Origin of the sequence: Streptomyces yangpuensis, assembly GCF_001005295.1 — a bacterium.
GTDB lineage: Bacteria > Actinomycetota > Actinomycetes > Streptomycetales > Streptomycetaceae > Streptomyces > Streptomyces yangpuensis.
On record NZ_LBMK01000005.1, the window covers coordinates 218,742 to 276,283 of the forward strand.

A 57,542-nucleotide genomic window follows, 5' to 3' on the forward strand; every position below is an offset into this window, starting at 1 on the left:
CGTTGGCGACGACCGCGTGCGCGTACCGGACGAAGGACGGCTGCGCCGCCTCGTGCAGCGCCACCGCGATGCCGGCCGTGGTCTGGTTGTGCGGACCGCCCTGCAGGCCCGGGAAGACGGCCTTGTCGATCGCCTTCGCGTGCTCCTCGCGGCACATCAGCATCGCGCCGCGGGGGCCGCGCAGCGTCTTGTGGGTCGTGGTGGAGATGACGTCCACGTGCCCGGCCGGGGAGGGGTGCGCGCCGCCCGCGATCAGGCCGGCGATGTGGGCGACGTCCGCGACGAGGACCGAGCCCGCCTCGCGGGCGATCTCCGCGAAGGCGGCGAAGTCGATGGTCCGCGGCAGGGCGGTGCCCCCGCAGAAGATCACCTTGGGCCGCTCGGCGAGGGCCAGCTCGCGCACCGCGTCGTAGTCGATGAGCCCATTCGTTTCAGGATCCGCAGTGGCCCGGACGCCGTACTGCACGCCGCGGAACCACGAGCCCGTCGCCGAGACGCCCCAGCCGTGCGTCAGGTGGCCGCCCATCGGCAGGGCCATGCCCATGACCGTGTCGCCGGGCTGTGCGAAGGCCAGGTAGACGGCCAGGTTGGCCGGGGAGCCGGAGTACGGCTGCACGTTGGCGTGGTCCACGCCGAACAGGCCCTTGGCCCGCTCGATCGCCAGGGCCTCGACCCGGTCGATGTTCTGCTGGCCCTCGTAGTAGCGACGGCCGGGGTAGCCCTCGCTGTACTTGTTCTGCAGCACGGTGCCGGAGGCTTCGAGGACGGCCGCGGACACGTAGTTCTCACTGGGGATCAGGCGCAGGGTCTCCGCCTGGAGGACTTCCTCCGCGGCGATGTGGGTCGCCAGTTCGGGGTCGGTCGCGGACAGGGCGGGATGGCGGCTCGCGGACACGGCGGGCTCCTCCGGGGTCGATGTGATCGGTACCCCGCGAGGCCCAGGCGAGCGGCCCTGTATGCGGTCGAGCGCGCACGACTCCCCCGGAGTTGGTTCCCCGTACGCCAGTCGCCGTGCGTACCGAACACCTTAGCGGCCGCGCCACCGGAGAGGTTTCTGCGTCCGGGATACGAGCGACGATAAGAAGGTGACGCCACCCTCGTCACCGCTTCACCGGCCAGACGGACGATCGGAGATCCCGTGTCGACAACTGCTGATGCCATCCGCTCCGCCGACGCGCACAGCGCGCACAACTACCACCCGCTGCCCGTCGTCGTCGCGTCCGCGGACGGCGCGTGGATGACCGACGTGGAGGGCCGCAGATACCTCGACATGCTCGCCGGGTACTCCGCGCTCAACTTCGGGCACGGCAACCGCCGTCTGATCGACGCCGCGCGGGCCCAGCTGGAGCGGGTGACCCTCACCTCGCGCGCCTTCCACCACGACCGTTTCGCCGACTTCTGCACCGAACTCGCCGCGCTGTGCGGCAAGGAGATGGTGCTGCCCATGAACACCGGTGCGGAGGCCGTGGAGACGGCCGTGAAGACGGCCCGCAAGTGGGGCTACGAGGTCAAGGGCGTCCCCGACGGGCATGCCAAGATCGTGGTGGCCGCCGGCAACTTCCACGGCCGGACCACGACCGTCGTCTCCTTCTCGACGGACCACGACGCCCGCGACCACTTCGGCCCGTACACGCCCGGTTTCGAGATCGTCCCGTACGGGGACCTCACCGCGCTGTCGCACGCCGTGACGGAGAACACCGTGGCCGTGCTGCTGGAGCCGATCCAGGGCGAAGCCGGGGTGCTGGTGCCGCCCGCCGGGTACCTGGCCGGCGTACGGGAGCTGACCCGCGAGCGGAACGTGCTCTTCATGGCCGACGAGATCCAGTCGGGGCTCGGCCGGACCGGCCGGACCTTCGCCTGCGAGCACGAGGGGGTCGTCCCGGACGTCTACATCCTCGGCAAAGCGCTCGGCGGCGGTGTCGTGCCGGTGTCGGCGGTGGTCGCCGACCGGGACGTGCTGGGGGTGTTCGGGCCCGGCCAGCACGGGTCGACCTTCGGCGGGAACCCGCTCGCGTGCGCCGTCGCGCTGGAGGTGATCGCGATGCTGCGGACGGGCGAGTTCCAGCAGCGGGCCACCGAACTGGGCGACCACCTCCACCGCGAGCTGGGCATGCTCGTCGGCGGGGGCGCCGTGACCGCCGTACGCGGCCGCGGGCTGTGGGCGGGCGTCGACATCGCCCCCTCCCGCGGTACGGGCCGGGAGATCTCCGAGAAGATGATGGAGCGGCGCGTACTCGTGAAGGACACCCACGGGTCGACCATCCGCATCGCCCCGCCGCTGGTGATCACCAAGGAGGACCTGGACTGGGGGCTGGAACAGCTCCGGTCGGTGCTGTCGGTGTAGCAGCCCCCGGCGGATCCTCAGAGGATGACGTGGGGCAGGAAGCGGGCGTACTCGTCCGTGACCGGCCCCGCCGATTCGCGGATGCCGAGCCCCGCGGCCTCGTCCTCGACGACCCACGCGCCGAGCACCACCCGGTTGCCGTCGAAGTCGGGCAGCGGGGCCAGGCCCTGGAAGCAGTACCGCTCCCCCGGCTCCGCTACGAACGGCACGCCGTCCGGGCCGGGCTCGTGCAGGGTGACGCCCGCGCCCTCGCGGCCGAGGAGCGGCTTGGCCACGAAGCCGGCCGATCCGGGCTCCGCGAGCTCGCGCGGGCCGTCGAGGTAGGCCGGCAGCAGGTTCGGGTGCTCCGGGAACAGCTCCCACAGGATCGCGAGCAGGGCCTTGTTGGAGAGCAGCATCTTCCACAGCGGCTCGATCCAGCAGGTGGTGCCGGAGCCGCCGCCGTGGTCGTAGGTGCCGAGAACCTGCGGGCCGAACTCGTCCGTGGCCAGCCACTCCCACGGGTAGAGCTTGAAGCAGCTGCGGATGAAGCGCAGCTTCTCGTCCACGAACCGGCCGGACAGGCTGTCCCAGCCGATCTGCTCCACGGACAGGGCGTGGGTCTCCAGGCCGGCCTGGTCGGCGGTCTCCTGCAGGTAGGCGACCGTCATCAGGTCCTCGCCGAGCTCGTCGGTCTCGGAGTGCGCGAAGTGCAGCGGGCCGGGCGCCAGCAGTTCCGCCTGGCGGCGCCAGGCGTCGACGAGGCGCTCGTGGAGGGAGTTCCACTGGTCGGCGCCGGGGAACCGCTCCTCCATCCAGAACCACTGCGGGCTGGCCGCCTCCACCAGGGAGGTGGGCGTGTCGGCGTTGTACTCCAGCATCTTGGCAGGGCTGCCGCTGCCGTCGTAGCGCAGATCGAAACGGCCGTACAGGGAGGGCTGTTCGGCACGGCGGCGCCAGGACTCGGCGATCAGTGCCGCGAGCTTGGGATCGGTGATGCCGAGGTCTGCGAACCGGTCCTGCTCGACGATGTGCGCCGCCGCGGCCAGGCACATGGCATGCAGTTCCTCGACGACGTTCTCCAGCGCCTCGACCTCGGGCAGGGAGAAGGAGTAGTACGCGCTCTCGTCCCAGTAGGGGCGCAGCGAGTCGTCGGGGTAACGGGTGAGGGGGTAGATCAGCCCCTGCTCCTCGACCGTCTTCTGCCAGCCGGGCCGGGGCTCGATGGTGTGCCGCTGCATCGTGCGATCAGCCGCCGCTGGAGCTGGAGTGGCCGCCGATGCCGCCACGGGTGACGGCCGACTTGTCGAAGCTGCCGCCGGTGACCTTGCCGTTGCTGACGACGCCGCCGTAGTAGTACGCGCCGGTGCCGCCGGTCCTGCACTCCTTGCTGTTCAGGTGGTCCAGCGTGGAGCGCGACGCGCAGCGCCGGTCCGGTTCGTCGCTGCTGCCGCAGGCCACGAGGGTGGCCGCGAGCAGGCCCATGCCTCCGAGAGCGACCGCGCCGGAGCGCATACGGCGCTGATTGATGCTGCTGCTGTCCATGTCTGCTGCTCCCCCTGGGGCCTGGCGTGCTCCCGACAGACTAGAACGGTGCCCCCGGCCGATGGAATCCGGCCGTCGTGAGATCCGTGACCTAGAGTCATTTCGTGCTGATTGGGATGCTTTGCTCGCTGGGTGCGGCGGTCTGCTTCGGTACGGCGTCCGTCCTGCAGGCCGTCGCGACGCGGGCGGTGGAGCCCGGCAGCGGGTCCGGGGTGGACGCGGCCCTGTTCCTGCGGGCCGCCCGGCAGTGGCGCTATCTGCTCGGCCTCGGCCTGGACGGGGCCGGATTCGTCCTGCAGATCATCGCGCTGCGTCACGTGCCGATCTACGTGGTCGGGGCCGCGCTGGCCGCCAGTCTGGCCGTGACGGCGGTGGTGGCGTCGCGGCTGATGGCGGTGCGGTTGTCCCCGGCGGAGTGGTGCGCGGTGGGCGTGGTGTGCCTGGGGCTGCTGATGCTGGGGCTCTCCGCGGGGGAGGAGGGCAGCGGGACGGGCTCTCCGGCGCTGAAGCTGGGGCTGCTGGCGGTGGCGGCGCTGGTGCTGCTGGGCGGCGCGGTCGCGGGCGGGCTGCCGGACGGGCCGCGGGCCCTGGTCCTCGGCCTGGGCTCGGGCACGGGCTTCGGCGTGGTGGAGGTCTCGGTGCGGCTGATCGACTCGCCGTGGGACGTCGCGAACCCCGCCCTGTACGCGCTCCTGCTGGGCGGGGCGGCCGGGTTCCTGCTGCTCACCTCGGCGCTGGCGCGCGGCTCGGTGACGGTCGCGACGGCCGGGCTGGTGCTCGGCGAGACGATCGGTCCGGCGGTGGTGGGCGTGGTCTGGCTCGGCGACCGCACCCGGGAGGGCCTGACGTGGCTGGCGGTGACCGGCTTCGCCGTGGCGGTGGCCGGCTCGCTGGCCCTGTCCCGCTTCGGCGAACCGAAATCCCCACCGGCCCCGGCCGCACCGCTCGGCTGAGCGGGCCGGGTTTCCCGCCGGCGGCGCCGCCTCTGCCGTGATCCCGCGCATGGCCGGGTGCCGCGCCGGTGCGGGGGCGGAGCCCCCGAGCCCCCGCGGCGGCTCGGCGCCGCCTCCCCCGGCGGAGCCGTCCAAGCCGGGCAGGTACAAGGCCTGACCGGCTCCAGGGCCGGGGCCGGTCCGGCTCCAGGGCCGGGGCCGGTCCGGCTCCAGGGCCGGGGCCGGTCCGGCTCCAGGGCCGGGGCCGGTCCGGCTCCAGGGCCGGGGCCGGTCCGGCTCCAGGGCCGGGGCCGGGAGGCCCGGCCCCGGCCGGTCCGGCGTCAGCCGGCGGGCCGGAACGCCGCCAGCGCCGCCGCGTGGTGGTCCTGCGTGACCTGCCACTCGGCGGCCGGGCCGGCGGTGAGCACCGCCCATTTGCCGCCGTCCGCCGCGACGAAGACGCGTTCGACCCCGCGCCGCACCCCGCGTGACTCCTCGCTGTCGTACTGGTAGACCAGCTCCGCCGCGCCGGAGGAGCCGGAGACCGGGCCGACGCTGATCTCCTCGTACCCGCGGGTGCCGGCCCTGAGGTGGGTGGAGGCCTGCCTGACCGCGGCGAGCGGGCTCAGCTCCGGCTCCGACACCCGGAACACCTGGATCAGCGCGGTCCGGTCGGGCGAGCGGTAGAAGACCCCTTCCTTGAGCTCCTCCCGCACCCAGCCCGCCGGCACGGCGATGGTGAAGCCCGCCGTGTCCTGCCTGGTCTCGTGGGCTCCGCCGCCGGCTGCGGTGCCGGCCGGTCCGGGGGTGGGCGTGCGGGTCGGGCCGGTGCCCCCGGTCGGGGAGCCGGTGGGCGGGGACGGTGACGGGGACGGGGAGCCGCCGGCCCCCGTCGGCGCGCCCGAGGTCACGGTCCCGTTCTTCTCACCCGCGCGGTCGGCGTCGCCCGTGTCCCGGGCCACGAACCACACGGCGGCCGCGCCGATCGCGACGGAGGCGACGGCGATGCCCGCCGTCGCCGGAGTCAGCCACCGGCCGCGCACCGGGCCGGAGGGCCCGGCCGGCGGTCCGGGCGGCGCTGGTGGCCCGGGCGGCGCCTCGTACGGGGGTGGAGGCGGCGCCTGGGCACCCGGTCCGAGCGGGTCGTACGCCGGCGGCGCGGTCGGCGGCTGCGGCGGGAGCGGCGGCAGGCCCGCGGCGGCGCCCGGCGCGGGCCCGGCCGGGGCCGGGTCCACCACCCAGCGCTGTGCCTGCGCGTCCCAGCGGCGCGGGCCCGACGGCGGCTGCGGCGGAGCCACGGATCAGCCCCCCAGCGCGCCGAGCAGGCTGCCCAGGGCGGCGGCCGCGCTCACCGTCTCGATCAGCGGGGCCCAGCGTTCCAGCGCCGCGCGGAGCCGGCCGGCCAGGCCGGGCCTGATCGTCTCCGTGCCTTCCAGCTGCTCGGCGACCCCGTCCAGTTCGGCGTCGAGCGCCGTCCTGTCGGCGCCCCGGGGAGCCTCCCGTACGAGGGCCTCGCGCAGGGCGAGCACCGCGTCCAGCAGCTCCGCCGCGCTGGGTGCGGCCGCTCCCGTACCGCCCTGGTGGACGGTGTTGGTGTTGTGGGAGCCGCCGATGCTGACCGCGCTGCCGTGGATGTCGCCGAACCGCACGGTGGGCTCCTGTGCTCCCCGTGCTCCCCCGTCACCCGTTGCCATGACTCCCCCTGTGTGTGCTGTTGTGGTTCCCGCGGCCGCCGAGGCTGATCGCGCTGTTGGTCACGTCCCCGAAGTGCGCGTTGATGTGGACGTCGGCCCGGCGCGCGAAGGCCTCGGTGTACCAGCCGTTCTCGTCCAGGACGACGGTAATGCCGGCGACGATCCGGTCCTGAACGGTTTTCAGATACCGGTCGAGGTCCATGAGGTGGAACAGCGAGCCGTTGTCCTGTGCGGCGAGTTCGCGCACCGAGGCGCGCGGCCCCTCCGGGCGGGCGCCGCCGTGGCCGCCGGAGGCGATCCGCCACCAGCTCGCGATGCCGCGGCCCAGGGTGACCAGGGACGCCGTGAAGGAGCCGGGTGTGTGCCGCAGGGCCCAGACCGCCTTCCCGAAGCGGCTGTTGTTCAGGTAGCGGTGGGCGTCCGCGTCCGCGTTGTGGAAGGTGACGTGGACAGGCAGCAGCACGTGCGGCGCCACCTCCACCATCATCATCCCGCCCTGGGTGTGGACCCGTACGAAAACGGTGACGACCAGGTTCTCGTCCCAGCCGCCGACGCGGACGCGCAGGAAGTACCGGCGGCGTTCGCCGCCCTCCTCGACGGCGGCCGCCCGGTGCGCCTCGAAGTCGGCTCGCAGGAGCGGGCCTTCGTCGCGGTGGTCCAGGCCGCCGCCCGGCAGGAACACGCAACTGTCGACGACCAGTTCGCGCAGGCGGTCCATCACGGCGGCCTCTGCCTGCGGGGACCCGTGCGGCGAGGGCACCCGCAGCCGCTCCAGCAGCGGCAGGATCCCCGCGATGACGCGGTCGTTGGTGAGCGGCTGCGGTGCGCGGCCGGGTTCGAGGTCCTCGCGGGGGCGCAGCTCGAAGGACACCTGCCAGGGGCGGTAGGACTCGCCGGCCCCGACGAACGGGTCGTTGATGTCGTACAGGACCATCGGCGAGTGCTGCTCGTGGAGGATGCGCTGCCGTACGCGGGCGAACCGGACGCCCTGGTCCGCCTCCGCGGGGTCGGACGCGCGGTGGGCGTACCGGTCCCGGCTCAGGTCTCCGGCGATGGTCCGGGCGACGTGGCCGCGCTGGAGTCCGACCACGGTGACGACCCCGGCGAAGACGGCGGGCACCCAGCCGAGGACGAACCCGGCCGCCGGTCCGCCGATGCCCCCGGAGAAGAGCAGCCCGCCCAGGGCGAACGGGCCGTCGTCCCCGTCGCCGAAGGCGCCGAGCAGGGCCAGCCAGATCCCGAGGACGAGGAGCACGATGACGGCCAGGTTCCACCAGGCGTAGATCCGCACGGCGAGGGCCAGCAGGCGTGGCAGCAGCCCGGACCGGGCCCGGAGCCAGCCCGCGAGGCTCAGCAGCAGGAACGGGACGAGCACCACGGCGAGGGCGCCCCCGGTGAGGAGGGACCCCGCGAACCAGGCGCCGAGGATGCCCAGGGCCCAGCCGATTTCGCCGCGGCGGGCGCGGAGGGCGTGGGCGAGGACACGCGAGGCGTCGAAGCCGTAGGAGGGCGCGACGATCCGCTCCTCGTGGACGTACAGCTCCTCGATGACCCGGTCGCGGTACCCGGCGTCGAGGTAGGTGCCGGCGCACAGGAAGCGGCCGGCCTCGCTGACCGCCGGGTCGACGGGCGGACGGCCGCCCGGAGGGTCGTGCTGCGGATCGCCTGCGGGCTGACGGGGAATCGGGCTCTCGGTCACCGCCCGACTTTAGATTTCCCCTACACCGTCCGACAGGCGGAATCACGCCAAAGCGCCCCGGCCCGTCGGGGCAGGGGCGCTTCGGTTCGTCCGGCTTGCCGAGGTCGCGTCAGGTGTCCGCGGGTCCCGGCGAGCGGTGACGGATCAGATCAGGCCGAGCTCGCGGACCGCGTCGCGCTCCTCCGACAGCTCCTGGACGGAGGCGTCGATGCGGGTGCGGGAGAACTCGTTGATGTCCAGGCCCTGGACGATCTCGTACTTGCCGTCCTTGCAGGTGACGGGGAAGGAGGAGATCAGACCGGCCGGGACGCCGTAGGAGCCGTCCGACGGGATGCCCATGGAGGTCCAGTCGCCCTCGGCGGTGCCGTTGACCCAGGTGTGGACGTGGTCGATGGCGGCGTTGGCGGCCGAGGCGGCGGAGGAGGCGCCACGGGCGTCGATGATCGCGGCGCCGCGCTTGGCGACGGTCGGGATGAAGGTGTCGGCGAGCCACGCCTGGTCGCTGACGACCTCGGCGGCGTTCTTGCCGGCGATCTCCGCGTGGAAGATGTCCGGGTACTGGGTCGCCGAGTGGTTGCCCCAGATCGTCAGGCGCTTGATGTCGGAGACGGCGGCACCGGTCTTGGCTGCCAGCTGCGAGATCGCGCGGTTGTGGTCCAGGCGGGTCATCGCGGTGAAGCGCTCGGCCGGTACGTCCGGGGCGGAGGCCTGCGCGATGAGCGCGTTGGTGTTGGCCGGGTTGCCCACGACGAGGACCTTGATGTCGTCCGCGGCGTGCGCGTTGATGGCCTGGCCCTGCGGCTTGAAGATGCCGCCGTTGGCGGCGAGCAGGTCGCCGCGCTCCATGCCCGCGGTGCGCGGACGGGCGCCCACGAGGAGCGCGACGTTGGCGCCCTCGAAGCCCTTGTTCGGGTCGTCGAAGATGTCGATGCCGGCGAGCAGCGGGAAGGCGCAGTCGTCGAGCTCCATGGCGGTGCCCTCGGCCGCCTTCATGCCCTGGGGGATCTCCAGGAGCCGGAGCTTGACCGGCACGTCCGCGCCGAGCAGGTGACCGGACGCGATACGGAAGAGCAGCGCGTAGCCGATCTGGCCGGCGGCGCCGGTGACGGTGACATTCACAGGAGTGCGGGTCATGGCCTTCTCCGTTAGACAGCTGGCGGTGGGGCGTCCCTGCCCCATGTGCTGGAGGACGCCGCTCCCCTGTAAATCTTGACGTGAAGAGACATCCGCGGTCAGGCTATCCGACCCGGGCGCGGCCCAACCCCCGGGTCCCTGTGGTGCGTGGCACACGGCTCCGGCGTTTCGAAGGTCGAGTCGCTTCCCGGACCTGTATTCGACCAGGAAGATCTGCCCGTCCGCCGGCTCCCGGCCGACGTGACGGAGGCGTTGGGCGCGCGGGCGACCGGTACGGCGTCGAACCCGGCGAAGGCGTACCCGTACACGTCGGGGGACTCCGCCGGAGCCGCACCGACGGTCCGCGCCGCGCCCGGCGGGCACGGCGCACTCAGCGAACGGTGAAGCGGACCGCGCTCTCCAGGAACGGGACTTCCAGCCACGGCTGTGGTTCCATCACCAGCGCGAGCAGCGTGATCGCCACACCCAGCACCCCGTAGGTGATCATGTCGGTGAAGCGGGAGCGCACCGCGAGCATCCCCACCGAGGGCAGCACGCGCCGCAGCACCGACGCCGCGATCAGAGCCACGCCGATCACCAGACAGCCGACCCGGGCCTGCCCGAGCGCCGTGGTCAGCAGGCCCACCGCGGTCGCGGCGAGCACGCTGAGCATCGGCCACTGACGGGCGGAGGTGGACACGGCCCCGGGCACGGCGCGGCCGCTCCCCTCGGGGCGTGCCGTGTCCCGCGTGACCGACGGGAAGCGGCGGGACCTGGCCGTGCCGCTCCCGTTCACCCGCTCGGCGCCCGGCTCAGTTCGCACTGCCGGTCCGCTCCGCCGCCTCGACGACGTTGACGAGCAGCTGGGCGCGGGTCATCGGGCCGACACCGCCCGGGTTCGGCGAGATCCACGCGGCCACCTCGGCGACGCCGGGGTGCACATCGCCGACGATCTTGCCGGACTCGTCGCGGCTGACGCCCACGTCGAGCACGGCCGCGCCGGGCTTCACGTCCTCAGGCTTGACCAGGTGCGGGACGCCGGCCGCGGCGACGATGATGTCGGCCTGGCGCAGCAGCCCGGAGAGGTCGCGCGTACCGGTGTGGCACAGCGTCACGGTGGCGTTCTCGGACTTGCGGGTCAGCAGCAGGCCGATGGACCGGCCGACGGTGATCCCGCGGCCGAGGACCACGACGTGCGCGCCGTTGATCTCGACGTCGTGGTGGCGCAGCAGCTCCACGATCCCGTACGGGGTGCAGGGCAGCGGGCCCGGCTCGTTCAGCACGAGCCGGCCCAGGGAGGTGGGGTGCAGGCCGTCGGCGTCCTTCAGCGGGTCCATCAGCTCCAGGACCCGGTTGGTGTCGATGCCCTTGGGCAGCGGGAGTTGGACGATGTAGCCCGTGCACTCCGGGTTGGCGTTGAGCTCCCGCACGACCTCCTCGATGTCCTCCTGGGAGGCCGTCTGGGGCAGTTCGCGCTGGATGGAGGCGATACCGACCTCGGCGCAGTCCTTGTGCTTGCCGTTGACGTACCAGCGGCTGCCCGGATCGTCGCCGACCAGCAGGGTGCCGAGGCCGGGGGTGATGCCCCGGGCCTTCAGGGCCGCCACACGGGCGGTCAGTTCGGACTTGATCGCGGCCGCGGTGGCCTTGCCATCGAGAATCTGGGCGGTCATGACCCCATCCTCCCGGATGAGGTGGCCATGGTTCCAGTCAAGGCGCTCGCAGGACCGCAGGACCATTGCACTTGCACAACAAGTGACCGGCTGTACGCCAACCGGCTGGACAAGGCGTCACCGCTCGGACCACGATGAAACGACTGAAGTACCGCGGGCAGTGCCGGGGGGCGGACCGCACCGTGCAGGATTCCTCCGTGCTCATTGCCGTGCGTCCCCGCACTTCCACGGAGGAACACCCCAGATGAGTTTCGGCGACCCGCACAATCCGTACGGACAGCAGCCGCAGGGCCAGCCCGGCTACGGCTACCCGCAGCAGGCCCCCCAGAGCGTCCCGCCGCAGGGCGGCTACGCGTACCCGCAGCAGGCCCCGCAGGCCTACCCCGGCGGCCCCGCCGGCTACCCGGGCGGCCCGGGCGGCTACCCCGGCCCCCACATGGAGATGCCCGGCGGCGCGAAGGCGGCCCGGGTCATTCTCTGGATCCTGGGCATCCTCCAGCTGCTGGGCGGCCTGTTCGTCATCATCGCCTTCGCGCTGCTCGGCGTTGCGCTCTCCGACTCCGGCAGCTCCTCCGCGAACGAGGCGGGGGCCGCAGCCGGCACCGTGGGTGCGGTCATCGGCGTCCTGGTCATCGGCCTGTCGCTGTGGCCGATCCTGACCGCGGCCAAGATGGCCAAGGGCGGCAGCGGCGTCCGTGTCTCGGGCATCATCTACGGCTCCGTCCAGAGCCTGTTCGCCGTCTTCGGCGTGCTCGTCAACCTGATGGCGCTCGGCGCGAGCGAGAACTCCGAGGCCGGCCTCACCGCCATCAGTGTCATCCCGTCGCTGATCTCCCTGGCCCTGGGCATCACGATCATCGTCGGCCTGGCGAAGGCCGGCGCCTGGTTCAACCGCCCGCGCTACTGAGCGGGCCCGCCGGAGCCCCGCACACGGCGAAGGCCGCGACCCGCTGCTGCGGGTCGCGGCCTTCGCCGTGATGGGCCGGACTCAGTGGAAGAAGTGCCGGGTCCCGGTGAAGTACATCGTCACGCCCGCCTTCTGCGCGGCCTCGACGACCTGCTCGTCACGGACCGAACCACCCGGCTGGACCACGGCCTTGATGCCCGCGGCCGTCAGGATCTCCAGCCCGTCCGGGAAGGGGAAGAAGGCGTCGGACGCGGCGTACGCACCCTGCGCCCGCTCGCCGCCGGCCCGCTCGACGGCGAGCTTCGCCGAGTCGACACGGTTGACCTGGCCCATGCCGACGCCGACCGAGGCGCCGTCCTTGGCGAGGAGGATCGCGTTCGACTTGACAGCCCGGCAGGCCCGCCAGGCGAAGGCCAGCTCGGCCAGCTCCGCCGGGGATAGGGCCTCACCGGTGGCGAGGGTCCAGTTGGCCGGGTCGTCGCCTTCGGCCTGGAAGAGGTCGCTCTGCTGGAGCAGCGCGCCGCCGCTGACGGGCTTCAGGTCACCGGGCTGGTGCGGGGTGCCGTCGACCTTCAGGACGCGGATGTTCTTCTTCCTGGCCAGGATCTCGACCGCGCCGTCCTCGTAGCCGGGGGCGGCGATGACCTCGGTGAAGATCTCCGCGACCTGCTCGGCGAGCTCGACGGTCACCGGGCGGTTGACGGCGATGACACCGCCGAAGGCCGACAGCGGGTCGCAGGCGTGCGCCTTGCGGTGGGCGGCGGCGACGTCCGCGCCGACGGCGATGCCGCACGGGTTGGCGTGCTTGATGATCGCCACGCACGGCTCTTCGTGGTCGTAGGCGGCGCGGCGCGCGGCCTCGGTGTCCACGTAGTTGTTGAAGGACATCTCCTTGCCGTGCAGCTGCTCGGCGTTGGCGAGCCCGCCGGGCTGCCCGTCGGTGTAGAGCGCGGCGGCCTGGTGCGGGTTCTCGCCGTAGCGCAGGGTGGCCTTGCGCTCCCAGGCGCCGGCGAGGAACTCGGGCAGCGCGCCCTCCTCGCCCTCCGGGGCGTACGCGTTCGTGAACCAGGAGGCCACGGCCACGTCGTAGGCGGCGGTGTGCTGGAAGGCCTCGGCCGCCAGCCGCTTGCGCGCGGTGAGGTCGAAGCCGCCGCCCTGGGCTGCGGCGATGACGTCGGCGTACCGCTCGGGGCTGGTGACCACGGCGACCGACGGGTGGTTCTTGGCGGCGGCGCGGACCATCGACGGACCGCCGATGTCGATCTGCTCGACGCACTCGTCCTCGGTGGCACCCGACTGGACGGTGGCCAGGAACGGGTACAGGTTGACGACGACGAGGTCGAAGGGCTCCACACCCAGCTCGGCGAGCTGGTTGCGGTGGTCCTCCAGGCGCAGGTCGGCGAGGATGCCGGCGTGCACGCGCGGGTGCAGGGTCTTGACCCGGCCGTCCAGGCACTCGGGGAACCCGGTCAGCTCCTCCACCTTGGTGACGGGCACCCCGGCGGCGGCGATCTTCGAGGCGGTGGAGCCGGTGGAGACGAGCGCTACGCCCGCCCCGTGCAGGCCGCGGGCCAGCTCTTCCAGTCCCGTCTTGTCGTAGACGCTGATGAGCGCACGCCGGATCGGCCGCCGGGTCGTGGTCGGGTCGTTGCTCGCTGCGGTGTCTGCGGCGGTCACTGGATTGTTACCTTTCGTCCCTCAATGCGGTAGCCGTGCCGGGCCAGGCGCCCCACGACATCGACGAGCAGCTGTCGCTCGACTTCCTTGATGCGCTCGTGCAGAGCGGCTTCGTCGTCCTCGTCCCGGACCTCGACCACACCCTGGGCGATGATCGGACCGGTGTCCACGCCGCTGTCCACGAAGTGGACCGTGCAGCCGGTGACCTTCGCACCGTAGGCGAGCGCGTCCCGTACGCCGTGCGCGCCGGGGAAGGCGGGGAGGAGGGCGGGGTGGGTGTTGATGAACCGGCCGCCGAAGCGGTCGATGAACTCCTTGCCCACGATCTTCATGAAACCGGCCGACACGACGAGGTCGGGCGCGTACGCGTCGGTCGCCGCGGTGAGGGCGGCGTCCCACTCGACACGGCTCCCGTAGTCCTTCACCGGGCAGACGAAGGTGGGGATCCCGGCCTTCTCCGCCCGCTCCAGGCCGGCGATGTTCGCGCGGTCGGCCCCCACGGCGACGACTTCGGCGCCGAAGCCCTCGGATCCGCCGGGGTGGGCGTCGATGGCGTCGAGCAGGGCCTGGAGGTTGGTGCCGGAACCGGAGACCAGCACGACCAGGCGGGAGGCGGCCATGGGAGGCCCTTTCTCGCGGAATTGCGGTGTTCGTCTTTGTGTGGTCATACGAATCTTCGGGGTACCGATATACGGGGAACCATACGAAGCCGCCGACCGCCTGCAACGATACCGGCACACCGGACAGCCCCCGAGGGACGGGGGGACGGGCGGGCGGTAGCGTCTGGCGTACAAGCCGCAAACTGGCCTCACCTCGCCTCGACGTCCTCGTGACGTCCATGACACAGGGGAAGTAACACACCCGATGCCGGACCGCCGTCAGCCCGACTCCCCCACCGACGACAACCCCTTCGCGGCCCCGCCCGAGGGCCGGCCCGACCAGCCGTGGCAGCCGCGCAGCGGTGGCGACGGCGGGAACGGCGACGGGAACGGCCCGGGGGATTCCGGCGGGCAGCGGGGTCCGGCGCGCTGGGACCCGACGGATCCGGTCCAGCGCCGCGCCCGGTACGCGCTGCTGGCGGGCATGTGGGGCTTCTTCTTCGGGATCTTCGGCATCCCGTCGGTCGGCCTGCTGCTGGGCGCGCTCGCCCTGTACTGGGGGATCAGCGCGCTGCGCGGCAAGCCGGCGGCGGCGACCGGCGAGCCGGGCGCCCCGAAGGGCCTGGACGCCCTCGGCCCGGCGGCCCGCCCCCAGCGCACGGCGGCGGTGAGCGGCCTGGTCACGGCCTCGCTGGCGATCCTGCTGGCCATGAGCTCGTACGCCCTGCAGCTCGCGTACAAGGACTTCTACGTGTGCCGCGACGACGCCCTCACCAAGTCGGCGGAACTCCGGTGCAACACCCTCCTCCCGGACAACGTCGTGGGCGAGGTCCTGAAGGTCCGCCGGTAGCCGGCGCCGGAGGCCCGGGCGCGACGCCCGGGCCGGAACCCCGCTCTTCCACCCCCGCCGCACTATCAGCCCCGCCGGCGTTTGAGGCGCGGGGGCCCGGGGGCGGCGCCCCGACCTTTCAGCCCCGCCGGCGTTTGAGGCGCGGGGGCCCGGGGGCGGCGCCCCGACCTTTCAGCCCCGCCGGCGTTTGAGGCGCGGGGGCCCGGGGGCGGCGCCCCCGCAACGGCGCCGCACCCGGCAAGGCACCGCACGGTCTACGCAGGCGGCTTCCGCCGGGGAAACACCCGCACCCCGACCACCGGCGGAGCCACGGGCGGAGCCACGGGCGGAGCCGCCGCCCCCAGGTCCAGCCCGGACACCACGGTCAGCGCCCGCCGCGCCCGCACCGCAGGTGCCGCAGCCGCCGCGGGCACAGGAGCCACCACGACCGGCGGAGCCACCGGCTCGGCCACCATCTCCGGCACCAACGCCCCCGACGCCCTCCGCATCGCCTCCCAGCGGATCTCCCGCACCCCGCTGTCGTGCCACCCGTCGTCCACGGGGGTGTCCGCGTCCACCGCGACCGGCCCCTCGGCCGGGCGGTAGCGCCACGCGTGCACCCCCACCGCCACCGGCACGGCCAGTGCCAGCGTCCACGCGCAGGCCGCCGCACCCGTGGCCCACCACACCGGCCCGAACTCGGCCAGCCGCCGCGAGCCCAGCGGCCCCGCCGAGGCCGCCGCCAGCCCGGCCGTCACCAGGCCGCACACCAGCGCGCCGAGGGCCGCCGTGAGCGCGGTCTCCCCGTACGACACCTCGCGGGCCCGGCGTACCGCGAACCAGCCCACCGCCAGTCCCGCGACCACGGGCACTCCGGCGGCGGCCCAGGTCAGCGGGGTGCCCGGCCCCGCGGCCGGGAGCGCCTCCAGCAGCGGGAAGCGGGGCAGCGCGGGCGCGCCCGCGAAGCCGAGCGGGGTGGCCGTCACCTCGCCGCCGAGGGCGAAGCCGGGACCGAGTGCATAGGCCGCCCCCCAGACCATGGCGTTGGGGATCAGCGCGATCGCGAGCAGCAGGACCGCGAACCGGCCCGACCACACCCCGGTCAGCGACAGGAACGACGCCTGGACCTGCGCACCGTGCCAGGCGAGCGAGGCGCCGACGAGCAGCGCCCCACCGCCCAGGAGTACCAGGGCCCCGCCCGCGCCCGCCCGCAGCGCCAGCGCGTACCGAGGGCGCACGAACCCTCGCCGCAAGCCCCCCGACAGCCAGTTCGGCAGCGGTCCGAGCGGCCTGCCCTTGGCCCCCCACACGCCACCGGCCGCGGCCGGCACGGCGACCAGCGGTACGTGCCAGGCGGCGCTGATCGGGTCGGCGGGCATCGGGCCCCCGGCGGCGTACACCGTGGCGAGGGCCCCGACGGCGAGGTATCCGCAGAGCACGGCCGAGAACACGGCCGTCGCGGGCAGCACCTCCTCGTCCTCCTCGTCGGAGGCGCCGCCCAGCCGGGCGGCGCGCCGCAGGAGCAGGACGGGCAGGGCGACGAGCAGCAGGGGTGTCACTCCAACGGGTGCCGGGACGCCGGAAAGGGTCTCGTACCGCAGCAGTTCGGTCCCGTGGGCGAGCAGCCACAGCCCGGCGGCGAGGTGCAGGGCCCCGCCGGGACCGCTGTCGGGATAGGGGGAACTGATCCACAGGACGATGACGAGCACGGCGAGGAAGCCGAGCCCGAGCCCGGCGGCGACGGCGCCGCCCACCACACATGCGGCTGCGGCCGGCGAACGCCGTCGCACGCCGGTTCGCGGGGCCCCCGGCAACCGGGTCCCGCGTTCGGTCACTTGGGTCACCCCGCCATGGTGCCTTCGACACGCGCTATGGACGGGTAACAGGCGAATGTCCGTGGTGTCGCCCAATATACGCTTATGTACTTTTTCGCTCAGGGCTGCCGGGTCGCGGGGAGTGCGGCATGACACGAAGCGTCGAGGGCCTGCCCGCCCCGAACGAGCGCCGAAGACTGCGCGAAGCTGCGGAACTGACACTCGATGAGGTCGCGGAGGCGATGGGCGTCACCGCGACAACGGTCCGTGCCTGGGAGTCCGGACGTACCACCCCGCGCGGGCGCAAGCGCGACGCGTACGCGCGCTTCCTCGCCGGGCTGCCCGAGTCGGCGGTGACCGCGGACGCGACCGGGCCGCCGGGCCGGGACGGCCGGACCGACGAGGCCGGGCCGCCGGTCCTGGCGGCGGTCGCGGCCGTGGTCGCGCCGGGGACCGGAACCGAGACCGGCCCCGCTGCCGGCACCAGGGCCGAGGGCGTGCCGGCGGCTCCGGACGGGCCCACCGGCACCCCCGGCACCGGCACTCCCGGCACCGGCACCTCGGACACCGGCACTCCCGGCACCGGCACCTCGGACACCCGCGGTGGCGCCGGGACCGTGGCCGCCGCCCGGCCGGCCGCGCGTTCCGCCACCGGGCCGGCCGAGGCCTTCGACGCCCTCTACGACCGGGCCGCGCCCGCCCTCGCCCGGCAGACCTACCTGCTCTCCGGCCGCCGCGCCCTCGCCCTGGAGGCGGTGGACCGTGCCTTCACGCGGGCCTGGGACCAGTGGCCCGAAGTGGCCACCGACCCGGACCCGGTGGGCTGGGTGCGCGCGATCGCGTACGAGTACGCGCTCTCCCCCTGGCACCGTCTCCGGCGCGCCCACCGCCGGCCCGACCGGCCCCCGGCCGATCCCGCGGACCGGATCCTGCTCGACGCCCTGCTCGCACTGCCCAGGATCCACCGCCGGGTCGTCCTGCTCTACGACGGCGTGGGGCTCGACCTGCCTGACACCGCCGCCGAGACGGAGGCCACCACCCCCGCCACGGGCAACCGCATCCTGCACGCGCACGCCGATCTCGCCGCCCGGATCCCCGAACTGGCCGACGTACCGGCCGAGAAGCAGTCCGCGGCGCTGCGGGAGCGGCTCGGCGCGCTGCGGCCGCCCTTCCCGCTCGACCCGCGCCCGGCGGCCGCGGTCCGCGGCGGCGGCGAGCGGCGCGTCCGGCAGTGGAACCGGGCGACCCTCGGGCTGACCGCGGTGATCACGGCCGCCACCGCCTACACTGCGGCGACCGCGCCCACCCGGTACGACCCCCCGCTCGCGCCCGGCGAGAGCGTGTCCGGGGTGCCTCCGCTCAGCGGCCCGCAGCAGCTCACCGAACGGAGCAGGCAACTGCACGACAAGCTGCGCGCGGACCCGGAGGCGGGTCCGGCGCGCATCGCCCCGAGGATCGACTGAGGCGCCCTTGCGCAAAAGGGCGTGGCCCGCACCCCCGAGGGGTGCGGGCCACGCCCGTTCAGCCGTACGGCCGCTGCTTACTGAGCGGCGTTCAGGATCGCGCGAGCGAGCTCGGCGGTCTCGGTCGGCGTCTTGCCGACCTTGACGCCGGCGGCCTCGAGGGCCTCCTTCTTGGCCTGCGCGGTGCCGGAGGAGCCGGAGACGATGGCGCCGGCGTGGCCCATGGTCTTGCCCTCGGGGGCGGTGAAGCCCGCGACGTAACCGACGACCGGCTTGGTGACGCTCGATGCGATGAAGTCCGCCGCACGCTCCTCGGCGTCGCCGCCGATCTCGCCGATCATGACGATCAGCTCGGTCTCCGGGTCGGCCTCGAAGGCCTCCAGGGCGTCGATGTGGGTGGTGCCGATGACCGGGTCGCCACCGATGCCGACGGCGGAGGTGAAGCCGATGTCGCGCAGCTCGTACATCATCTGGTAGGTCAGCGTGCCGGACTTGGACACGAGACCGATCTTGCCGGGCTTGGTGATGTCGCCCGGGATGATGCCGGCGTTGGACTGGCCGGGGGTGATCAGACCCGGGCAGTTCGGGCCGATGATGCGGGTCTTGTTGCCCTTGGCGGTCGCGTACGCCCAGAAGGCGGCGGAGTCGTGCACCGCGATGCCCTCGGTGATGACGACGGCCAGCGGGATCTCGGCGTCGATGGCCTCGACGACGGCGGCCTTGGCGAAGGCCGGCGGGACGAAGAGGACGGAGACGTCGGCGCCCGTCTTCTCCATCGCCTCGGCGACGGAACCGAAGACCGGGACCTCGGTGCCGTCGAAGTCGACGGTGGTGCCGGCCTTGCGCGGGTTCACGCCGCCGACGATGTTGGTGCCGTCAGCCAGCATCAGCTTGGTGTGCTTCATGCCCGTGGCACCGGTCATGCCCTGGACGATGACCTTGCTGTCCTTGTTGAGGAAGATAGCCATGTGAGTCTGTGACCTCTGCCCTTACTTCGCAGCCGCGAGCTCGGCGGCCTTGTCGGCCGCGCCGTCCATGGTGTCCACGCGCTGCACCAGCGGGTGGTTGGCGTCCGAGAGGATCTTGCGACCCAGCTCGGCGTTGTTGCCGTCGAGACGGACGACGAGCGGCTTGGTGACCGCCTCGCCCTTCTCCTCCAGCAGGGCCAGCGCCTGGACGATGCCGTTGGCGACCTCGTCGCACGCGGTGATGCCACCGAAGACGTTGACGAAGACGGACTTGACGTCCGGGTCCCCGAGGATGATCTCGAGACCGTTGGCCATGACGGCGGCGGAGGCGCCACCGCCGATGTCCAGGAAGTTGGCGGGCTTGACGCCACCGTGGTTCTCGCCGGCGTAGGCGACGACGTCCAGGGTGCTCATGACGAGACCCGCGCCGTTGCCGATGATGCCGACCTCACCGTCGAGCTTGACGTAGTTGAGGTTCTTCGCCTTGGCGGCGGCCTCGAGCGGGTTCGCGGCGGCGTGGTCCACGAACTCCTCGTGACCCGGCTGGCGGAACTCGGCGTTCTCGTCGAGCGAGACCTTGCCGTCGAGGGCGATGACGTCGCCGGAGGCGACCTTCGCGAGCGGGTTGACCTCGACGAGGAGGGCGTCCTCGGCGATGAAGGTCTTCCACAGGGTCACCAGGACCTCGGCGACCTTCTCGGCGACCTCGGCCGGGAACTGCGCCAGCGCGACGATCTCGCGGGCCTTCTCGATGGTCACGCCCTCGTTGGCGTTCACCGGGACCTTGGCGAGCTTCTCCGGGGTCTCCTCGGCGACCTGCTCGATGTCCATGCCGCCCGCGACCGAGGCCATGGCCAGGAAGGTGCGGTTGGTGCGGTCGAGGAGGTACGAGACGTAGTACTCCTCAAGGATCTCGGGCGCGGTCTCCGCGATCATCACCTTGTGGACCGTGTGGCCCTTGATGTCCATGCCCAGGATGTCCGTCGCGCGGGCGACGGCCTCGTCCGGGGTGCCGGCCAGCTTCACGCCGCCGGCCTTGCCGCGGCCGCCGACCTTCACCTGCGCCTTGACGACCGACTTGCCGCCCAGCCGCTCGGTGGCCTCGCGAGCCGCCTCAGGCGTGTCGATGACTTCACCGGCCAGCACCGGTACACCGTGCTTGGCGAAGAGGTCCCTCGCCTGGTACTCGAACAGGTCCACGCGCGTCCGTCCCTTTGTCTTTTTAAAGATTCGCAGTGATTCGCGGTTGTCTGCTATCTGCGTGGGCGTGCCGCGGAGGGCAACGTGACGGCGCTGTCACTAGGAAGGCGCACACGGTGACCGTGGACGCGGCATGTCCGTCCGGCAGGTTATCCCCGTGGGGCGTGCGGCCCTAAATCGCAGATCACACCTGAGCGGTGATACCTGTCACAGAACGCCTTACGGTTGAACTGGAAATTCGTGTGATCCGCCGATTCACACCGGGTGCCGGGACGGGCGTGTCGGAGGAACCTCAGGGGGCCGGCAGGGGCCTCTTCTCCAGTGCCGCGGCCATGACCTCCGGGAACAGGTCGGGGGTGCAGGCGAAGGCCGGAGCGCCGAGCGCGGCGAGGGCCGCGGCGTGCTCGCGGTCGTAGGCCGGGGCTCCCTCGTCGGACAGGGCCAGCAGGGTCACGAACTCGACGCCCGCCCCCTTCATCGCGGCGACCCGTCCCAGCATCTCGTTGCGTATGCCGCCCTCGTAGAGATCACTGATGAGGACGACGACGGTGTCGGCGGGCCGGGTGATCTTCGACTGGCAGTAGGCGAGGGCGCGGTTGATGTCGGTGCCGCCGCCCAGCTGGGTGCCGAAGAGGACGTCGACCGGGTCGTCGAGCTGGTCGGTCAGGTCGACGACGGCGGTGTCGAAGACGACCAGACGGGTGGCGATCGAGCGCATGGAGGCGAGGACCGCGCCGAAGACGGAGGCGTAGACGACGGAGGCCGCCATCGAACCCGACTGGTCGATGCAGAGGATCACCTCCTTCTTCACCGACTGCGCCGCCCGGCCGTACCCGATCAGCCGTTCGGGGACGACGGTGCCGTACTCGGGCAGGTAGTTCTTGAGGTTGGCCCGGATCGTGCGGTCCCAGTCGATGTCGCGGTGACGGGGGCGGCTGATCCGGGCGGAGCGGTCGAGCGCGCCGGTGAGGGTGGCCCGGGTACGGGTCGCGAGCCGCTTCTCCAGCTGCTCGACCACCTTGCGGACCACGGCCCGCGCGGTCTCCTTCGTCGTCTCGGGCATCGCCTTGTTCAGCGAGAGCAGGGTGCCCACCAGGTGGACGTCGGGTTCGACGGCCTCCAGCATCTCCGGCTCCAGCAGCAGGGCGGACAGGCCGAGCCGCTCGATCGCGTCGCGCTGCATCACCTGGACCACCGGACTGGGGAAGTACGTCCGGATGTCCCCGAGCCAGCGGGCCACGTTCGGCGCGGAGCCGCCGAGTCCGGCCGACCGCGCCGTCCCCGTGGCCCGGCGCGCCCCCGCCTCGCCGCCTCCGCCGTACAGCGCGCCGAGCGCGGCGTCCATCGCCGCGTCCCGCCCGGTCAGCGCGTGCCCGGTCCCGTCGGCGTCCGGCCCGCCGAGCACCATCCGCCACCGCCGCAGCCGCTCGCCCCCGGCGGGATCCGCCGTGTCCCGTGCCACCACCGCGCTCGTCCCCGTACCGCTCATCCGTCGATCCCCTCCACTTGTCATATCCGCCGGCCCCTCCGTCCTTCTCCCCCCGCCGTCTCTCTCGGCCCCGCCAAGGGGGCCGCCTCCCAGCGGTAGCCGGGGGCGCGGGGGCCGGGGCAGCGCCCCGCAACGGCGCCGCACCCTCGGCGCGGCAGCCACCCTCAGGCTGCCGCGACCCCGTCGGGAGCCGCCAGCAGCATCCGGACCAGCTCCGTCGCCGCGTCCGCCCGCTCCCGGTCCAGCTCGGGGGCGAAGCCCTCGGGGGCGCCGCCCGCCGGCTGCGCCGCCGCCGGGCCACCGGGGCCGCGCCGGACCAGCTCGCCCAGGGTCCGCCTGACTCCTGGCTCGTACGCCCCGAACGTCCGCCTCAGCAGGGGGAGCACATCGGTGAAGGCCCGCTCGGGCACCCCCACCAGCCAGGTGTCGATCAGCCCCAGCAGCCGGTCGTCGTGGACCAGCAGGGTGCCGCCGCCCGAACTGCCGCCCGCGAAGCCCTCGATCCAGCCCGCCGCGTCGGCGGGCGGGGCCGCCGGGGACAGCGCGAGCCCCATCAGCCGGGCCGTCTCCTCGGCCTCCAGCCGCCCGTCGTCGAGGAGCAGCCGGGCCGCCCTGCCCCGGATGACGCCCGGCACGGTGTCCCGGTCCGCCAGCTTCCGCAGCACCGCGGACCAGCGCCCCCGCAGCCCGTCGGCGGCGTCGGCGTCGGCGTCGCCCAGCAGGCCCACCGCCGTGTGCACCCCGTCGATGTGGCCGCGCAGCTCCGCTGCCGCGTCGGCGTCCAGGCCGGCCGCGCAGGCCGGGGGCAGCGCGACGCATATCCGCTCGGCGAGCCCGGCCGCGACCGCGCCGAGCGCAGTGGCGTCGGTGCCCCGTACGTCGCCGTACCGCAGTGAACGGGCCAGCGCCGGCAGGGCCTTCGCGAGCCGGGCGACGTCCGTGTCCAGCGCGGCGCGGTCCGCGAGGGCCCGCAGTACGGCCGGCAGTGCCTCGGACAGTCCGGCCAGGAGGCACTGCTCGGCGAGCGCCGTCACCTCGCCCAGTTCCCCGGCGGCCGCGGCGTCGGCCTCCGCCCTGGCGGTGGCGGCTGCGAGGACGGTGGTGCCCCAGATCCCGGCCTCGGCCACCCGCACGGACAGTTCGGGCTGCCAGCGCAGCCGCCAGGTCTCGCGGAAGGTGCCGGTGCTGCTGCGGGAGGCGGCCGGGGTGCCCCAGTCGATGCCGAGCAGCCGCAGCCGGTGCAGCAGCAGGGACTTGGCCGCGTCGGTGTCCTTGCGCAGGTCGAGTTCGAGCTCGCGTTCCTGTGCCTCCGCCTTGAGCCGCAGGGACCGCTGCTGCCGCGTCAGGTCCCGCTGGAGCGGTACGACGGGTGCCGCGTCCGGGACCTCGCCGAGCACGTCGCCGACGACGAGGCGGTCCTCGATGAGCGCGAGCGGTACGTCGGAGCCGTCGCACATCACCGCCCGGACCGCTTCCAGGGTCTCCGTCAGGCCGGGCAGGGGCCTGCCCCGCATCGCGGCCAGGGTCTCGGCCAGCCGGACCGCTTCGATGACGTGGGCCGAGGAGACCTGCCGGTCCTCCTCGCGCAGCAGGCCGGCGACCTTGGTCAGCCACCGCTCGACGGGCCGGTCCCGGGCGGCGAAGAGGTGGGCGTACCAGCCGGGCGAGGTGATCCCCGCGCCGTACCCGCCGGCCCGGGCGAGCCGGCGGTGGGTCCACGGCACCCAGGTGGTCTCCACCTTGACCTTGGGCAGCCCGGTCAGCAGCGCCTTGTCGGCGGCGACGGTGGTCCTCGTGCGCAGTGCCGGGACGTGCCAGGCCCCGCACACCACGGCGTACCCGTCGCCGAACTCCCGGCGGGCGGCACGCATCCGCTGGCGCATGTACGCCTCGCGCACCAGGTCGCGGCGGTGACCGCCGTCGCCGTACGCCTCGCGCAGAGCCTCCATGGCCTCCCCGAGGGCCTCGAACGCGCCGAGCGCCTCCTCCCCCGCGCCGCGAGTGCCGCGGTGCTCGACCACGTCCTCCCACCAGCGCTCGGGGTCGTCGTACCCGGCGGTCTCGGCGAGCACCGCGAGGGGGTCCAGCCGGACGGCGTCGGGCTCGGCGCCGTCGGCCTCCCCGGTGGCGGCCAGCGAGTGCGCGGCGGGCAGGTCCATGAACCGGACCGGTACGCCCGCCTCCTGGGCCCAGCGGATCGCCACCCACTCGGGTGAGAAGTCGGCGAGCGGCCAGAACGCGGCCCGGCCGGGGTCGTCCGCGGCGTGCGCCAGCAGCGCCACGGGCGGCCGCATGCCGGGGTCGGCGGCCAGGGCGAGCAGCGCGTCCCCCTCGGGCGGCCCCTCGATCAGCACGGCCGCCGGGCGGGCCGCCTGCAGGGCGGCGCGGACCGCGCGGGCCGATCCGGGCCCGTGGTGGCGCACGCCGAGGAGCAGCGGGCCCTGCCGGGCGGTGCTCATGCCGTCACCTCCCGGCAGGCCCGGTAGAAGTCCTTCCAGCCGTCGCGCTCGCGGACCACGGTCTCCAGGTACTCCTGCCAGACCACCTTGTCGGCGGCCGGGTCGCGGACGACGGCGCCGAGGATCCCCGCGGCCACGTCGGAGGGGCGCAGGACGCCGTCCCCGAAGTGGGCGGCCAGGGCGAGGCCGCCCGTGACGACGGAGATGGCCTCGGCGGTGGAGAGGGTGCCGCTGGGCGACTTCACCTTCGTCCGGCCGTCGTCGGTGACCCCGTCGCGCAGCTCCCGGAAGACGGTGACGACGCGGCGGATCTCCTCCAGTCCCTCGGGCGCGGCCGGCAGGTCGAGGGCGCGGCCCATCTGGTCGACGCGGCGGGCCACGATGTCGACCTCGGCGTCCGCGGTGGCGGGCAGGGGCAGGACGACGGTGTTGAAGCGGCGGCGCAGTGCGCTGGAGAGTTCGTTGACCCCGCGGTCGCGGTCGTTGGCGGTGGCGATGAGGTTGAAGCCGCGCACGGCCTGGACCTCCTCGCCGAGCTCCGGTATCGGCAGGGTCTTCTCGGACAGGACGGTGATGAGGGTGTCCTGGACGTCGGCGGGGATGCGGGTGAGCTCCTCGACGCGGGCGGTCATTCCGTCGGCCATGGCCCGCATGACGGGGCTGGGGACGAGGGCGTCGCGGCTGGGGCCGTGGGCGAGGAGCCGCGCGTAGTTCCAGCCGTAGCGGATGGCCTCCTCCGGGGTGCCGGCGGTGCCCTGGACGAGGAGGGTGGAGTCGCCGCTGACGGCGGCCGCGAGATGCTCGGACACCCAGGTCTTGGCGGTGCCGGGAACGCCGAGCAGGAGCAGGGCGCGGTCGGTGGCCAGGGTGGTGACCGCGACCTCGACGATGCGGCGCGGTCCCACGTACTTGGGCGTGATCACCGTGCCGTCGTCGAGCGTGCCGCCGAGCAGGTAGGTGGCGACGGCCCACGGGGAGAGCTTCCAGCGGGTCGGGCGGGGCCGGTCGTCGGCGGCCGCCAGGGCTTTCAGTTCGTGCGCGAAGGCGTCTTCGGCGTGCGGTCGCAGCGCCTCGGCGCCGATGCCGTTCTCGGGCTTGCTCATGGTCCCCCTCCAGTGCTCGGCAGCCGCTCCCGACTGCTGTTCCAACGGTGCACCACGCCACTGACAACGCCCCTCGCTCTGCACGTCGTTGCAGGTCAGGGCGATTGTCAGAGGGGGTCTCTACGGTGGTTGTCATGACTGAGCAGGGGGTCCGCTGGACGGCGGAACAGGTACTGGCTCTGGCTCCTGACGACGCTTCACGCAAGGCGGGTGGCAGACTCGGCGGGGCGGGGCCGTGGTCACAGATCGGAGGTTCCGCTTCCGGTTCTGTGTGGGGGCTGTGCAAGGGCAGCGGCAGCAATCCGTACCGGACGGTCGTCGACCTGACGGGGCCGGCCTACAAGTGCTCCTGCCCGAGCCGGAAGTTCCCGTGCAAGCACGCGCTGGGGCTGCTCCTGCTCTGGTCCGCCGAGGGGGTCGGCGAGCCCGGGGAGGCGCCCGACTGGGCCGCGCAGTGGCTGGCGGACCGGGCGGCCAGGGCCGCCCGTCCGGCGGCCGGTCCGGTGGACGAGGAGGCGGCCCGGCGCAGGGCCGAGCGGCGGGCGGCGCGCGTGGGGGCGGGCGTCACCGAGCTGGAGCAGCGGCTGGCCGACCTGCTGCGCGGCGGCCTCGCGGGCCAGGAGCACGCCGGTTACGCGGCGTGGGAGGAGACCGCCGCCCGGATGGTGGACGCCCAGGCGCCCGGACTTGCCGGGCGCGTGAGGGAGTTGGGGACGATACCCAGTTGCGGCCCCGGCTGGCCCGCCCGGATGCTGGAGGAGGCGGCGCTGCTGCACCTGCTGGACCGGGCCTGGATGGGGGTGACGGGACTTCCGGACCAGTTGGCGGCGACCGTCCGCAGCCGGGTGGGACTGCCGGCCTCCGGGGAGGGGGAGGCCGTACGGGACCGCTGGCTGGTGCTCGCCCAGTACGACTCGGTGTCGCCGGACGGCCGGCTCACCACCCGCCGGATATGGCTGCGCGGGCTGACGGGGGGACGGCCCGCGCTGGTGCTGGACTTCGGGCCGCCCGGGCGGCCGCCGGGGCTGGCGCTGCCGGTGGGGCTGGTGCTGGAGGCGGAGCTGCGCTTCCGGCCCGGGTCGGCGGGGCTGCGGGCGGACCTCGGGGAGAGGTCCGCGGCGGCCGCGCCGTGCACGGAGGTTCCGGCCGGGGTGAGCACGCAGGCGGCCCTTGAGGCCTACGGGGCGGCACTGCGTGAGGACCCGTGGCTGGAGTCCTGGCCGGTGGTGCTCGGTCCGGTGATCCCGATACCGGGAGAGCTCGGCTGGCAGCTGGCGGACGCGGAGGGCACCTCAGCCCTGCCGGTGCCCCTCACCGGGGCGGGCAGCCGCTCCCGCGGGGGGCTGTGGCAGCTGGCCGCGTTGTCGGGCGGGGGCCCGGTGACGGTCTTCGGCGAGTGCGGCCACCGCGGGTTCACCCCGCTGACGGCATGGCAGCCGGGCTCGTCCGAGCCGGTCGCCCTGTCCTGAGCGGGGCGGGACCGGACCACCACATCGCAGGGGGCCTGGGGGGTCCTGTGCCGTCGCACGAGGACGGCCGGGAGAGGTGCGGCGCCGGGGGGCGCCGCATGAGGAACGACGAGAAGCCGGGGGGCTTTCATGAACGACAACCACGCCAGTTGAGCGGACCCGCACAGGACATCGACAGCCCCGGTCCCGTGGAGGGGGCGGGACCGGGGCGCCGGACACGACCGAGGACGAGCAGCGAGGGAGGGGCACCGATGAGCGAGGGTGACGAGGGGTACGGGGAGTGGCAGGAGCTGGTCGGTGCCGCGCTGCTGGGCACCGACCGGCGCCGGGGCGGGGGCCCGGCCGGTTCGCCCGGGGCACTGCTGGACGCGGCGGCCGTGCACACCGTCCGCCGCCGCGCGGGGTTGCGGCCGGCAGCGGCGCGGCCGCGGCCCGAGCCCGCGCCCCACGACGCCCGGCCGGCACCGCCGGAGGCGGCGGTGCGCCGGCTCGCGCAACTGCTGGCGGGCCGTACCGGCGCTGGCAGCGGGGGCGGCGGGCGGCGCGGCTCGGCCCCGGATCTGACGGAGCTGCTCCCGCAGTGGCTGGCCGCGGCCGGACGGCACGGCTACCGCGCACCCGCCGGGCTCGTACCGGCACTGCTGGACGCCGCCCGGGCCCGCAGCGACCTGCGCCCGCAGGCCCTGGCCCTGGCCGGGGCGCGGGGGCTGTGGCTGGCGCGGATGAATCCGGACTGGCGCTTCGCCCTGCGCGGCGGGGCGGGCGGCGGGGAACTGCCCGACGTGACGGACCCGTCCGCGGTGGAACGGCTGTGGGAGGAGGGGCTGTTCGCGGAGCGGGTGGCCCTGCTCGGCGCGGTACGGGCCCACGCGCCGGCGGCGGCTCCGCGGCTGCTGGCGACGACCTGGGCGAGCGAACGGGCCGAGGACCGGCTGATGTTCCTCGACTCACTGCGGGTGGGACTGTCCCTGGAGGACGAGTCCTTCCTGGAGGCGGCGCTGGGCGACCGCAGCCGCAACGTCCGGGCGACGGCCGCCGAACTGCTGTCGGCACTGCCGCAGTCGGCGCTGGCGGGCCGGATGGCCGGGCGGGCACTGGCCTGTGTGGGACCGGAGGGGGTGACGCCGCCGGCCGAGTGCGATGCGGGGATGCTGCGCGACGGGGTGGTCAAACGGCCGCCGGCCGGGCGCGGCGAGCGGGCTTGGTGGCTCGGACAGCTGGTCGAGGCGGCGCCGTTGTCATGCTGGCGGGAGCGGTTCGGGGGGCTCGGCCCGGCGGAGATCGTGGCACTGCCGGTGGCTTCCGCCGAGGGCTGGGCGGAGGAACTGCACGCGGCGTGGTGCCGGGCCGCGGTGCGCCAGCGGGACCCGGAGTGGTCGCGGGCCCTGCTCGGCCCGGCGTCGGCGCCGCCGGCGGCGGGCCCTGGCACGGCCTCCCTCGCGGAGCGGGCCAGACTGCTGGAGACCCTCCCCGACGGGGAACGCGCCGAGTGGGTGGCGGAGTTCGTCCGGGCCCACGGGCTGTCGGAGGCCTTCCAGCTGCTCGGGGTGTGCGTGGTGCCCTGGGCGGGCGCGCTGGGGCGGGCCGTGGTGGACGCCCTCGACAGCGCCCGGGAGGCGGGCAGCTACCCGTGGAGCTTCAGCGGGGTGATGGGTCTCGCCGAGCGCTGCCTGGACCCGGCCGAGGCAGGCCGGCTGGAGGCCCTGACCGCGGCCGCGGAGGACCCGCCGGACGCGTCCCCGGGCGCGGCGGCGTACTGGGCGGAAGCCTTCCAGCGCCTGGTGGCCACCCTCCGCCTCCGCGCAGCGATGCTGTCGGAACTGACCCCACCGTGACCCCCGCGGGCAGGTCCGGCCGCCCCCGGGCCGGGCTGCGGGTTCACGTCGCCGCCGGGCCGGGTGCTCACTGGGCGCGGCGCGCACCTGTGGGATCGTCCGGCTGTGCCGGGGTTCCCCGGCAGGGCGCGCCCCGCTCGCCCTGCCCCGCTGCTGAACCGCCTGGGGCTACTGGCGGACGTGGGCGTGGACCCACTCCACGATGGACGTCGTCGTCGCGCCCGGGGTGAAGATCTCCGCCACACCCTTTTCCTTGAGGGGGGCGATGTCGTCCTCGGGGATGATGCCGCCGCCGAAGACCTTGATGTCCTCCGCGTCGCGCTCCTTCAGGAGCTCCAGCACGCGCGCGAAGAGCGTGTTGTGGGCGCCCGAGAGGATCGACAGGCCGATCGCGTCGGCGTCCTCCTGGATCGCGGTGTCCACGATCTGCTCGGGGGTCTGGTGGAGGCCGGTGTAGATGACCTCCATACCCGCGTCCCGCAGCGCCCGCGCGATCACCTTGGCCCCGCGGTCGTGGCCGTCGAGACCCGGCTTGGCCACCACCACACGGATCGGACCGGTCACACCCATCGCACTGCCTCCCGAGTGAACGAACGTTAAGTACAGCATCGCGCACGCAGCCGTTTCGCGGTCAAGCACGAGGGGGAAATCACACGTGGGACGGCATTGCGCCACCGTGCCGCCAGCCGCACGGCACGGTGGCGCGGCGGCCGCCGCCCCCGGAGGATCACAGGAGGCCGTCGATGGGTCTGTCCTTACCCGTATCCGTCCCCGTCCCCTTCTCCGGTGCCGCACTGCGGGCCGGCGCACTTGAGGTCGTCGTGCTCGGCGGGCATCTCCTGCTGTACCCCACCGGGGTGTGCCAGGAGAGAATCGTCCGCGTCCCTGCCACGACACGCCCGCCCGTCCTGCTCCTCCACGGTTTCACCGACAACCGCTCCGTCTTCGTCCTGCTGCGCCGCGCCCTAGGCGTCGCCGGCCTGCGGCACGTGGAGGCGTACAACTACTCGCCCCTCGCCCTCGACCTGCGCGTCATCGCCGACCAGCTCGCCCGGCGTGTCGAGGAGCTGTGCGAGCGCACCGGGCAGGAGCGGGTGGACATCGTCGGGCACAGCCTGGGCGGCCTGGTCGGCCGGTACTACGTCCAGCGCCTCGGCGGCGACACGCGCGTACGCACCCTGGTCACGCTCGGTACCCCGCATTCCGGCACGCGGGTCGCCCCGTTCATGGACGCGCACCCCCTGGTGCGGCAGATGCGCCCGGGCTCCGAGGTGCTGGCCGAGCTGGCGGCGCCCTCGCCGGGCTGCGCCACGCGCTGCGTGGCGTTCTGGAGCGAGTACGACACGCTCATGGCCCCGGTCGGGAGCGCCCGGATCGAACACCCGGACCTGTGTGTGGAAAATGTGCAGGTCACGGGTATCGGCCATCTCGCACTGCCGGCGCACCCGGCGGTCATCGCGGCGGTCGGGCGCGCCCTCGACGGCCCCGCTCCGGCCCTGGTGACGGGCCCGGACACCGCCTCCGTCGCCTGACCTTCCGGCGACCGGGAGTCGAACACATTTCGAACTCAAGGCCAAGGCTGCGTCTTCCGGCGACCGAAAGACGGCCGAATGCCCGGTTCCGCTGATCTGGGGACCCGGCGAAGATTGTCGTTGCGAGTAACCGCCGGGTACAGTCACGCCACTGCTCTCCTCCGGTGAACTTCGAGTTCCCGGCCACCCAGGCCCCCACTGCCGAGGCGAAAGAGAAGTTGGTGAACGACCGCCCCTCGTCGGGCCAGTACCCGGATGCCGGGTATGACGGCCTTTCCACCACCGCTTTCGCTGGTGACTCGACCTACGTTTCCTACGAAACGCAGGGCCAGGGGGTCAACTACGCTGCCTACGGCTCCTACGAGACCGGTGCGTACGACACCACCGCGTGGACCTCGCAGGACCCCTACCTGTCCACGGTCCCCTCGCAGTCCGCCCCCGAGGACACCACCGGGAGCTGGGACGCGAACGCCTGGAACGCGGCGGACACGGGCATGGCCACGGGCACGGGCACGGGCACGGACCACTCCGGCTACACCGCCTACCCGATGGCCTCCTTCGGCTACGACACCTCCGCCGAGCAGACCGGCCACTGGGCGGTGCCCGGCTTCGGCACCACCGGCACCGAGACCGGCGCCTACGACGCGACCGCCTGGAACACCGTCACGCAGACCCCGGCACAGCCCGAGGCCGAATACGCGTACGACTACCAGCCCGCGCAGCAGGACTACGCCTACGGCACGACCACCCTCGGCACCGCCGGCTACACCCACGAGGCCCAGGCCGCCACGGCCGACGCGGAGACCGGGACCGACCCCGCGGCCGTCACGTACAGCGAGACCGCCGTTTTCGAGGTGCTCTCCGACGAGGCACCCACCACCGCAGAAACGTTCGAGTCGACCGAGTCGTACGAGCTGCCCGAGGTCCACGAACTGCACGGCGTCCACGACATGCCCACCCAGGCCATGCCGGTGACCTCCGCTCCGCGTTCCGCGCGCCGGACCGCGGCCAAGGGGAACGCCAAGGGCAACGCCAAGGCGTCGGGTGCCAAGGCGTCCGGCGCCAAGGCCGCCGGCGGCCGTCGGCGCACCCCGGCGAAGCGTTCCGCCCTGCTCACCGTCGCCGTCCCCTCCGCCTGCGTGATGGGCGTCGCCGGTGTCGCGGCCGCCTCCGTGAGCGGGCTCACCGGCACGGACAAGCCCGGCGAGGACACCACCACCATGGCCGCGCCCGACCCGGCCTCGGTGAAGCCGGTCGCGGCGAACACCAAGCTCGACACCCAACTGGTCGCGCTCAGCGCCGACGCGGGCGACTTCGCGGACCGCGCGAGCCGCACGCAGGAGCGCATCGACCTGCGCGAACGCCAGGAAGAGGAAAAGAAGAAGAAGGCCGAGGAGGCCGCGGCCAAGGAGGCCGCCCGCCCCAAGTTCGCGGTCCCGGTCGCGCAGCACGGCCTCAGCGCCAGCTTCGGCCAGGCCGGCGGCATGTGGATGTCGGTGCACACCGGCATCGACTTCCCCGTGTCCTACGGGACCCCGGTCATGGCGGCCACCGACGGAACCGTGCGCACGCAGTACAACAGCGCCTACGGGAACATGGCCATCGTGACCGCGGCCGACGGCACCGAGACCTGGTACTGCCACCTCAGCTCCACCAAGATCCGCGGCGGCAAGGTCAAGGCCGGCGAGGTCATCGCCTACTCGGGCAACTCCGGCAACTCCACCGGCCCGCACCTCCATTTCGAGGTCCGGCCCGGCGGCGGCTCCGCGATCGACCCCCTGGCCTGGCTGCGCAGCAAGGGCCTGGACCCGAGGTAGCCACCGGCTTCACGGACTTCATCGAAGTGCCCGGCAGCGATCGCGCTGCCGGGCACTTTCCCTTCCTGCACGGCGGGTTCGGCGGGTACGGCCGGGGCGGGACGGCACGCCCCGGCCCGNCCGGCCCCGCCTCGGCCCGCCGTCAGAGCTTCTGCACCGGCGCGTAGCGCAGCAGCAGCCGCTTCGGCTTGTCGTCGCCGAAGTCGATGGTGGCCTGCGCGTCCGCGCCCGCTCCCTTGACCTCCACGACGGTTCCGAGCCCGAACTGGTCGTGCGTGACCCGGTCCCCGACCGCCAGCGCGATGACGGGCTTGTCCGCGGCCCGGCGCGTCGCGAACCCGGAGGGGCCCGACTTCGTGCGCGACGAGGACAGGAAGGCCTCGGGCGAGGTGCCGAACGAGGACCGTCCGCCGCCCGAGCCCGATCCGTAGCCCGAACTGCGCATCGGGCCGGCCGGCTTCTGGGCCGCCCCCGTGCGCTTCCACTGCAGGTACTGGTCCGGGATCTCCTCCAGGAACCGCGACGGCGGGTTGTACGAGGGGGTGCCCCACGCGCTGCGCATGCTGGACCGGGTCAGGTACAGCCGCTCGCGCGCCCGCGTGATGCCGACGTAGGCGAGGCGGCGCTCCTCCTCCAGTTCCTTGGTCTGGCCCAGCGCGCGCATGTGCGGGAAGACCCCGTCCTCCATGCCCGTCAGGAAGACCACCGGGAACTCCAGGCCCTTGGCGGTGTGCAGGGTCATCAGGGTGATGACGCCGGAGCCGTCCTCGTCCTCGTCGGGGATCTGGTCGGAGTCGGCGACGAGGGCGACCTGCTCCAGGAACTCGGCGAGCGTGCCGGGGCCGGCGGGCGCCGCGCCCTCCGGCGCCTCGGCGGCCGCGGCCTCCCGCGCCTGCTCGAACTCCAGCGCCACGGCCGCCAGTTCCTGGAGGTTCTCGATCCGCGTCTCGTCCTGCGGGTCGGTCGACGCCTGGAGTTCGGCGAGGTAGCCGGTGCGCTCCAGGACCGCCTCCAGCACCACCGCCGGACCGGCGCCCGAGTCGACGATCGTGCGGAGCTCCTCCATCAGCGCGTTGAACCGCTTGACCGCGTTGGTGGAGCGGGCCGCCATGCCGAAGGCCTCGTCGACGCGCCGCAGCGCCTGCGGGAAGGTGATCTTCTCGCGCAGCGCAAGTGCGTCGATCATGGCCTCGGCGCGCTCGCCGATGCCGCGCTTGGGGACGTTCAGGATGCGGCGCAGCGGGACGTTGTCCTCCGGGTTCGCGAGGACGCGCAGGTACGCGAGGACGTCGCGGACCTCCTTGCGCTCGTAGAAGCGGACGCCGCCGACGACCTTGTACGGCAGGCCGACCCGGATGAAGATCTCCTCGAACACGCGGGACTGGGCGTTGGTCCGGTAGAAGATCGCGACGTCGCCGGCCTTGGCGTCGCCGGCGTCGGTGAGCCGGTCGATCTCGTCGGCGACGAACTGCGCCTCGTCGTGCTCGGTGTCCGCGACGTAGCCGGTGATGACCGCGCCGCTGCCGGCCTCGGTCCACAGGTTCTTGGCGCGGCGGTTCTCGTTGCGCTCGATGACGGCGTTGGCGGCGGAGAGGATCGTCTGCGTGGAGCGGTAGTTCTGCTCGAGCAGGATCGTCGTCGCGTCCTTGTAGTCCTCCTCGAACTGGAGGATGTTGCGGATCGTCGCGCCGCGGAAGGCGTAGATCGACTGGTCGGCGTCACCCACCACGCACAGCTCGGCCGGGGGCAGGTCCGGGTAGCCGGTGCCGACCAGCTCGCGCACGAGCGTGTACTGCGCGTGGTTGGTGTCCTGGTACTCGTCGACCAGGACGTGCCGGAAGCGGCGCCGGTAGTGCTCGGCGACGTCCGGGAAGGCCTGGAGCAGGTGCACCGTGGTCATGATGATGTCGTCGAAGTCGAGGGCGTTGGCCTCGCGCAGCCGCGCCTGGTACATCACGTACGCCTGGGCGAGCGTCTTCTCGAACCCGTCGGCGGCCTGGTCGGCGAAGGCTTCTTCGTCGATGAGCTCGTTCTTCAGGTTCGAGATCTTGGCGTTGAAGGCCTTCGGCGGAAACTTCTTCGGGTCCAGGTCGAGGTCCCGGCAGACGAGCGCCATCAGACGCTTCGAGTCGGCCGCGTCGTAGATCGAGAACGAGGACGTGAAACCGAGCCGCTTGGACTCGCGGCGCAGTATGCGCACGCACGCACTGTGGAAGGTGGAGACCCACATGGCGTTCGCGCGCGGGCCGACGAGGCCCTCGACGCGCTCCTTCATCTCGCCGGCGGCCTTGTTGGTGAAGGTGATCGCCAGGATCTGGCCCGGGTGGACGTTCCGGGCGGCCAGCAGGTGGCCGATGCGGTGCGTGAGCACCCTGGTCTTGCCGGAGCCGGCGCCGGCCACGATGAGCAGCGGGGAGCCCGCGTGCACCACGGCCGCGGCCTGCTGCTCGTTCAGGCCGTCGAGGAGCGTCGCCGGGTCGATGACGGGCTTGGGGGCGCCGTCCCGGTAGTACGCGTCGCCGGTCATGGGCACGTCGAAGTGCCCGCCGAAGAGGTCGTCGGCGCCCGCCTCCGGGGCGGGGTACTCCTCGGGCGGCGGCGGGACCTCGTCGGAGGGGGTGAGGTCCGCCAGGAAGCTGTCGTCAAAGAGGCTGCTCATCGCATTCCGAGTCTAGGGGGCGGGACCGACAGGCCAGCACGAGTTCCAGCAGCCCGGGGAAGCGGAGCTCCAGGTCGTCGCGGCGCAGCGCGAGGTAGAGCTTGCGGCCCTGGGGTCGCCGGCGGATGATCCCGCTCTCGCGCAGCGTCCTGAGGTGGTGCGTGACGCTCGACCGGGGCAGGCCGGGCACGACCTCACCGCAGAAGGCCTCCTTGCCGGAGGCGAGCCGGCGGACGATCTCCAGCCGGACGGGGTGCCCGAGCGCCGCCAGGACGCCGGCGAGCTCGATGCGGTCGACGGCGGGGTGGATCGGGTCGTCGGCGGCAGGCATGCCCTCCACTGTACGCAGCTCTCGTACGGACACCGACCCGCTTCCGGCGCCGTCCGTACGCCCCCGTACGCTCGCTGCCATGGACGTACTCATCAGTGTCTTCGTCGGCCTGCACATCATCGGGATCGCGGCCCTTCTCGGCGGCTTCCTGACCCAGATGAAGGCGATGAGCGCGGGCACCGCCCGCTTCACGCCCGCCATGCTGCACGGTGCGCTCACCATGCTCGTCACCGGCGTGCTCCTCGTCGGCTTCAACGAGATGGACGGCACGCCCGTCAACAACATCAAGGTCGGCGTGAAGCTCGCCCTCCTGTTCGTGATCCTCGCCCTCGTCTACGTCAAGCGCGACGAGGAGCACGTGGACAAGCCGCTGTTCGCCGCGGTCGGCGGACTGACCGTGATCAACATCTTCATCGCCCTTCTCTGGCACTGACCCACACCGGAACGATCCGCTCCGGTCCTGTGCGGCCAGCTCCGGTCGCATCGGGGCACTTACGGTCATCACGTCATCCGCCCGTTACCCCGGGGTCTAGCGTCCTCCTCCAAGCACCGGCAGAGGAAGGACGTGAGGCCCTGGTGGCCAGTCATCGAAAGCCCAGGCAGCGCCCGCTCTCCGGCGGCTCGGTACGGACCGCCGCCACCATCGCCCTCGCGGGCGCTGCCACCGCCACCGCCTTCGAAGGCACCTCCCAGGCCGCCCCCCGGCCCACCCCCGCCCAGGTCAAGACCGAGGTGGACCGGCTCTACGAGGAGGCCGAGGCGGCGAACGAGCGGTACAACGGGGCGAAGGAGCAGGCCGACGAGGCCGAACGGGCACTGACCGGCCTGCGGGACGAGGCCGCCCGCAAGACCGACCAGCTCAACACCGCCCGCAGCGCGCTCGGGTCGCTCGCCGCCTCCCAGTACCGCAGCGGCTCCCTGGGCACCGCCGCACAGCTCGCCCTCGCGGACGACCCGCAGGAGTACCTCACCCAGGCCTCCTTCATCTCCCGCGCCGGCCACCGCAACGCAGCCGGGATCACCGCGGTACGCCGCAAGCTGGACGAGCTCGCGAAGCTGCGGGAGCGGGCCTCCGGGCGGCTCACCGACCTCCGTTCGCGGCGGGACGAACTCGCCGCCCACAAGACCGAGGCCGAGGAGAAGCTCGCCGCCGCCAAGCGGCTGCTGGACAGGCTGACCGCCGAGGAGCGCGCCGCCTACGAGGCCCAGTCGTCCGGCACCGTCTCCTCCGCGGCCGCACCCTCCGGGGCCGCGTCCGCCGGGCCCGTCGCCGCCGCGCCCCCGCCGCCCGCCGACGGCTCCCGGGCGGCCCGCGCCGTGGCCTTCGCGTACGGGGCGATCGGCAAGCCCTACGTCTGGGGCGCGACGGGGCCCGGCTCCTTCGACTGCTCGGGACTGACCCAGGCGGCCTGGCGCTCGGCCGGGGTCTCGCTGCCCCGCACGACCTACACCCAGATCAACGCCGGCCGGCGCGTGTCCCGCGACCAGCTGGCCCCCGGCGACCTGGTGTTCTTCTACTCCGGGATCACGCACGTCGGGCTCTACGTCGGCAACGGCCAGATGATCCACGCCCCGCGCCCGGGATCGACGGTCCGGCTCGCGCCGGTCGACTCGATGCCCTGGGCCGGCGCCTCCCGCCCGGCCTGAGGCCCGGCCCGGCCCGGGCCGCGGTCCCGCCCGGCTGCCTGGCTGCCCGGCTGCCCGGCTCGCCCGGCCCGAGCCCCGGCCCGGTGTGCGGCCTCAGCCCTGCGCGCAGTACCCGCAGGTCCCGCGCCGGCGGAGGTAGTGGGCGAGGGTGGCGGCGCCCTTACCAGGCTCGCGGTGCGGCGGTGGCGGCAGCACATCGGCCGACCGGCAGAGATCGGCCGCCCCCCGACGGCCGCTCTCCCCCGATCGGCAGAGCCCGCCCGCCCGCGATCGGCAGACCCCTACGGGGCCTTGACCACGCCGCTCAGCCAGCCGAAGGTCTGCGGCAGCTGCTTGGACCACGAGTCGAGGTTGTGGCCGCCGGTGACCTTCTCCGCGTGCACGACGGTCGGCTGCTGCGCGAGCGCCTTGAGGTCCATGCCGGACAGGTAGCCGTCGTGCTCGGCCCCCGACAGCCACAGCGAGACCGCCGGCGGCGCCGGCTGGGCCTTGAGGACGTTCTTCAGGTTGTGCGTGACGCGCAGCTGCGGGTCCTGGGCGACCAGCGAGGAGGGTTCCTGGCCGGGGTCGTTGTAGCCGGACAGGGAGACGGCGGCGCTGTAGCGGTCGGGGTGGGCGATCGCCAGCTTGGCGGCGCAGTAGGCGCCGGCCGAGTAACCGGCCACGCCCCAGGTGCGGGCCTCGTCCGAGGCCCGGAAGTTGTCGACGACCATCTTGCGGACGTCGACGCTGAACCAGCTGTCCGCGTTGACCTTGCCGGGGAGGTTGGCGCAGCCGGTGTCGCCGTTGCCGACGAGCATGGCGCGCGGCGAGACGAGGATGAACGGCTGCACCTTGCCGCTCTTCATCAGCGGCTCCAGCACCTCGTGCGCCTTGAGCCCCTGGAACCAGGACTTGCCCGTTCCCGGGATGCCCGGGATCAGCTCGACGACCGGGAACTTCTTGTCCTTGAAGGCCGGGTCGTCGTACTGCGGCGGCAGCCACACCAGGACGTCGCCCTTGACCCCGGAGATCTTGCCGTCGAGCTCGGTCTTCTGGACGCGGCCGCCGAGGCCCTCGACCGGCTGGAACGCCTGCTTGACCTTAGGGGCCTCTTCGACCTTCTTGCCGCCGAGGCCGTCCGGACCGAGGTCGGGGGCGGCGGTGACGTACTTGCCGGTGCCGAGCAGATCGCCCCACGAGTTGTAGAAGTGCTCGGCCCGGTTGACGGCCACGAACACCACGACGACGGCTGTGACCTGGGCGAACACCACCATCAGGGTGCGCAGGGCAGCGCGCACGACGGCAGGGCCGCGCACCTTGCTCCACAAGGCCAGGGGAAGGATGACGGCGATCACGGTCAGTGCGATCACCGATACGAAGAAGGATGTACCGGTCAAGCTCATCACGCCAGCCTAGAGTGCGGCCGGCGCGGCGCCGGTTGCCCATCCCGCCTGCGGTGTGGGTCACACCGCAGGCCGGGCGCCGTCCGGAGTCACACCAGGCGGCGGGCCGTCGCCCAACGGGTCAGCTCGTGCCGGTTGGAGAGCTGCAGTTTGCGCAGGACCGCCGAGACGTGCGACTCCACCGTCTTCACCGAGATGAAGAGCTGTTTGGCGATCTCCTTGTACGCGTACCCGCGCGCGATCAGCCGCAGCACCTCCCGCTCGCGCTGCGTGAGCCGGTCCAGGTCCTCGTCCACCGGCGGCGCGTCCGTCGAGGCGAACGCGTCGAGCACGAAGCCCGCCAGCCGCGGCGAGAACACCGCGTCCCCGTCCTGCACGCGGAAGACCGAGTCCACCAGGTCGGTGCCGGTGATGGTCTTGGTGACGTAGCCGCGCGCACCGCCGCGGATCACGCCGATGACGTCCTCGGCCGCGTCGGAGACCGACAGCGCCAGGAACCGCACCGGGTTCTCGGCGGCCGCCATCAGCGGGGCGCAGCGCCGCAGCACCTCGACGCCGCCGCCACCGGGCAGGTGCACGTCGAGGAGGACCACCTCGGGCCGCGTGGCCGTGATGACGGTGACGGCCTGGTCGACGTCGGCGGCCTCGCCGACGACCTCCACCCCGGTCCGGTCGGTCTCGCCGATCTCGGCCTGCACGCCCGTGCGGAACATCCTGTGGTCGTCGACGAGGACCACCCGGACCCTCCTGGTCGCCGCCACTGCTGCGTTCTCTCCGGCCTCGGTCATGCCGTGTTCGCCGCCCTCTCCATCTCCAGCTCGACTTCCGTGCCGCCGTCGGGTGCGGACCGCAGCCGCGCGGTCCCGCCGTTGCGCTGCATCCGGCCGATGATCGATTCTCGTACGCCCATGCGGTCGTCGGGTACCGCGTCGATGTCGAAGCCCGGGCCGCGGTCCCGTACGGACACGAACACCGTCTGCCCCTCCACCTCCGCGTACACCTGCACCGGCCCGCCCTCGCCACCGTACTTGGCGGCGTTGACCATCGCCTCGCGCGCGGCCTGGATCTGTGCGCCCAGCTTCTCGTCGAGCGGGCAGTCGCCGACGACGACGACCTCGATGGGCACGCCGTGGTGGTCCTCTACCTCGGCCGCGGTCTTCTTCACGGCCTCGGCGAGGGTGGCCGGTTCCTCGGCCTCGTCCTTGCCGGTGCCCTCGGGCTTGTAGAGCCAGTTGCGCAGCTCGCGTTCCTGGGCCCGGGCGAGGCGGCGCACCTCGCCCACGTCCTCCGCGTTGCGCTGGATCAGGGTGAGGGTGTGCAGCACCGAGTCGTGCACGTGGGCGGCGACCTCGGCGCGCTCCTGCGCGCGGATGCGCATCAGCCGCTCCTCGGAGAGGTCCTGGGTCATCCGGATCAGCCAGGGGCCGGCGAGCAGGGCGACGCCGACGAGGACGGCGAGGGTGGCGGTGAGGACGTTGCCGAGCTGCGCGGCGGAGCCCCGTACGACGATGAAGACGGTGAGGCCAACGCCGACCAGGGCGACCCCGGCGAGCGCGCGGGCCGCCTGGAAGAGGCGCCCGTGCCGCCCGGCTGCGGTGGTCCAGTGGGCGCGGCGGGCGTTGTCGGCCTGCCGCCACACGAGGACCACACCGGCCCCGACCAGCAGCGTCGGCCAGACGTAGCGGCCGGACTCGCCGCCGACCTGGACCTTGGAGATGAAGATGCCCGCGCCGATGAGCAGGGCGATCAGTGCGGTGATCTGCCCGCGGTCGGGTTTGCGCAGGCGGCGGCTGCCGTCGGGGAGGGTCTCGAAGAAGGAGCGGTGCCCGGCGCGCCCGCCGACGCCGAGCGGCACGAACACCCAGAACGCGGCGTACAGCAGCACGCCCAGTCCGTCGCCCCACATGAAGAGGAGGAGGAACGCGAGGCGCACCCAGCCGACGGGCAGCCCGAGGTGCCCGGCCAGTCCGCGCGCGACACCGCCGAGCATCCGGCCGTCGGCGCTGCGGTAGAGCTTGCGCTGCGGCGGGTCCTCGGCGTCCGGGGCGTGCGGGGGGCGGGTGGCGGCGGCTACGGGCATGTCACCAAGGGTCACACGGCGGACCGGGGCCGGGCATCAGGGCATCCCCCCACTTCTGCCCGGGGGATATCAGGGTTGCGCCAGGGTAGGGCCGGATTCCGGGCGCCCCCGCCGGCCGTCACCATGGACGCATGACCGAAGTACACGATGCCCCGGCGGCGGACCCCGGGGCGCTCCGGGCGGCCGAGACGCGGCCGCCCCTGCGCCGCAGCAAGCGCGACAAGGTCCTCGCGGGTGTCTGCGGCGGCCTGGGCCGGTACTTCGACCTGGACCCGGTGGTCTTCCGGATCGTCCTGGGCGTCCTCGCGGTCACCGGGGGCGTCGGCCTCATCTTCTACGGCTTCGCGTGGCTGCTGCTGCCGCAGGAGGGCGAGGAGGAGAGCGAGGCGAAGAAGCTGCTGACGGGCCGGGTCGAAGGAGCGACGCTGGCGGCGGTGTTCACCGCCCTGGTGGGCTGCGCGCTGTTCCTGTCGATGCTGGACAACGGCGCCCTGGCGGTGTTCTCGGTCCTGGTCGTCCTGGCGCTCGGCGGGGCCTCCTACTGGTCGCAGCGGCGGCGGCAGGCCGCCGCACCCGAGACGGAGGCACCCGCCCCGGGCGGAGCCGCCCCACGGGCCGCGCACTCCCCGGCGGCCCCGCCGGAGACGAAGGCGCCGCCCGCGCCCGGTGCCCCGTCCTGGTGGCGGGACCCGCTGGTCAAGGACGGCACCACAGGCCCCGTGGGTTCGACGGGCTACCTGTGGGGGCCCGACGACGCCGCCGGCCCGGCACGGTCCGAGTCCGAGTCCGACGGCGGCACGAAGGCCGCCGTACGGCCGCCCGCGGCCGTACGGCGTACGGGTCGCGGCGGTATCGGCGGCCGGGTGTTCGTGCTGGCGCTCCTGGCCGGCGCCGTCGGTACGGCGGCGGAATGGGAGGGCGGCCCGCTGGGCGCGGCCCTGCAGACCGGGCTCGCCGCCGCCCTGGCCGTCTTCGGTCTCGGCCTCGCGGTCAGCTCGCTGCTGGGCCGCACCGGCTTCGGCACGGTCGTGCTGGCCGTGTTCACCTCCGTCCTGCTGGCGGGCGCCGCGGCGCTGCCGCGCGAGATCGGCACCGACTGGCGGGAGGTCGAGTGGCGGCCGGCCGCGGTGGCCGACGTACGGCCCGTGTACGAGGCGGGCACCGGGCTGGCCACCTTGGACCTGAGCCGCCTGGACGTGCCGAAGGGCACCAGCGTGACCGTCGGCGCCTCCATCGAGGCGGGGCGTCTGAAGGTGCTCCTGCCGCGGGAGGTCACCGCCCGGGCGGACGTCACCGTCCGGCGCCTCGGCGACATCCAGCTGCCGGGCGACTACGCGGGCCGGATCGAGCGGGCCGGGCCCGGGCAGCAGAACCGGACGGCGACGTTCCCGCCGGCCGTCGGCACCGAGGCCGGCGGGACGATCGAGCTGGACCTCAGTGCGGGTATCGGACAGGTGGAGGTGGCCCGTGCGGCGTCATGAGTTCCAGCCGGGACGGCTGATCGCGGGGCTGGTCCTGCTGCTGGCGGGCGTGCTGTACCTGCTCGACAGCACCGGCGAGGCCGACCTGCCGTGGTTCGCGGTCATCCCGATGACCATGGGCGGTCTGTCGCTGGCCGCACTGGTGGGGCTGGTCACCTATGCCGTACGCCGGGACCGGCGCGACCGGATCTCCGAGTCCAGCGACAGGTAGGGCGCTCCGGCGAGGATCAGCGGGGTCCAGGCCAGCAGGTAGATCAGGTCGTTGCCGTAGTAGTAGGGGGACACCGCCCACGAGACCGTGAGCCACAGGCTGAGCGAGATCAGGGCCCCGCCCGCGGCCGCCACCCGCGACAGCAGGCCGGCCAGGGTGCCGAGGCCCACGAGGATCTCGGCGACGGCGAGGAACACGGCGAATCCCACGGGCGACTGCAGGGACAGGTCCACGAGGGCGGGGACCGCGGAGGTGTCGCGCACCCCGCGCATCAGGTCGCCGATGGAGCCGTCGCCGGAGGCGGAGAGGAACGCGGGATCGGTGAGCTTGTCCACACCCGCGTAGACGAAGGTCACGCCGAGGAACAGCCGCAGGGGCAGCAGGTGGTACCGGGCAGCCTGGTCACGCAGCCCGCGCGGTACGTCGGTCCGGGGAGGTGCTTCGGTTCTGGTCACGCGACATGTCTACCCCGATCACTCGGCCACGTCGATGGTGCAGCGGTTGGATTCCACTCCGGCGGCCGTGACCACCTGGATCTCGATGCGCCCCGGTTCCACTTCCGCCGGGACCGGCACCGTCAGCACCGTGTCGGAGGGGTTGGTGAACCCGCCCGGCACCGGGACCAGCGGTACGTGCACGTGGACCGCCCCGATCCGCACCACCAGCCGGGCGAGCATCTCCGGGGTCTGCGCCCCGGGCGGCACGAAGCCCACACCGCGGATCTCGATGTCGTCCCCGGTGCGGACGGCGGCGTCCAGGTCCCCGGGTTCGCGTCTGCGCACCACCGACAGCACGAGCGGGCGGCTGCCCTCCGCGTACTTCGCCGCCAGGTACACCGCGGCCGACAGGGCCATCAGCAGGGCCAGTGCCCAGGGCAGCTGCGGCAGCCGGTCGGGGAAGCGGGCGAGCGAGGCCGCCGCGTAGGCCAGTACGGCCGTCGAGACGAGCACGTACTGCGCGTCGGGGAAGCTCCCGCGGCCCGCGTCGTCCGTGAGCAGGTCCGCTCCGCGCGGCCGGTCGGCCGGCAGCTTCTGCAGCCGCTGGCTCATGATCCGTACGCAGACCACCCGGCGCACCAGTACCGCCACCCCGGAGGTCAGCACGACCACCGACAGCAGCGGCAGCGCCCGGTCCAGGGCGAGGCCCGCGTACAGCGCCTGCCGCTCCGGCCCGGGGGCCGACGCGGCCAGCCGCAGCGCGGGCAGCAGCGTCGCGAACGACGTCAGCACCACCCAGGCGCTGGGCACCGCCTTCGAGGTGGACAGCCGGTTGTCCTCACCGACCAGCGGGGCCAGCAGCCCGCCGCGCAGCGACTGGGCGCGGGCCGCGACCGTCAGCAGCCCGGCCAGCAGGAGGGCGGCGAGGAGTCCGGCGGTGCGGGCCGTGGACCAGCCGGTGCCGAGCGCGGCGGCCACCTGGACCAGCAGGAGGACACCGGCGGCGATCCACACGGCGAGGACGGCCCGCCGGGAGAACACGTACAGCCAGGAGTTGCCGGCCTCCCGGCCGCGGTCGGCGACGTTGCGGGCCGACAGGGCCAGCTCGTCGGAGACCCACTGCCGGGAGGCGCCGAGGGAGTGGGCGACGGCGGCCGGCACGCCCTGCCCGGCGGCGAACTCGTCGCGCTTCTCCAGGAACGCGGCGACCGCTCGGCGGTGCCCTTCCCGTGCGCACTCCTCGCAGGCGCAGGCAGTGGTATGGGTGCCGCGGGACATCTCTTGGACAGCCACGTACGTGCCGCCTCTCTGAACTACGGGGCAATGCCAGCGAATTGTGCACCACTGCGGCAGTGCTCCGGATTGCGCACGATGTCAGAGCAGGTGATTAACGGTTCATGATGTTGACGCCAGGTCCCCGGCCGTCATGTCCGCGACCGTCTGCCACAGCGGCTGGTAGCTCACCCAGGCGGCGAGGTCCCCGCCGAACCGCTCGCGGGTGGCGACGGCGCTGTGGTGGTCGATGAGCACCGGCTTTCCGGCGGCCCGCGCGATCAGCTGCACCTGCGCCGCCCGTTCCGCCGCGACGAACCACCAGGCGGCGGCGTCCACGGAGCCGCCGACCGTCAGCAGCCCGTGGTTGCGCAGGACGAGCGCCTTGTACGGGCCGAGCGCCCGGCCGATCCGCGCGCCGTCGTCCGTGCCCGCGTACTCGTCGAGGAGCGCGTGGTCCTCGTAGAAGGCACAGGCCTCGTGGGTGACAGGGGCGAGGAGTTCCCCCAGGGCCGCGAGGGCCCGGCCGTACGGGGCCTGCACGCGGACGACGGCCACCGCCTCGGGGCGCGTCCGGTGCACGGCGGCGTGCACGGCGAAGGCCAGCTGGTTGACCCGCCGCTCCCCCTGGACCACCCGCCCGTCCCCGTCGACGAGCAGCAGGTCCTCGGGGCCGAGGGCGGCGAAGGCGCGGCCGAAGGGGTTCACCCAGTAGCAGTCGTCGAACTCCGGATCCCGCGCGGTGACGTGTCCGGCGACCCCGTCCTCGTACCCGAGGCGTGCGAACAGCCGCAGCGTGCCCGCGAGCCGCTCCTTGCGGTGCGCGCGTTCCTCGGCCGGGTCGGTGTGCACGGGCGGCATCTCGAACGCCAGCCGGTCCACCGGCACCGGGCCGGGCCGCGTGCCCGGCGTCCGCGTCTCCTCGGACATCGCCCGCCCTCCGTCGGTCCGTCTGCGCCGCCGGTCCGTCTCCCGCCGCCGTCGGCGCAAGGTACTGGCCCGCGCGCGAGGAGAACAGAGCCGCGCACCGGCGAAACGGCGACGGCGCCGCCGCCCAGCCTGGCTGAGCGGCGGCGCCGTCGTGCGGGGCGGGGCCCCTTACTCCCACTCGATGGTGCCCGGGGGCTTGCTCGTGCAGTCCAGGACCACACGGTTCACCTCCGGCACCTCGTTGGTGATGCGGGTGGAGATCCGGGCGAGCACCTCGTACGGCATGCGCGTCCAGTCGGCGGTCATCGCGTCCTCGGAGGAGACGGGGCGCAGCACGATCGGGTGACCGTAGGTGCGGCCGTCGCCCTGGACGCCGACGCTGCGGACGTCCGCGAGCAGGACGACCGGGCACTGCCAGATCTCGCGGTCCAGGCCGGCCGCGCTGAGCTCGTGGCGGGCGATGGCGTCGGCCTCGCGCAGCAGGTCCAGGCGCTCCTTGGTGACCTCGCCGACGATGCGGATGCCGAGGCCGGGGCCGGGGAAGGGCTGGCGCTGGACGATCTCGTCGGGCAGGCCGAGCTCCTGGCCGACCATGCGGACCTCGTCCTTGAACAGCTGGCGCAGCGGCTCGACGAGCTCGAACTCGATGTCGTCGGGGAGGCCGCCCACGTTGTGGTGCGACTTGATGTTCGCGGTGCCGGTGCCGCCGCCGGACTCGACGACGTCCGGGTAGAGGGTGCCCTGCACGAGGAAGGCGACCGCGGGGCCGTCCTCCTGGAGGATCTCCAGCTGGGCCTGCTCGAAGACGCGGATGAACTCGCGGCCGATGATCTTCCGCTTGGTCTCCGGGTCGGAGACGCCGACGAGCGCGTTCAGGAAGCGCTCCTGCGCGTCGACGACCTTCAGCTGCACGCCGGTGGCGGCGACGAAGTCCTTCTCGACCTGCTCGGTCTCGCCCTTGCGCATCAGGCCGTGGTCGACGTAGACGCAGGTCAGCTGGGAGCCGATGGCCTTCTGCACGAGGGCCGCGGCGACCGCGGAGTCCACGCCGCCGGACAGGCCGCAGATGGCGCGCTTGTCGCCGACCTGCGCGCGGATGGCCGCGACCTGCTCCTCGACGATGTTGCCGGTGGTCCAGGTGGGGGCCAGGCCGGCGCCGCGGTAGAGGAAGTGCTCCAGGATCTGCTGGCCGTGCGTGGAGTGCATCACCTCGGGGTGGTACTGCACGCCGTACAGCTTCTTCTCGTCGTTCTCGAAGGCCGCCACGGGGACGACGTTCGTCGAGGCGGTGACGGTGAAGCCCTCGGGGGCGGCGGAGCAGGCGTCGCCGTGCGACATCCACACCGACTGGTTCTCCGGGGTGCCCTCGAAGAGGGTGGAGCCGGCCTTGGAGACGTGCAGCTGGGTACGGCCGTACTCGCGGGCGCCGGTGTTGTCGACGGTGCCGCCGAGCGTGGTCGCCATCAGCTGGAAGCCGTAGCACATGCCGAAGACGGGGACCCCGGCCTCGAACAGGGCGCGGTCGAGCTGCGGGGCGCCCTCCTCGTAGACGGAGGACGGACCGCCGGAGAGGATGATCGCCTTGGGGTTCTTGGCCAGCATCTCGTCGACGGGCATCGAGCTCGGCACGATCTCGCTGTAGACCCGTGCCTCGCGGACGCGGCGGGCGATGAGCTGGGCGTACTGGGCGCCGAAGTCGACGACGAGAACCGTGTCCGGGGCGCTGTCGTGGGCGGCGGAGGGTGCTTCTGGCACGGGGCGGCCTTCCGGCGGAAGAGGTGGCTGTTTTGTCGATTCTAACGGGGGAGACCGGGGCCCCTTCGTCTCACCATCCGAAGCGGCTTGGCACGCGCGGGCAGGGAGGGACATAATCCTTCCGTGCGCAAGCAGCTGAGCTTCCTCTTTACCTATGGCACCGGCCGGTCCGGTCGCCATGGGTCATCGTGATGCTCGCCTGAGCCGCTGACTTCCCAGAGCGCCCCGGTCCGACAGGACCGGGGCGCTCCGCGCTTTCCGGACCTGCGGGCCCCACCCGACAGGAGAGAAGACCATGACCACGATCGCCACCGCCCCCGAGCAGCTGATCGCCGAGTCCCGGAGCCGCATCGACGCCATCGACGACCGCATCATCGGCCTGATCCAGGAGCGGATGGCCGTCTCGACGGTCATCCAGGACGCCCGGATCGCCTCCGGCGGGCGCCGGGTGCACCTCTCCCGCGAGATGGAGGTGCTGTCCCATTGGAGCGACGCCCTGGGCAAGCCCGGCACCGCCCTCGCGATGACCCTGCTGGAGCTGTGCCGGGGCCGGGTGTGACGGCTGTTCGTCACCCGTCCGGAGCGTGACCGCCCCCGGGAGGCTTCGTTGGTGAGGTTGTCCGCGTCAGCCAGCCGCGGAACCGCAACACCACGCGTGGCTCCGCAGGAGCGATGAGACGTACGCCCCGTGGTGCGTGCGTCGTGGGACCTCGCTCCCGCGCGTGACCGGACGGCAGGGGACAGCAGCCCGGTCACCCCGTGAAGGACGGCCGGCCCGGGGGACGCCCCGGGCCGGCCGTTCTGTGTGCGCGTACGCGGTCGCGCGGCTAGGCGTGCGTGCCGGTCTTGCGGCGGAAGGCCAGGACCAGGCCGCCGCCCGCGGCCACGAGCACCGCGCCGCCGAGGGCGAGCGGGCCGGCGGAGCTGCCGGTGGCGGCGAGGCCGCCGTTCGGCGTGGTGCCGGAGGTGCTGGTGGTGCTCGTGGGCGTGGCCGAGGAGCTCGCCGTGGCGGTCGGCGAGGCGGTGGCCGTGGCGGACGCCGTCGGGCTCGGCGAGGCGCCGCCGTCCTTCGCGCCGATCACGACGGACGCCTTGTCGTTGGCGTGGCTCGGGTCCCACGGCTGGCCCTTGGTGCCCTGCGCCGTCCCCTGGCCGACCGAGACGGAGCCCGCCGCGTTCGCCACCACCTGCTCGATCTTCAGCTCGAACGGGTAGCTGTACTTCTCCCGCTCGCCCACGACGTGCCCGGTGGAGCAGAAGTAGCGCGGGGCGCCCAGCACCTGCTCACGGGCGGTGCCGTCGGCGTTGACGGCCTCGCAGTCGGCCGGGACCCTGGTGGCCTTCGTACCGGCCGGGAGCACGATGTCCGTGCGGGCGACGCTCTCGCGGGAGCGCAGGTTCGCCACCCAGGCGGGCCCGTTGTTGCGGAAGCCGAAGTCGGCCCTGACCGTCTCGCCGGCCGCTCCGGCCACGGCGACCGGCCAGGCCACGAGGTCGGCGCTGTTCTTCGTCCTGAAGTCGAACTCCTGGAGGTTGTTCCAGGGGTCGAGGTCCACCGACTGCGCGGAGGCCCCGGCGGCGGCGCGCTTCTGCACGGCCAGCTTCTTGCCGCCGGCCGGCTTCTTCGACGTCGCGCCGGCCTTCGGCTGGTGGCCGTCCGCGTACACGGCGTAGGTGACGATGTCGGAGAAGGCGTGCGGGGCGGCCTTCAGCGTCAGCGAGCCGTCGACCCCGTAGACGCTGCCCGGCTCGTACTCGCCCTCCAGCAGGCACTGCACCGTGCTCCAGCCCGTGTTCAGGGGCCGGCCCGCACCGGTGTCCTCGGAGTAGGTGCAGTTGTCGTACTGCTCCAGCAGGTCGATTCCGTGCGTGGTGCGCATCTCAAGGACGACGCCCCGGACGGACTCCGTGCCCTGGTTCGCGAAGACGATCGACAGGTTCTGCTTGTCGCCCGGCTTCTGCTCCTCCTTGAGCGCTGCCCGCTCCAGCACGAGGTCGGGGCCACCGACCCGGACCTTGGTGGTGGCCGCCGCGAAGGTGGCCCCCTCGGCTCTGCCGGTCACGGTGAGGTCCGCGGTGGCGCCGGCCCTGCTGCCCTGGGCGGCGCGCAGGTCCAGGCCGACGACGGTGGTCTCGCCCTTCCACAGCCCGGGGCGCTTGCAGGTGACGGCCGCCTCGGTGAGCGTGCAGTCCGAGCCCTGCTGCCTCGCGAGCGCGACGTCGGCGATCCCCTTGAGACCGCCCAGGTCGATCGTGAAGGTGCTCTGGCGGTCGAACGCCGAGGCGGTGTCGTTGACGAGCCGGAACTCGACCGAAGTCTTCTGCGGTGCGCCGCCGTTCGGCCCGGGGTGCGGGCGCAGACCGATCTCGGCCGGTCCGGCCAGCGTGAAGGAGGGGTCCGCGGCGTGTGCGGGAGCGGCTGCGAGCCCCAGGGCGGCGACGCCGCAGGCAGCCAGCAAGGAGATGCGCTTTCTCATGCTGCCGTTGACGGCCGAACGCGAGCCGCAGTTGCCTCCTTGACGGTGTGATCGACGCCACAGCCCGGCTCGGCGGATTCCGGTACAACCATCAAGGCTGAACATCTGTCACGTATGTACCGCGGTGGGTACCGCGCTCGGAGGGGGAGCGCGGTACCCACCGCCGTCATCCGGCAGGTTCCGGATCCCGCGGGGGAATTTCCGGGACCGCCAGGAACGGCAGCCGCAGCGCACCGAACGCGTCCTTGGGGACGGCCGGCCGGACCGGTTCCACCGCGTCCAGGCGGACGTACGCCGCGCCCTGTTCGGGCCGCGGGTCCCGCTCGCCCTTGTTCGGCCAGTACGACATCGCCCGCTCCGCCTGCGCGGTGATCGTCAGCGACGGGTTGACCCCCAGGTTCGCGGAGACCGCCGAGCCGTCCACCACCGAGATGCCCGGGTGCCCGTGGAGCCGGTGGTACGGGTCCACCACGCCCTCCTCCGCGGACGCCCCGATCGGGCAGCCGCCCAGGAAGTGCGCGGTCAGCGGGGTCCCCATCAGCTCGCCGATGTTGGAGCCTGGGAAGCCGTTGATCTCCTCGGCAAGCAGGGTCGCGGCCTGCGTGGCCTCCGCGATCTGCACCGGGTTCGGGGCTCCGTGCCCCTGTCGGGCCGTGAGCAGGCCCTTCCCGATCCCGCCCGGCTTGCGGTAGGTGGTCAGCGAGTTGTCCAGGGACTGCATGACCAGGCCGATGATGGTCCGCTCCGACCAGCGCCGGTTGGACAGCGACCGGGCCAGCTGAAGGGGGTGCCTCGCGGTCCTGGCCAGCCAGCCGCGGACCCGGTGGGCGCTGTAGGGGACCTGCAGGACGGTCATGAACCCCATCGCGTTGGAGCCCTTGCCGTAGCGGACCGGCTCGATGTGGGTGTCGGCGTTGGGGTGCACGGAGGAGGTGATCGCCACGCCCCGGGTGAAGTCGGCCCGCTGTGCCGCGCCGGGGCCCGCGCCGCGGCGCCTGCGGTAGCGGCGGTCGTCGGTCTGCGCACCGACCAGGCCCTCGGAGTTGGTACGGGTCAGCTCCCCGAGCCGCCGCGACAGCCGCGGCAGCTCACCGCGGTCCTTCATCGTGTGCAGCAGGGTCTGTGTGCCGTACGTGCCGGCCGCGACGACCACGTACCGGCAGCGCAGCACCTTCGCCTTCCCGCGGCGGCGGCCGTCGGTGGGCACGGTACGGACGCGGTGGCCGCCGTCCGGGTGCTCGGACAGCGCGGTGACGGTCGTCATGGGGTGGATGACGGCGCCGGCGCGCTCGGCGAGGTGCAGGTAGTTCTCGTTCAGGGTGTTCTTCGCGCCGTGCCGGCACCCGGTCATGCACTCGCCGCACTCGGTGCAGGCCTTGCGGGCGGGTCCGACGCCGCCGAAGTACGGGTCGGCACTCTCCTCGCCGGGCCGGACCCGGGGCCCGTCCGCGGCGTCCTCGCCGTCGCCGAAGAAGACGCCGACGGGGGCCATGTGGAAGGTGTCCGCCACGCCCATCTTCTCGGCGGCCGCCCTGAGGTGGACGTCGGAGGGGGTCATGGTCGGGTTGAGGCGCACCCCGAGCATCCGCTTGGCCTGGTCGTAGTACGGGGCGAGTTCCTCACGCCAGTCGGTGATGGACGCCCACTGGCGGTCCTCGAAGAAGGCCCGCGGCGGCACGTACAGGGTGTTGGCGTAGTTGAGCGAGCCGCCGCCCACACCGGCGCCCGCGAGCACCATGACGTTGCCGAGCAGGTGGATCCGCTGGATCCCGTACAGCCCGAGGGCCGGGGCCCACAGGTAGTTGCGCAGGTCCCAGCTGTTCTTCGGCAGGCTCTCGCGGGTGAATCGGCGCCCTGCCTCCAGGACGCCGACCCGGTACCCCTTCTCGGTGAGGCGCAGGGCCGAGACCGACCCCCCGAAGCCCGATCCGATGACGATGACGTCGTAGTCGTAGGCGTCGTCGGATGCGCCGTCGGATGCGTTGTCGGGTACGCCGTCGGATGCGTTGTCGTGCGACACGGATACCTCCTCAGCGCAGTCGGAGAGCCTTCATGACCTTGAGGCTGCGGGTCATGAACGCCGCGTACTTCTCGTCGTCCATGCCCAGCGAGGGCGCCATCGGGACCAGCCGCTGGTGGGCGACGGTCTGGGCCTCGGTGTACTTGAGGATGCCCTCGGAGCCGTGACGGCGGCCGAGACCGGAGTCCTTCATGCCGCCCATGGGCGCCTGGGCGCTGCCGTAGGCGGGGGCGTAGCCCTCGTTGATGTTGACGGTGCCAGTGCGCAGGCGGGCGGCGACGGAGTGGCCGCGGCGGGCGTCCTTGGTCCAGACGCTGGAGTTGAGGCCGTAGGCGGTGGCGTTGGCCTCCGTGATCGCCTGCTCCTCGTCGGTGAAGCGGTAGACGGAGACGACCGGGCCGAAGGTCTCCTCGCCGCAGACCGCCATGGGGGCCTCGACGCCGTCGAGGATGGTGGGCTCGTAGAAGAGGGGGCCGATGTCGGGGCGGGCGGTGCCGCCGGCGACGAGCGTGGCGCCCTTGGCGACGGCCTCGTCCACGTGCCGCTGTACGGTCTCCAGCTGGCGCTCGCCGACCAGCGAGCCCATGTCGGCGCCGTAGGCGAGCGAACTGCCCAGGCGCATGGCCCGGGTGCGGGCGGCGAATCGCTCGACGAAGGCGTCGGCGATCGAGGCGTGGACGTAGAGCCGCTCGATGGAGATGCACAGCTGGCCGGCGGAGGAGAAGCAGGCGCGGACGGCGCCCGCGGCGGCCTTCTCGACGTCGGCGTCGTGCAGGACGAGCATGGCGTTCTTGCCGCCGAGTTCGAGGGAGACCCCGACGAGCCGGTCGGCCGCGCCCCGGGCGACCTCGCGGCCGGTGCGGGTGGAGCCGGTGAAGGAGACGTAGTCGGCGTGACGGACCACCTCGGGGCCGACGACGGGGCCCTCACCGAGGACTATCTGGAAGACCTCGGCCGGCAGCCCCGCCTCGATCAGCAGGTCGCGGGCCCACAGGGCGGTCAGCGCGGTCTCGGTGTCGGGCTTCATCACGAGGGCGTTGCCCGCGACGAAGGCCGGGAGGGCGTCGCCGACCGACAGTTCGAGGGGGTAGTTCCAGGGGGCGATCTGGCCGACGACCCCGCGCGGCTGGCGCAGCTCGGTGACCTTGGTGAGGGTGGGCATCGCGCCGGGGTGGCCCTTGGGGCGCAGGTACGAGGGTGCCTTACGGCCGTAGTGCCGGGCCGAGACGGCGACGGCCTGGACCTCCTCGTGGGCGTGCAGGCGGGCCTTGCCGGTCTCCAGCTGGATCAGGTCGAGGATCTCGGCCTGCCGGGCGAGGACCAGGTCGTGGAAGCGCAGCAGGACCGCCGCCCGCTTGCGCACGGGGACCGCGGCCCAGGCGGGCTGGGCGGCGCGGGCGCGGGCGAAGGCCTCGGCCACGTCCTCGGGGGTGGCCTCGGGGAGCTCCGCCAGCCGGTCCCCGGTGAAGGGGGTGTGGTTGGCGGTCCGGCCGGAGCCGATCACTCCGCGGGTCAGCCGTGCGACCAGGTCGGGCGTCACCACGTCGGCCGCGGTGCGGGCGCCGGCCGGGGCCGGGGCGACCGGGTTGGTGGGCTGCGGTGCGGTCCGGAGGGGGGCGGCGGGGGCCAGCGAGTCCGTCATGCCGGTGAGCGTATTGCGCCCGGCAGCCTTTGGGTACCCGCCGGTAACCGGATTTTGCCTTTTCCGCCAGTGATCGCTGGCAGGATGCCGGGATCCGGGCCGATCAGGGCTTCTTGGCTGGCGGCTCCCAGCCGCTGAGCACGACGTCGAACTGCTGCTCGGTGGTGGCCCAGGTGGCGACCGGGCTGGACATGTAGATGGCGTACTCCGTGCCGTCCGGCGCCACGTACATCTGCTCCTTGGCCCTGCGCGGACCGGGGTGGTTCTGCTTCTCCGTCCAGGTGAAGTCCCAGAGCGCGGCCCGTGTGCTGTCCCGGAAGGTGTTCTGGTTCAGCCGCACCTTCTTGTAGTCGGTCCGCTTCGCCACCTGCTTCTCCAGGTCGAGCAGGTGCGCGTACGGGTCCTGGTAGTCCGGGGTGGAGTCGGCGGCGATCCGGATGAAGTGCTTCCCGTCGTCCGGGGTGTAGTCGATCTGGTCGCCGTTCGCCTTGCGCGTCCAGCCCTCCGGGACGAACAGGGTGAAGCCGGCGAGGGGGTCGACGACCTTCGTGTAGCCGGCCGGCGGGGCCGCCGCCTGCGGCTTGCCGTCGTCGCCCGACGGGCCGCCCGTCGAGCTCGCGACACGGTCCGGGTCGCCGCCCGTCCCCGACTCCTCGGTGTACTTGAGCACCCCGAAGACCCCGCCGCCGCCGAGCAGCGCGGCCACCAGGGCCACCACCGCGGCGCGCTTGAGCCAGCCGCCGTCCCGGTCGGCCGGGGCCGACGCGGCCACCGCCCCGGAGACCGCGGGTTCCGGCAGCGGGGCCGTCGGCGCGACCTCCGCCTGCGGGGCGGACTCCTCGGGCCGCTCCTGCGCCGCCGGGGCGAGCTCCTCGGACGTGACCGCGCGCGTCGGCACGTACGCGTGCGCCGCCTTCGGCTCGCGGCCCTCCATCGCCTCCAGCAGCATCCGCTCGGCCTCCTCGGCCGAGGGCCGCTCCTGCGGGTCCTTGCGCAGCAGGGCCGTGATCACCGGACCCAGCACGCCTGCCTGGCGCAGCGCCGGCGGCTCGTCGTTCACGACGGCCTGCAGGCTGGAGATCGGCGAGGTACGGCGGAACGGGGAACGGGCCTCCACCGCCGTGTACAGGGTGGCGCCCAGCGACCACAGGTCCGAGGACGGGTCGGGGATCCCACCGGTGACCCGCTCGGGCGCCAGGTAGTCGATCGAGCCCACGATCTCACCGGTGCGCGTGATGGACGAGTCGCCCTCGATCGCCGCGATCCCGAAGTCCGTGAGCAGCACCCGGCCGTCCTTGGCGAGCAGCACGTTGCCCGGCTTCACGTCCCGGTGCAGCACACCGACCGCGTGCGCGGCGCGCAGCGCGCCCAGCACGTGCAGCCCGATCCGGGCCGCCTCGCGCGGCTCGATCCGCCCGGCCGCCTTGGCGGCGTCCGCGAGGGAGGGGCCGTCGATGTACTCCATGACGATCCACGGCCGGTCGTCGTGCTCCAGTACGTCGTGGACGGTGACCACCGCCGGGTGCTGGATCCGGGCCGCGGCCCGCGCCTCCTTCTGCGTCCGGGCGTGCATGACGTCCCGGTCCGCCTGGGCCACGTACAGACCAGCCGTCAGTTCCTTGACCGCGACGGTCCTGTGGAGCAGCTCGTCATGCGCGCGCCACACCTTTCCCATACCGCCCCGGCCGATCGGCTCGACGAGCCTGTACCGGCCCGCCAGCACGGCGCCCCCACCTGTCTGCTGTTCCACGAATTCCCGCCGCTCTCTGCACTTCAGGCCAGATTACGGAGCCCACGGGGGCTGTCGGAACCGCCCGGGCGCCGAAAGACGGCACTGTGACGCAATCGCCGTACTGATCAGTCGTCAATATCCGCTCATCCGCCCGCCTTGTAACTCGCCGTGGCCTTCTCGAAGACCTCGGTGACCTTGGTCTGTTCGTCCTCCGGACCGGTGACCAGGACGACGTGGTAGCTGCCCGCCAGCGCGACGACGAAATTGCGCGCGAACACGTTGCGGCCGGTCCCGTCGATCCACGTGTAGCGGCCGGTGGCCCGCAGTTGCTGGCCGACCCTGGTGGTCTTCACGTCCCCGACGGTCGACCAGGTGGAGGTCCGGTACGGCGTCAGCTCCGGCTCCTTGTCCTTCTGGTACGCCGCCGGGTCCGGATTGCCCTCGACCTTGTCCCGGCCGGGGACCACGGTCAGCACGAACGACCCGTCGGTGTAGCGCACCTGGCCCGCCTCGTTGATCCCGCGGCGTTCCCAGCCCTCGGGGACGGCGATCTCGAAGTGCTCCGGGTCCTGTTGGGTGGTGTAGCCGGGCGGGGCCGGCGCGGGTGCGGCCTGCGAGGCGGCGGGCCCGGTGGTCTGGGGCGCCGGCTTGGACTCGGGCGTCCCGGTGGGCACCTGGGAGGGGCCTGGCCTCGACGACGCGTGCGCGGTGGTCTCCCCTGGGCCTCCCTGCTCCTGCGGCACGCCGGCCCGCGGCATGAACAGCATCGCGTACGCGACGGCCCCGGCGAGGAGGACCAGGATGCCGACGAGCAGGGTCCGGCCGAGCGCCATCGGCTTGCGCGCGGCCGTGGGATTGCGGTGCCGTCCGTGAACCTCGCCGCGGCGGCGTACGACGGGAAGCCGCGCGGGATCCGGCTCCGGCTTCGGGAGCACGCCGAGCCCCGCGTCCGGCTCGGGCGCGGACCGTACGAGCGAGCGCAGCCAGCCGCGCAGTTCCTCGAAGTCCGGCCGCTCGGTGGGGTCCTGGCGCAGCAGGGACTCCACGACCGGGCGGAGCGCGCCGCATTCCTCGGCGAAGGCGGGGGGTTCGCCGCAGACCATCTCGACGAGCTCGGCGACGCTGTCCTCCGGGTAGGGGGCGTGGCCCTGCACGGCGCGGAAGAGCAGCGCGCCGAGCGCCCAGAGGTCGGTGGCGGGCCCGACGGGGGCCGCCAGCTGCCAGTGGCCGTGCACGGGGCCGGCCTGTTCGGGGGCCCACCGCTCGGTGATCGCGCCGACCAGGGCCATGCGCGTGTGCCGTGCCCGCTCGGCGTCGAGCCCGGTCCACGGGGCGGCCTGCGGGGCCCGTTCCGGGGCGGGCACCGCGGTCCCCGGGGTCTCGGCCTGGTGGTAACCCTGCGGCAGGGCGAGCTGTGCGGGCAGGGCGGGCACGGCCGGCGGCTCGGCCCGGCTCCAGGCGGGCGGGGCCGGGACGGGCCGGGCCTCGGGCCTCGGCCGGAGTTCGGGGTCGGCTTCGAGGCCGACTGCGAGATCGGCTTCCGGTGCGGCTCCGGAGCCGGCGCCGGGCCCGGCGCCGGCATCGCGTTCGGGTTCGGCGTCGGCTCCGGCTTCGGCTTCGGCCTGCGGCAGGACCGGGCGGCGCGGGGTCGCACCGTGCCAGGCGCCGGCCTCGGTCCCGGCGGTGGCCTCGGTCCCGGCGGTGGGCCCGGCTGTGGCCGCGGTGCCGGCGGCGGTCCCGGTGCCGGTGCTGCTCCCGGTGCCGGTCCCTGTTCCGGTCTCCGGTCCTCGGCCGTAGGGGTACGAGTACCCCTGCGGGAGGGTCGATCCCTCGGGCCTGCGCTCGGGCGTCGCCCCGGTGGCGGTGGCGGCCTCGATGGCCGCTTCGGCCCTGCGCTGCTCGGCGACCCGGGCGGCGGCCCGCGCGCCCGCACGGTAGGCGGCGACGACCCCGGCGCGCGCGGCGGCCTGCGGATCGGCCCGGTCCTGCGGACGGCCGGGGGCGATGTGGTCGTTGTACCGCGGCCCGGTGTCGTACCCGGGGGCCACGAGCGGCGCGTACCCAACCGCTTCGGACGGGGGCGGGGGTGCCGGAGCCGGGATCGGGGCCTGGAGCCGGGCCGGGATCGGGGCCGGCGGGGTCGGTGCGGGAACCGGTAACGGGGCGGGGGCCGGGGCGAGGCCCGGACCCCAGCGCTCGTCGGGAGCGGAGTCGGCGCTGCGGGGCACGGGGTCGTAGCCGCACAGGGCCTCCTCCGCGGCGCCGGCCGCCAGGCCGGTCAGCACGACCCTGCCGTCCTCGCACACCAACACCGTGCGGACCGTGATGTTCCGGTGGGTCCAGCCGTGCGCGTGCAGCACCCGCAGCGCGGTGAGCACGTCCGACGCCACCTCGGCCGCCCGGTAGGGGCTGAGGGGTTCGTCGGCGAGCAGCGCGGCCAACGGCCTGGCCGGGACGAGTTCGCTCACTATCCACAGCGACTCGCCCTCGGCGAACACGTCGAAGACCTGGTCCAGCCGCGGATGGTCGGGAATCGCGGCCGCGGCCTGCGCCGCCTCGATCGCGCGCCGGACGGCCGGCAGGTCGGCGGGAGCGCGGCGGGCCGCCGGAACGGCCGACGGCCCGTCCACCAGTTCGGCGTCCACGACCTCCGGCAACGGCACCTGCCGCACCAGGACTTCCTGTCCGCTGCGCGTGTCGAAGGCCCGGGTCTCGACGAGCTCGTACGCGTCGGACGGCGGCAGCGGCAGGCGGTAGCGGCCGGCCAGGATCCGGCCCGCGTACTCCTCCACATCGCCTCCCCCGAGTGCGGCGGGCCCTCAGGGCCCCGCTGACACGATACGTCGACAGGGGCGCCTGCGTCCCGGGGTCAGGCGAGAGGCCGGAAGGTCTGGAAGGCGACCTCGCGCATCTGGGTGCATTCGGGGCCGTCCCACTGGTCGGCGGGGCAGCTGATCATGATGGCGTAGCCGTGCGTGGCGTCGGTCTTGAAGCCGCGGTTGAGGACGCGCATCTTCACCCCGCCGTGCTCCCGCTCGAACTCCCAGTCCGCGACGGTCGGGTAGCCCCGGTACTCCGTCTTGTCTATGCGGATCTGCCGGTAGCCCTTGCTGCTGCCGCCCACCGCCGGGGCCAGCTTGATCCAGGCGAGGGCCGCATCGTCGCCCGGATTGCCGGTGAAGTCGACCTGGATCCGGGGGAATCCGCCGTCGCGGCTGAATATCCCGCCGGAGTTCTCGCCGGCGGTGCCCGTCCGCTTGAACCCTTCGGGCATCGCCATCGAGAAGTGGAAGCCGGGCTCCGTCACCAGCACGAATCCGGCCGGGAGCGCGCCGCCCGCTCC

General features: G+C 73.4%; 47 protein-coding genes and 1 riboswitch (1 of these 48 only partly in view). Of the genes, 14 read left to right on the forward strand and 33 right to left on the reverse strand.

The window, feature by feature from the left end; translation table 11 throughout:
• Positions 1 to 895: serine hydroxymethyltransferase (locus tag AAT21_RS24800; RefSeq protein WP_200904456.1), on the reverse strand; the 895-nt coding region annotated here is incomplete at its 3' end.
• 34 nt (positions 896 to 929) lie between these two features.
• Positions 930 to 1,020, reverse strand: a riboswitch (ZMP/ZTP riboswitch).
• A 118-nt stretch (positions 1,021 to 1,138) separates the two neighbouring features.
• On the opposite strand from AAT21_RS24800, the gene rocD reads away from it, so the two are divergent.
• A complete protein-coding gene (gene rocD / locus AAT21_RS24805; protein ID WP_046779177.1) occupies positions 1,139 to 2,344 on the forward strand; it encodes an ornithine--oxo-acid transaminase in 1,206 nt (401 codons plus the stop codon).
• 17 nt (positions 2,345 to 2,361) lie between these two features.
• Here the strand turns inward: rocD and AAT21_RS24810 are convergent, their stop codons facing one another.
• A complete protein-coding gene (locus tag AAT21_RS24810; RefSeq protein ID WP_046779178.1) occupies positions 2,362 to 3,564 on the reverse strand; it encodes a glutathionylspermidine synthase family protein in 1,203 nt (400 codons plus the stop codon).
• 7 nt (positions 3,565 to 3,571) lie between these two features.
• On the reverse strand, positions 3,572 to 3,868 hold the full coding sequence (locus tag AAT21_RS24815; RefSeq protein WP_079025947.1) for a hypothetical protein: 297 nt from the start codon (positions 3,866 to 3,868) through the stop codon (positions 3,572 to 3,574).
• 104 nt (positions 3,869 to 3,972) lie between these two features.
• Between AAT21_RS24815 and AAT21_RS24820 the strand changes: the two genes are divergently transcribed.
• Entirely contained in the window at positions 3,973 to 4,821 is an 849-nt protein-coding gene (locus tag AAT21_RS24820) for a hypothetical protein (protein ID WP_200904457.1), read from the forward strand.
• Positions 4,822 to 5,141: 320 nt separating this feature from the next.
• Here the strand turns inward: AAT21_RS24820 and AAT21_RS24825 are convergent, their stop codons facing one another.
• The 6 genes from AAT21_RS24825 to AAT21_RS24850 form a co-directional block, all read right to left on the reverse strand.
• Positions 5,142 to 6,098 carry a hypothetical protein gene (locus tag AAT21_RS24825; protein ID WP_046779180.1) on the reverse strand — a complete coding sequence of 319 codons (957 nt, stop codon included), beginning with the start codon at positions 6,096 to 6,098 and terminating at the stop codon, positions 5,142 to 5,144.
• A 3-nt stretch (positions 6,099 to 6,101) separates the two neighbouring features.
• Complete coding sequence (locus tag AAT21_RS24830) at positions 6,102 to 6,449, reverse strand: hypothetical protein (RefSeq protein ID WP_046779181.1); 348 nt, start codon at positions 6,447 to 6,449, stop codon at positions 6,102 to 6,104.
• Positions 6,450 to 6,480: 31 nt separating this feature from the next.
• Positions 6,481 to 8,193 carry a DNA translocase FtsK 4TM domain-containing protein gene (locus AAT21_RS24835; protein WP_046779182.1) on the reverse strand — a complete coding sequence of 571 codons (1,713 nt, stop codon included), beginning with the start codon at positions 8,191 to 8,193 and terminating at the stop codon, positions 6,481 to 6,483.
• A 144-nt stretch (positions 8,194 to 8,337) separates the two neighbouring features.
• Positions 8,338 to 9,327: a malate dehydrogenase gene (locus AAT21_RS24840; protein ID WP_046779183.1), complete on the reverse strand. Its 990-nt coding sequence runs from the start codon at positions 9,325 to 9,327 to the stop codon at positions 8,338 to 8,340.
• Between the two features lie 370 nt (positions 9,328 to 9,697).
• Positions 9,698 to 10,129, reverse strand: coding sequence for a DUF3017 domain-containing protein (locus AAT21_RS24845; RefSeq protein ID WP_063838146.1), 432 nt, complete (start codon positions 10,127 to 10,129; stop codon positions 9,698 to 9,700).
• The gene (locus AAT21_RS24850) at positions 10,119 to 10,979 is read right to left on the reverse strand and encodes a bifunctional methylenetetrahydrofolate dehydrogenase/methenyltetrahydrofolate cyclohydrolase (RefSeq protein WP_046779185.1); all 861 of its coding nucleotides are present in this window, start codon (positions 10,977 to 10,979) and stop codon (positions 10,119 to 10,121) included. Before AAT21_RS24850 ends, AAT21_RS24845 begins: the two co-directional genes overlap by 11 nt.
• Before the next feature lie 244 nt (positions 10,980 to 11,223).
• On the opposite strand from AAT21_RS24850, the gene AAT21_RS24855 reads away from it, so the two are divergent.
• Complete coding sequence (locus AAT21_RS24855) at positions 11,224 to 11,886, forward strand: hypothetical protein (protein WP_046779186.1); 663 nt, start codon at positions 11,224 to 11,226, stop codon at positions 11,884 to 11,886.
• A gap of 81 nt (positions 11,887 to 11,967) precedes the next feature.
• On the opposite strand, the gene purH is transcribed toward AAT21_RS24855, so the two are convergent.
• Together purH and purN are read right to left on the reverse strand one after the other, a co-directional pair.
• A complete protein-coding gene (gene purH / locus AAT21_RS24860) occupies positions 11,968 to 13,563 on the reverse strand; it encodes a bifunctional phosphoribosylaminoimidazolecarboxamide formyltransferase/IMP cyclohydrolase (protein ID WP_046779187.1) in 1,596 nt (531 codons plus the stop codon).
• Positions 13,560 to 14,183, reverse strand: coding sequence for a phosphoribosylglycinamide formyltransferase (purN, locus tag AAT21_RS24865; protein ID WP_046779188.1), 624 nt, complete (start codon positions 14,181 to 14,183; stop codon positions 13,560 to 13,562). Before purN ends, purH begins: the two co-directional genes overlap by 4 nt.
• A gap of 244 nt (positions 14,184 to 14,427) precedes the next feature.
• Here purN and AAT21_RS24870 point away from each other — a divergent pair, with 244 nt between their 5' ends.
• Entirely contained in the window at positions 14,428 to 15,012 is a 585-nt protein-coding gene (locus AAT21_RS24870) for a hypothetical protein (RefSeq protein ID WP_046779189.1), read from the forward strand.
• Between the two features lie 254 nt (positions 15,013 to 15,266).
• Here AAT21_RS24870 and AAT21_RS24875 read toward each other — a convergent pair whose 3' ends face one another.
• Positions 15,267 to 16,835, reverse strand: coding sequence for a cell division protein PerM (locus tag AAT21_RS24875; RefSeq protein WP_200904458.1), 1,569 nt, complete (start codon positions 16,833 to 16,835; stop codon positions 15,267 to 15,269).
• 119 nt (positions 16,836 to 16,954) lie between these two features.
• On the opposite strand from AAT21_RS24875, the gene AAT21_RS39745 reads away from it, so the two are divergent.
• Positions 16,955 to 18,268 carry a helix-turn-helix domain-containing protein gene (locus tag AAT21_RS39745; protein ID WP_046779190.1) on the forward strand — a complete coding sequence of 438 codons (1,314 nt, stop codon included), beginning with the start codon at positions 16,955 to 16,957 and terminating at the stop codon, positions 18,266 to 18,268.
• Positions 18,269 to 18,345: 77 nt separating this feature from the next.
• Here AAT21_RS39745 and sucD read toward each other — a convergent pair whose 3' ends face one another.
• The 5 genes from sucD to AAT21_RS24905 all read right to left on the reverse strand — a co-directional run bounded on the left by sucD (position 18,346) and on the right by AAT21_RS24905 (position 25,487).
• Positions 18,346 to 19,236, reverse strand: coding sequence for a succinate--CoA ligase subunit alpha (sucD, locus tag AAT21_RS24885; protein ID WP_046779191.1), 891 nt, complete (start codon positions 19,234 to 19,236; stop codon positions 18,346 to 18,348).
• Between the two features lie 21 nt (positions 19,237 to 19,257).
• A complete protein-coding gene (sucC, locus tag AAT21_RS24890) occupies positions 19,258 to 20,436 on the reverse strand; it encodes an ADP-forming succinate--CoA ligase subunit beta (protein ID WP_046779192.1) in 1,179 nt (392 codons plus the stop codon).
• A gap of 292 nt (positions 20,437 to 20,728) precedes the next feature.
• Positions 20,729 to 21,925, reverse strand: a complete 1,197-nt coding sequence (locus tag AAT21_RS24895; protein WP_046779193.1) for a VWA domain-containing protein — start codon at positions 21,923 to 21,925, stop codon at positions 20,729 to 20,731.
• A gap of 164 nt (positions 21,926 to 22,089) precedes the next feature.
• Entirely contained in the window at positions 22,090 to 24,384 is a 2,295-nt protein-coding gene (locus tag AAT21_RS24900; RefSeq protein ID WP_046779194.1) for a DUF5682 family protein, read from the reverse strand.
• Positions 24,381 to 25,487, reverse strand: a complete 1,107-nt coding sequence (locus tag AAT21_RS24905; protein ID WP_046779195.1) for an ATP-binding protein — start codon at positions 25,485 to 25,487, stop codon at positions 24,381 to 24,383. The genes AAT21_RS24900 and AAT21_RS24905 overlap by 4 nt, the downstream gene beginning before the upstream one ends.
• A gap of 134 nt (positions 25,488 to 25,621) precedes the next feature.
• On the opposite strand from AAT21_RS24905, the gene AAT21_RS24910 reads away from it, so the two are divergent.
• Complete coding sequence (locus tag AAT21_RS24910) at positions 25,622 to 26,956, forward strand: SWIM zinc finger family protein (RefSeq protein WP_079025949.1); 1,335 nt, start codon at positions 25,622 to 25,624, stop codon at positions 26,954 to 26,956.
• 251 nt (positions 26,957 to 27,207) lie between these two features.
• Complete coding sequence (locus AAT21_RS24915) at positions 27,208 to 28,791, forward strand: DUF5691 domain-containing protein (RefSeq protein WP_046779197.1); 1,584 nt, start codon at positions 27,208 to 27,210, stop codon at positions 28,789 to 28,791.
• A gap of 168 nt (positions 28,792 to 28,959) precedes the next feature.
• Here AAT21_RS24915 and AAT21_RS24920 read toward each other — a convergent pair whose 3' ends face one another.
• Complete coding sequence (locus AAT21_RS24920; RefSeq protein ID WP_046779198.1) at positions 28,960 to 29,361, reverse strand: cobalamin B12-binding domain-containing protein; 402 nt, start codon at positions 29,359 to 29,361, stop codon at positions 28,960 to 28,962.
• Between the two features lie 173 nt (positions 29,362 to 29,534).
• On the opposite strand from AAT21_RS24920, the gene AAT21_RS24925 reads away from it, so the two are divergent.
• On the forward strand, positions 29,535 to 30,323 hold the full coding sequence (locus AAT21_RS24925) for an esterase/lipase family protein (RefSeq protein WP_046779199.1): 789 nt from the start codon (positions 29,535 to 29,537) through the stop codon (positions 30,321 to 30,323).
• 164 nt (positions 30,324 to 30,487) lie between these two features.
• Positions 30,488 to 32,140, forward strand: coding sequence for a M23 family metallopeptidase (locus AAT21_RS24930; RefSeq protein ID WP_412180335.1), 1,653 nt, complete (start codon positions 30,488 to 30,490; stop codon positions 32,138 to 32,140).
• Between the two features lie 142 nt (positions 32,141 to 32,282).
• Here AAT21_RS24930 and pcrA read toward each other — a convergent pair whose 3' ends face one another.
• Complete coding sequence (gene pcrA / locus AAT21_RS24935; RefSeq protein WP_046779200.1) at positions 32,283 to 34,799, reverse strand: DNA helicase PcrA; 2,517 nt, start codon at positions 34,797 to 34,799, stop codon at positions 32,283 to 32,285.
• Positions 34,783 to 35,130 carry an ArsR/SmtB family transcription factor gene (locus AAT21_RS24940; protein ID WP_046779439.1) on the reverse strand — a complete coding sequence of 116 codons (348 nt, stop codon included), beginning with the start codon at positions 35,128 to 35,130 and terminating at the stop codon, positions 34,783 to 34,785. The genes pcrA and AAT21_RS24940 overlap by 17 nt, the downstream gene beginning before the upstream one ends.
• Before the next feature lie 79 nt (positions 35,131 to 35,209).
• On the opposite strand from AAT21_RS24940, the gene AAT21_RS24945 reads away from it, so the two are divergent.
• Together AAT21_RS24945 and AAT21_RS24950 are read left to right on the forward strand one after the other, a co-directional pair.
• Positions 35,210 to 35,563, forward strand: a complete 354-nt coding sequence (locus AAT21_RS24945; protein ID WP_046779201.1) for a hypothetical protein — start codon at positions 35,210 to 35,212, stop codon at positions 35,561 to 35,563.
• 143 nt (positions 35,564 to 35,706) lie between these two features.
• Entirely contained in the window at positions 35,707 to 36,777 is a 1,071-nt protein-coding gene (locus AAT21_RS24950) for a C40 family peptidase (RefSeq protein ID WP_046779202.1), read from the forward strand.
• 281 nt (positions 36,778 to 37,058) lie between these two features.
• Here AAT21_RS24950 and AAT21_RS24955 read toward each other — a convergent pair whose 3' ends face one another.
• The 3 genes from AAT21_RS24955 to AAT21_RS24965 form a co-directional block, all read right to left on the reverse strand.
• Positions 37,059 to 38,162 (reverse strand): alpha/beta hydrolase, encoded by a 1,104-nt coding sequence (locus AAT21_RS24955; RefSeq protein ID WP_046779203.1) that lies wholly within the window; start codon positions 38,160 to 38,162, stop codon positions 37,059 to 37,061.
• Positions 38,163 to 38,251: 89 nt separating this feature from the next.
• Entirely contained in the window at positions 38,252 to 38,950 is a 699-nt protein-coding gene (locus AAT21_RS24960) for a LuxR C-terminal-related transcriptional regulator (RefSeq protein ID WP_046779204.1), read from the reverse strand.
• The gene (locus AAT21_RS24965) at positions 38,947 to 40,242 is read right to left on the reverse strand and encodes an ATP-binding protein (RefSeq protein WP_046779205.1); all 1,296 of its coding nucleotides are present in this window, start codon (positions 40,240 to 40,242) and stop codon (positions 38,947 to 38,949) included. The genes AAT21_RS24960 and AAT21_RS24965 overlap by 4 nt, the downstream gene beginning before the upstream one ends.
• 131 nt (positions 40,243 to 40,373) lie before the next feature.
• On the opposite strand from AAT21_RS24965, the gene AAT21_RS24970 reads away from it, so the two are divergent.
• The gene (locus AAT21_RS24970) at positions 40,374 to 41,723 is read left to right on the forward strand and encodes a PspC domain-containing protein (RefSeq protein ID WP_046779206.1); all 1,350 of its coding nucleotides are present in this window, start codon (positions 40,374 to 40,376) and stop codon (positions 41,721 to 41,723) included.
• Complete coding sequence (locus tag AAT21_RS24975; RefSeq protein WP_046779207.1) at positions 41,710 to 41,934, forward strand: hypothetical protein; 225 nt, start codon at positions 41,710 to 41,712, stop codon at positions 41,932 to 41,934. The genes AAT21_RS24970 and AAT21_RS24975 overlap by 14 nt, the downstream gene beginning before the upstream one ends.
• Here AAT21_RS24975 and AAT21_RS24980 read toward each other — a convergent pair.
• The 4 genes from AAT21_RS24980 to guaA form a co-directional block, all read right to left on the reverse strand.
• Complete coding sequence (locus AAT21_RS24980; protein WP_046779208.1) at positions 41,880 to 42,389, reverse strand: DoxX family protein; 510 nt, start codon at positions 42,387 to 42,389, stop codon at positions 41,880 to 41,882. The two genes, AAT21_RS24975 and AAT21_RS24980, sit on opposite strands and share 55 nt — an antisense overlap.
• A gap of 18 nt (positions 42,390 to 42,407) precedes the next feature.
• Positions 42,408 to 43,664 (reverse strand): hypothetical protein, encoded by a 1,257-nt coding sequence (locus tag AAT21_RS24985; RefSeq protein ID WP_046779209.1) that lies wholly within the window; start codon positions 43,662 to 43,664, stop codon positions 42,408 to 42,410.
• A gap of 102 nt (positions 43,665 to 43,766) precedes the next feature.
• Positions 43,767 to 44,573, reverse strand: coding sequence for a class II aldolase/adducin family protein (locus AAT21_RS24990; RefSeq protein WP_046779210.1), 807 nt, complete (start codon positions 44,571 to 44,573; stop codon positions 43,767 to 43,769).
• 168 nt (positions 44,574 to 44,741) lie between these two features.
• Positions 44,742 to 46,328, reverse strand: a complete 1,587-nt coding sequence (gene guaA, locus AAT21_RS24995; protein WP_046779211.1) for a glutamine-hydrolyzing GMP synthase — start codon at positions 46,326 to 46,328, stop codon at positions 44,742 to 44,744.
• Positions 46,329 to 46,623: 295 nt separating this feature from the next.
• Here guaA and AAT21_RS25000 point away from each other — a divergent pair, with 295 nt between their 5' ends.
• Positions 46,624 to 46,887 (forward strand): chorismate mutase, encoded by a 264-nt coding sequence (locus AAT21_RS25000; protein ID WP_046779212.1) that lies wholly within the window; start codon positions 46,624 to 46,626, stop codon positions 46,885 to 46,887.
• Positions 46,888 to 47,155: 268 nt separating this feature from the next.
• Here the strand turns inward: AAT21_RS25000 and AAT21_RS37750 are convergent, their stop codons facing one another.
• The 6 genes from AAT21_RS37750 to AAT21_RS25030 form a co-directional block, all read right to left on the reverse strand.
• Positions 47,156 to 48,805 (reverse strand): peptidase, encoded by a 1,650-nt coding sequence (locus AAT21_RS37750; protein ID WP_157879780.1) that lies wholly within the window; start codon positions 48,803 to 48,805, stop codon positions 47,156 to 47,158.
• A 166-nt stretch (positions 48,806 to 48,971) separates the two neighbouring features.
• Positions 48,972 to 50,825, reverse strand: coding sequence for a GMC oxidoreductase (locus AAT21_RS25010; protein WP_046779213.1), 1,854 nt, complete (start codon positions 50,823 to 50,825; stop codon positions 48,972 to 48,974).
• Positions 50,826 to 50,835: 10 nt separating this feature from the next.
• On the reverse strand, positions 50,836 to 52,467 hold the full coding sequence (locus tag AAT21_RS25015) for a succinic semialdehyde dehydrogenase (protein ID WP_046779214.1): 1,632 nt from the start codon (positions 52,465 to 52,467) through the stop codon (positions 50,836 to 50,838).
• 103 nt (positions 52,468 to 52,570) lie between these two features.
• Positions 52,571 to 54,217 carry a serine/threonine-protein kinase gene (locus AAT21_RS25020; protein WP_046779215.1) on the reverse strand — a complete coding sequence of 549 codons (1,647 nt, stop codon included), beginning with the start codon at positions 54,215 to 54,217 and terminating at the stop codon, positions 52,571 to 52,573.
• Positions 54,218 to 54,342: 125 nt separating this feature from the next.
• A complete protein-coding gene (locus AAT21_RS25025; RefSeq protein ID WP_046779216.1) occupies positions 54,343 to 56,991 on the reverse strand; it encodes a protein kinase in 2,649 nt (882 codons plus the stop codon).
• A gap of 77 nt (positions 56,992 to 57,068) precedes the next feature.
• On the reverse strand, positions 57,069 to 57,542 hold the 3' end of the coding sequence (locus tag AAT21_RS25030; protein WP_412180336.1) for a serine/threonine-protein kinase. 1,992 nt of this gene lie beyond the right edge of the window; 474 of the gene's 2,466 nt are visible here — the last part of the coding sequence; its start codon lies beyond the right edge, outside the window; its stop codon occupies positions 57,069 to 57,071.

What these genes read in the sequence shown, in the direction of transcription:
- AAT21_RS24810 (WP_046779178.1), bottom strand. Translation starts at nt 3,564, where the DNA reads ATGCAGCGGCACACCATCGAGCCCCGGCCCGGCTGGCAGAAGACGGTC.
- AAT21_RS24815 (WP_079025947.1), bottom strand. Translation starts at nt 3,868, where the DNA reads ATGGACAGCAGCAGCATCAATCAGCGCCGTATGCGCTCCGGCGCGGTC.
- AAT21_RS24840 (WP_046779183.1), bottom strand. Translation starts at nt 9,327, where the DNA reads ATGACCCGCACTCCTGTGAATGTCACCGTCACCGGCGCCGCCGGCCAG.
- AAT21_RS24850 (WP_046779185.1), bottom strand. Translation starts at nt 10,979, where the DNA reads ATGACCGCCCAGATTCTCGATGGCAAGGCCACCGCGGCCGCGATCAAG.
- AAT21_RS24855 (WP_046779186.1), top strand. Translation starts at nt 11,224, where the DNA reads ATGAGTTTCGGCGACCCGCACAATCCGTACGGACAGCAGCCGCAGGGC.
- purN (WP_046779188.1), bottom strand. Translation starts at nt 14,183, where the DNA reads ATGGCCGCCTCCCGCCTGGTCGTGCTGGTCTCCGGTTCCGGCACCAAC.
- AAT21_RS24870 (WP_046779189.1), top strand. Translation starts at nt 14,428, where the DNA reads ATGCCGGACCGCCGTCAGCCCGACTCCCCCACCGACGACAACCCCTTC.
- AAT21_RS39745 (WP_046779190.1), top strand. Translation starts at nt 16,955, where the DNA reads ATGACACGAAGCGTCGAGGGCCTGCCCGCCCCGAACGAGCGCCGAAGA.
- sucD (WP_046779191.1), bottom strand. Translation starts at nt 19,236, where the DNA reads ATGGCTATCTTCCTCAACAAGGACAGCAAGGTCATCGTCCAGGGCATG.
- AAT21_RS24895 (WP_046779193.1), bottom strand. Translation starts at nt 21,925, where the DNA reads ATGAGCGGTACGGGGACGAGCGCGGTGGTGGCACGGGACACGGCGGAT.
- AAT21_RS24900 (WP_046779194.1), bottom strand. Translation starts at nt 24,384, where the DNA reads ATGAGCACCGCCCGGCAGGGCCCGCTGCTCCTCGGCGTGCGCCACCAC.
- AAT21_RS24905 (WP_046779195.1), bottom strand. Translation starts at nt 25,487, where the DNA reads ATGAGCAAGCCCGAGAACGGCATCGGCGCCGAGGCGCTGCGACCGCAC.
- AAT21_RS24910 (WP_079025949.1), top strand. Translation starts at nt 25,622, where the DNA reads ATGACTGAGCAGGGGGTCCGCTGGACGGCGGAACAGGTACTGGCTCTG.
- AAT21_RS24915 (WP_046779197.1), top strand. Translation starts at nt 27,208, where the DNA reads ATGAGCGAGGGTGACGAGGGGTACGGGGAGTGGCAGGAGCTGGTCGGT.
- AAT21_RS24920 (WP_046779198.1), bottom strand. Translation starts at nt 29,361, where the DNA reads ATGGGTGTGACCGGTCCGATCCGTGTGGTGGTGGCCAAGCCGGGTCTC.
- AAT21_RS24925 (WP_046779199.1), top strand. Translation starts at nt 29,535, where the DNA reads ATGGGTCTGTCCTTACCCGTATCCGTCCCCGTCCCCTTCTCCGGTGCC.
- pcrA (WP_046779200.1), bottom strand. Translation starts at nt 34,799, where the DNA reads ATGAGCAGCCTCTTTGACGACAGCTTCCTGGCGGACCTCACCCCCTCC.
- AAT21_RS24940 (WP_046779439.1), bottom strand. Translation starts at nt 35,130, where the DNA reads ATGCCTGCCGCCGACGACCCGATCCACCCCGCCGTCGACCGCATCGAG.
- AAT21_RS24945 (WP_046779201.1), top strand. Translation starts at nt 35,210, where the DNA reads ATGGACGTACTCATCAGTGTCTTCGTCGGCCTGCACATCATCGGGATC.
- AAT21_RS24955 (WP_046779203.1), bottom strand. Translation starts at nt 38,162, where the DNA reads ATGAGCTTGACCGGTACATCCTTCTTCGTATCGGTGATCGCACTGACC.
- AAT21_RS24960 (WP_046779204.1), bottom strand. Translation starts at nt 38,950, where the DNA reads ATGACCGAGGCCGGAGAGAACGCAGCAGTGGCGGCGACCAGGAGGGTC.
- AAT21_RS24965 (WP_046779205.1), bottom strand. Translation starts at nt 40,242, where the DNA reads ATGCCCGTAGCCGCCGCCACCCGCCCCCCGCACGCCCCGGACGCCGAG.
- AAT21_RS24970 (WP_046779206.1), top strand. Translation starts at nt 40,374, where the DNA reads ATGACCGAAGTACACGATGCCCCGGCGGCGGACCCCGGGGCGCTCCGG.
- AAT21_RS24990 (WP_046779210.1), bottom strand. Translation starts at nt 44,573, where the DNA reads ATGTCCGAGGAGACGCGGACGCCGGGCACGCGGCCCGGCCCGGTGCCG.
- AAT21_RS25000 (WP_046779212.1), top strand. Translation starts at nt 46,624, where the DNA reads ATGACCACGATCGCCACCGCCCCCGAGCAGCTGATCGCCGAGTCCCGG.
- AAT21_RS37750 (WP_157879780.1), bottom strand. Translation starts at nt 48,805, where the DNA reads ATGAGAAAGCGCATCTCCTTGCTGGCTGCCTGCGGCGTCGCCGCCCTG.
- AAT21_RS25015 (WP_046779214.1), bottom strand. Translation starts at nt 52,467, where the DNA reads ATGACGGACTCGCTGGCCCCCGCCGCCCCCCTCCGGACCGCACCGCAG.